This is a genomic window from Thiospirillum jenense (genome assembly GCF_014145225.1).
Classification (GTDB): domain Bacteria; phylum Pseudomonadota; class Gammaproteobacteria; order Chromatiales; family Chromatiaceae; genus Thiospirillum; species Thiospirillum jenense.
Genome location: NZ_JABVCQ010000005.1, coordinates 1 through 57,671, shown reverse-complemented (window position 1 = coordinate 57,671; position 57,671 = coordinate 1). Strand labels below are relative to the sequence as shown.

Below are 57,671 nucleotides of genomic sequence, written 5' to 3'. Positions count from 1 at the left end.
TGCGCTGTTTCACATCCTGCCGCTGGCGACGGACTTGGATCGGGTGGACGCAACGTTGGCACGGCCGCATCAGGAATTGCCTTGGGATGCGGCGGCACAGGCGGCACTCGATCAGGTGTTGGAGGCGACGCCAGTGTTAGTCAGAATTTCGACGGCGAAGCGCTTGCGCGATGCGGCGGAACACGCGGCACGGTTAGCAGGGGCGGCGCAGGTGACGGTGGAATGGGTCACGCACGCGCAGGCAGGTTTGCGCAATGGTGGCTAATCAGTTTTTGTGTCGTTGGTCATTTAGCCGCGACATACTTGAGTGGTGTGTCAATTGAATTGACGCACGTTATATTTGTTAAACAACTAAACCCAATTGGGGGGAATTATCATGGCCGAGAATAAAGCAACAATGAGTGGATTGACCGATGCCGAAGCAAAAGAATTTCATGCCATTTTTGTTTCCAGCATGACCAGCTTTTTCGGGATTGTCATTTTTGCTCACCTGTTAGCCTGGTTCTGGCGTCCCTGGCTGTAAGCCAACCGACCGCTGCTGCTTACTATTTTAATGTCTAATCCGATTGAATAAGGATTGAAAGGAGAATTCTCATGTCAGACCAACTGTACAAAATTTGGTTTTTAGTTGATCCGAGTAAAGCATTGATTGCGATTTTTGCCTTCCTGACTGTTCTGGCTTTAGTGGTCCATATGATTCTTCTCAGCACCAATGATTTTAATTGGCTGGAAGATGGGGTGCCGGCTAGTTCGGCAGTGGTTAAGGCCGCCACACCCGTAGTGCCCCAGAACCAATAGGCCCTTAATCATCGGATGGTGATAGCCGCCGTGTCGCCAATAGCGCGGCGGCGGTCATCTGAGTTGCTATGTGGAGGCAGCAGGTCATGGTGTCTCCAAAGCAGAGGAATTAACGATGGCCATGCTGAGTTTTGAAAAAAAATATCGCGTTCGCGGTGGAACGCTGTTAGGCGGGGACCTGTTTGATTTCTGGGTAGGGCCGTTTTATGTCGGTCTCTTCGGAATTTCAGCCGTCTTTTTCGCCACCCTCGGAACCTTGTTGATTATTTATGGTGCGTCTTTAGGCCCAACGTGGAATCTCTGGCAGATCAGTATTGCGCCGCCAGATTTGAGTTACGGCTTGGGCATGGCACCGCTGACGGAAGGTGGGCTATGGCAGATCATCACGATCTGTGCATTAGGCGCCTTTGTCTCATGGGCATTACGCCAAGTGGAGATTGCGCGCAAATTGGGCATGGGATTACATATTCCCTTTGCCTTTAGTTTTGCAATCTTTGCTTACTTCACACTGGTTGTCATTCGCCCGGTGTTACTGGGGGGATGGGGACATGGTTTTCCATACGGGATTTTCAGTCATCTTGACTGGGTCTCCAATGTTGGTTACCAGTTCCTGCATTTCCATTACAACCCAGCGCACATGCTGGCAATCTCGTTCTTTTTCACCACCTGTCTGGCATTAGCCATGCATGGGTCATTGATTCTGTCAGTGACCAATCCCCGCACAGGCGAGCCGGTTAAAACTGGTGAGCATGAAAACACCGTGTTCCGCGACATCGTTGGTTATTCAATTGGTGCGCTCGGTATTCATCGGTTGGGGCTGTTTCTGGCAATCAACGCCGCATTCTGGAGTGCCGTCTGTATTGTGATCAGCGGGCCTTTCTGGACACGCGGTTGGCCGGAATGGTGGAACTGGTGGCTTGAGCTTCCGATCTGGTAATCAGAGGACACCATAATGGCTGAATATCAAAATATCTTTACACGGGTGCAGGTGCGTGAGCCGGCCTACCCCGGGGTTGAATTACCGCAGGGCAGTCTGCCGCGGCTGGGTACGCCGATTTTTTCTTACTGGATCGGCAAGTTAGGTGATGCGCAAATTGGGCCCCTGTATTTAGGCTTTCTTGGCATTGCATCACTGATTTGCGGCGCAATCGCTATTCTCATCATGGGTTTAAACATGATGGCGTCGGTTGGTTGGAGTCCAATTGAGTTTGTTAAGAATTTCTTTTGGTTAGCACTCGAACCACCACCGCCATCTTATGGGTTGAGTTTCCCACCCCTGAATGACGGTGGCTGGTGGTTGATTGCTGGCTTTTTCTTAACATCATCCATTCTGCTGTGGTGGGTACGAGTTTATCGTCGCGCAGTGGATTTGGGCATGAGTACCCATCTGGCATGGGCATTTGCCGCCGCTATTTTCTTTTACCTGACATTGGGGTTTATTCGCCCAGTGTTAATGGGGAGTTGGGGTGAGGCAGTACCATTCGGTATTTTCCCGCATCTTGACTGGACAGCGGCAATTTCCATTCGTTATGGCAATTTCTATTACAACCCGTTCCATGCGTTATCTATTGCATTCTTGTATGGGTCGGCGGTGTTATTTGCCATGCACGCAGGGACAATTCTTGGGGTGTCACGCTATGGTGGCGACCGTGAAATTGACCAAATCACTGATCGTGGTACAGCGGCTGAACGGGCGGCGTTATTCTGGCGCTGGACGATGGGCTTTAATGCCACGATGGAATCCATTCACCGCTGGGCCTGGTGGTTTGCGGTGTTGACGGTGATTACCGCAGGCATCGGCATTTTGTTGACTGGCACGGTTGTTGAGAACTGGTATCTGTGGGCGGTCAAGCATGGGGTGGCGCCAGGCTATCCGTCAGCGTTGACAATCCAAGACCCGAATCTGTTGCAGGGGGTGGCGCAATGAGTCTGCGTAATCATAAGGCGTTCGCCATTGCGACAGTCGGTGTGTCCGCATCGGTGTTTTTAGTTGGCTGTGAAGTGCCATCGCATGAGATTGTGCAAAATGGCTATCGCGGTTTGGCGATGGAGCAAAATTATCATCCTGACCGCTTGGCGGCTGTGATTGCCGCTAACAAGGTGCCGGATGTGATTCCAGCCGCCGCACCGGGTGGAAAACTCGCCAAAGACGTGTACAAAAATGTCAAGGTGTTGGGTGATCTGACCGTCAATGACTTTAACCGCATCATGGTGGCCTTAACGGCGTGGGTAGCACCGAAAGAGGGTTGTACTTACTGCCACGAAGGCGTGAATTGGCCATCTGATAATGTGTATACCAAGGTGGTTTCGCGGCGCATGTTAGAAATGACCCGCGATACCAATGCCGCTTGGAAGAGCCATGTTGCAGAAACAGGGATTACTTGTTACACCTGCCATCGTGGAAATCCGGTGCCGGCAAAGGTCTGGGTGTCTGATCCAGGGCCGAAGCAAGCGTCTGGGTTGTCACCGACTGGACAAAATACGGTTGGTAAAGCAGTCGCTCATACGTCATTGCCTTACGATCCGTTCACGCCATTTTTGTTAGGTGGCGAGACGGGGAGTACCGAGGTGCGGGTGGTTGGCGGTACGGAATTACCGCAACCTGGTGAGGCGCGCAATCGCCAATCAATCAAGCAGGCGGAATGGACCTATGGCTTGATGATGCACATTTCTCAGTCGCTTGGGGTGAATTGTACTTATTGCCACAATTCGCGTTCCTTTATGTCGTGGAGTGAAAGTACCCCGCAGCGCACGACAGCATGGTATGCCATTCGTCATGTGCGGTCGCTGAATAATGACTATGTGTCGCCACTGGGTGCTGTTCTCCCGGCGTCGCGCAAAGGTCCGCTCGGTGATCCGTTCAAGGTCAATTGCGCTACTTGCCATCAGGGTGCTTATAAGCCGCTCTTTGGGGCACCAATGGTCAAGGATTATCCGGGGCTAATTGGTCCGAGCAAAGAAGTTCAGGCGGCGGCGGTAGCAGAAACTGCTGCTGCACCGCTCACCACCGCAGTCGTGACCGAGCCAGCTCCAATGGAGCCTGTACCTGCACCAACGAGTTATCAACCGACACCTTAGGTGTTACTGGTACCCGTGAGATGAAGAAAATACTGGGGCGGATACGCCCCAGATTGGGATTGACGAGTAATCTTGCTGACCAAATCTGTGGTCAATTTTGAAACAACGAGGTAATTACCATGGCTGATAAAAGCACGACGGGGCTGACTGCTGAACAAGCGAAAGAATTCCACGCGATTTTCGTGTCAAGCATGACGAGTTTCTTTGGTATCGTTATCTTTGCACATCTTTTGGCTTGGTTTTGGCGTCCTTGGCTCTAATTCAGAGTCTTGATGACAGGCTAGGTTAAATTGGTCTGTTTTTGACACTTTTCTAATTGTTTTGCGATTCCTGATCTAATTCAGGTTTATTCGCCCCTTATTTGAGAGTCACGCGCATGAGTAACGAAAATCCAATGAATGCGATGTACAAAGTTTGGCATATCTTTGATCCCCGCCGGGCCTTGATTGCTCTGTTTGGTATGCTGTTTGTGCTGGCATTGTTGATCCATTTTATTTTACTTGGGTCGAAGGATTTTAATTGGTTAAGTGATGCGCCAGCAGCCGCGGCCGCGCCGACGACTGCACAGGTATCACCGATGCCAGCCGGACGTAACATTAATTAGTCGCGGTTTTGATTGGATAGCAACTAGATCCAGAACTCCAGTTTGCAGCTGGCTCATGCGACGTTGTTAATGGTTTTGGATCTATGAACTGTTTGGTCATTTAGTAGATCGCGTTATCGGCCGCAAGGTCATATTCAGTGGAGATAAGTCCATGGCAGACAAGAGCATGACAGGTCTTAGTGAAGGCGAAGCCAAAGAGTTTCATGGTATTTTCGTGTCAACGATGTCCAGTTTTTTTGGCGTCGTGATCTTTGCTCACCTGTTAGCTTGGTTTTGGCGTCCTTGGCTGTAAGCAGCTAAAGATTTGGCGCTAGTTTATCTAAACACGGGTTATCACTTGACTGCCCGTTAAGCCCCGTAGTCACCGTAAAGAGGATTTTTTTATGCACAAGATTTGGCAGATTTTCGACCCACGTCGCACATTGGTCGCGTTATTTTCATTCTTGTTTGTGTTAGCGTTATTGATTCACTTCATTTTGCTTGGTACTGCTGATTTCAATTGGTTGAGTGATGGCATTCCGCCTGTTACCCAAGCAAAATAATACAGCGAATCATCTGTAGGTTTATTCAAGATGGCGGCCACCAACTAGACAAACAGTTGACTGCAAGCATGTCTGTGCTTTGGTTGAGTAATAACCGTTTAGTAGGATGTCTGACCTGACTTGTAGGATAAAGGCAGTCCGTTGGACTGCCTTTTTTATTTAGCCATGACATCAAACACATCAATTGTGCGGAATGATGCAATCGTGGTTACGCAACGGAGGAATGAATCTGACTGTTGCAGTGTTAATCATCTCGCATAATCAAGTTGGCGCAGAGTTATTAAATGCGGCGACACGCATGTTGGGGCATTGTCCTTTGACTGCAACCGTGCTTGGTGTAAATGAAACCGATGATCCTGATGTATTACTCCGTCACGCGCTGCAAATCGTTGAAGCGACCGATGATGGCAGTGGTGTGTTAATCATCACCGATTTGTTTGGTTCTACCCCGGCAAATATCGCCAGCAATCTTACAAGTCGCCCGGGCGTGGAAGTATTAACTGGTGCTAACCTACCGATGTTGGTGCGTATTTTTAATTATGCCCAACTTGATCTTGCCGCCATGACCGAGAAAGCCTTTAATGGTGGGCGCGAGGGGGTGCTACGCTATTTGCAATCCAGTACTTCTTAATCGCGTGTATTATTAACCCGCAGCCTTTCATATCAGTGATGTAACTTGTTGTTTAACAGGTTCATGCTACACTCTGTCCATGACTAACCCAGCGCCGTCGCGCAGCCTGTGATTTGCAAAGAACTTGACATTATCAACCGTCTTGGTTTGCACGCTCGTGCCTCTGCCAAATTTGTGACTTGCGCCAGTCAATTCACCAGCCAAGTGAAAGTTTCGCGGGCGGGGCGCAGCGTCAACGGTAAAAGCATCATGGGTGTAATGATGCTGGCGGCAGCGCGTGGCACCAGCATCGTGGTCGAGGTGAGCGGTGAAGACGAGGTTGCCGCGCTGGATGCGTTGGAACGTCTGGTTGCGGATCGCTTTGGGGAAATTGAATGAACACCGCGTTTCAAGGCGTCGGAGTAGCAGGAGCGCGCCTGATTGCGGTGGGAACGGCGCATCTATTAGCACCAACGCCTATTCCTATTACCACTGAAACAATTACAGCGGATCGTATTGAAGCCGAATTACGGCGGCTGGATAAGGCGCTTGATAGTGCGCGCTGTCATTTAGAGCGGGTGCGGCGGCAGATTCCAGCAGACACCGCTGCACCAATTGATGAATTGATTAGCACCCATTTGCTGATGCTGACCGATTCGGCATTAGTTGACGCGACGCGGGATTTAATTCGCAGTCAACATATTAATGCCAGTTGGGCATTACAAATGCAGCGTGATTTGTTAATTGAAGTGTTTAATGAAATGGAAGACCCCTATCTTCATGCACGGCGTGATGATGTGGATCATGTAGTACGGCAGATTCAAAGTTTTTTAACGAATGAGACGGCGCAAACAGTCGATTCATTTGCGCAAATTGAATTGTCGGGCAAGATCGTTGTTGCAAAAGATTTAACACCTGCCGAAATCATTTTACTGCGGCAACGCGGCATGGATGCGTTAGTCACAGAATACGGTGGTCCTTCATCACACACCGCCATTCTAGCGCGCAGTCTTGATATTCCCACCGTACTTGGCGTGTATAACGCAACGCAATATTTAATTCACGGCGAATTATTAATTGTGAATGCGGACGCCGGCAGTGTCATTGCAACCGATGACCCCCTAACAATCGCAGTGTATCGGGAACGTCATTTAGCCTTAGAAGCACAACGTGAAATATTGCGTCGTTTAATTCGGGAACCATCAATTAGTCGAGATGGTGTGCCGGTGGTGTTATTAGCGAATTTGGAATTATCAGAAGATGTGCGAGCGGCGCAGGAAAATGGCGCATCGGGTGTTGGTTTATACCGCACGGAGTTTTTATATTTAAATCATGATCATTTACCGGATGAAGAAGAACATTTAGCGAATTATCTAGCAATTATTGCCGGGTTAGATGGACTGCCTTTAACCATTCGGACGCTTGATTTAGGTCTGGATAAACACGTCAAATACATTGCCGATACACTGCCGGCGCTGACTAATCCCGCATTAGGCTTGCGCGCTATTCGATTATGTTTGCGCCATCCCGAATTATTTGTACCGCAATTGCGCGCTATTTTACGCGCATCCGCCGCTGGTCCAGTGCGGTTAATGATTCCAATGATTTCAACCCTTGCTGAAGTAGAAACCGTCTTACAAATGCTGCACACCGCCCGGCGATCATTGCGCCGCGATGGATTAGGATTTGATCCCTTGATGCCAATTGGCGCCATGATTGAAGTCCCAGCCGCGGCGTTAATGGCCGAAACGTTAGCACGACGATTAGACTTTTTATCTATTGGAACAAATGATTTAATTCAATACACGTTAGCCATTGATCGAATGGATGATTCCGTCAGTTATTTGTATGAACCCTTACATCCTGCGATACTACGTTTATTGCGTGGTATTATTGAAGCAGCGGCGCGTAGTCGCACTCGTGTGAGTATGTGTGGTGAAATGGCCGGCGATGTGCGCTATACCCGCGTATTATTAGGGCTAGGACTGAGAGAATTAAGTATGCAGCCGGGTTCATTATTAGCAGTCAAAAATGTCGTTCGTGCTTGTGACATTAGTTATTTAAAATACACGATGGAAACGCTATTTTGTGATATTGACGAGTTACCGCCGCAACAATTGCTTGACCAACTTGCAGCAGTTGACCAACCCAGCTATCACTAATTGCACTTACTAATCCAGCCGATTAAATTTCGCTGGTCACGCATACCCTAGCCACCATGATTTATCATGCGCCTTACGACGGGAACGTCGTCACGCCATTATTATTTAATAACCAGCAACCATTACTCATTCAGCTCATGTGGATTACAAATAATTAATACCCTAATTATTGCACATCGCCCGTGTTGTCATGTCGTCACCAATGAATCTACCAACAGACTCTTCAATCAGCCAACCCGTCACAACTGTATCAAATGATTGCGCGCAATTGCTTGCCGATAATCAATGGTTACGCGAACAATTAATCACGCTGCGTGACTGTGCTTTAGAAACAGAAGCGCTATTCAAGCGCCATCAAGATTGGGAAATTGAGCTATTAACCATTAGCACACTCGATCAATTACTAGAGTGCCTCACAACCGCGATGTGCGCCCGCTTCACACTTGATGAAGTACGGTTGCTTTTATTAGACGGCGACCATGGTATTCGGGGGTTGCTCACCCGTTTAAATAAAACACCTGACGAGTTTATTAGCGTCATGTTTTATGCCGCCGTGACAGAATTACCCGCACCGCTCACGCAATTAACCACGCCAATTGTTGGTCTCATGGATACAGACACCCATCGTGTTTTATTTAACACTGCGCCTGATCTTGCCAGCACCGCCGTGTTGCCTTTATGGCGGGAACAACGCTTATTAGGTTTTTTATGTTTTGGCAGCCATGATCCAATGCGCTATTCACCGGATTTAGGAACACATTTTTTACAACGATTAGCGGCAATTTGCGCAGTTTGTTTAGAAAACATCACTAATCGCACCCGATTAGAAATAGGTGGATTAACCGATCCTTTAACGGGATTGCATAATCGCCGGGCGCTTAAGCAGCGCCTTCATGATGAATTAGCGCGGTCACAACGATTAGGTCAACCCTTATCCTGTTGTTTTGTAGATTTAGATTTTTTTAAACAAATCAATGATAGTTACGGTCATGCAACAGGCGATATGGTATTAATGGAACTTGCCGAATGTTTGCAATTTTCATTACGCGCCTGTGATTTTGCTGTACGGTTTGGTGGTGATGAACTGGTAGTTTTATTACCTGCAACTGCTAACAATGACGCCTGTTTATTAGCAGAACGAGTTCGGCATTCTATTGTTAATCATACCTTTGTTTTAAGTGATGGATTGGAATTGTCAATCACTGTATCCATTGGGGTTGGTACAATCATGCCAAGTGCCTATCCTAAAGAAAAACTGACAGATGAAAGAGGAGATGATTTATTACGGTGTGCGGACGCGGCATTATATGAAGCGAAACGTGCCGGCCGTAACCGTGTTGCCTGTCAATCACTCTGATGCGTCTAAAAAATAGCGGGTTAATTCTGTATTTAACAACTGTTTTTTAATAAAAAATGCGCGGGATTGATTGCTAAACTTCTTGGGTTAATTCAGCTAAAACTAATTCTATAGTTAATCCAAGATAATTTGATTCCAATACGGTAATGAACTAGAAAACAAAAACGTCATTCCCGCGTACGCGGGCATACCGAAGGAATTCAGTAATCATTTTATATTGGCTCAACTACAATAGCGGTGTTTAAATACTTCACTCACCGCGCAGTATCAAGCAGTATTTTAATATTATTTGGCAAGTGTGTCGTATCAACATAACCAATGGCGCCCTGCGTATTTGCGATAAATTGAATCATGGCGGCAACGCTTTCTAATTCACGCGGCGGTGTTCCTTTACCAATATAGCGCCGTACCGTCCAATAACCAATGTATTTTTCATTATTTTGGTTGAGGTAACATTGGAGAAACTGTTCACGCAAAGGATTATTTGCTGGCAAATTCACTGGCGTGACTCGTATGCCATTGACTTCAACAACTTTACCTGTATAAATGCGTTGAATAGTGGTTGAATCTAATGTCGTTAGATTAGCGTGACCAATGATGATAGGGTCGGCAAAACTGGGCAGGGTTATTAATAACAAGAGACAAAACAGAGTCGGCATTTTATTCCCCTTGTCAAAATAGAAAGCTATAGGATAAGGAGAACACATGAATATCTTGTCCACGACTGTCTTGACTATCAATAAAGCTCGATACTTCTCCTGTGCGAGTGTATAACCATTCTGCTTTTAATTTACTGGTAGGCGACAGCGTATAGGATGCGCCAATTGCCCATGAGTGCTGATCGAATGCACCTAATAAATCAGCACCAATTCGTTGAGATGCGTTAATCATTGCTGCTTCAGGAATGAAATCAGGTACGCGATTATTTTCAATGGCTACATAAAGATCAAGCACCGGTCCGTCAGTGCGAATGCCAGACCAATAAAGATAAGATGTCCAATGCCCAATTGTTTTTTTCAATGCCAAATACGCCGCGCTGGTATCAGGCCCCATGGTCGCATTTGTGATACGGCGCCGTCCATATTCGGCAATCAATTGAGAGTCGTAGGGTAAATTGATTTCAGCCCCGATTGTGAAAACATAAATATGTAATTCACTGGCAGTTGGCACGCCTGGGCCTGGAAAATTAGAATCCATTTGATAATAGCCAACGCCCGGCATGATTTGTACGAATGGATAATCGCTGGGAAGGTCGCCATAATCAGAATTAAGATTGGCGCGATGTAATCCAATATGCCAGGTATTTTCATTAGCATTATGTAATGATAATGACAACCCGATCATGTCTAAATCAACGCCGATATACATAGGGCCTGTCGTAAAAGGCGGACTGTTTTCACGAATGAAATAACGCCAGTCTGTGTGCGCTTGACCAAGATAGCTTTCTAATGTCAATTCCTGTTGTTGATTAAACCATGTTTTAGAAAAAGCCAACCCGGTGACATCAGTTGTCGGCATGAGTGAATACACTTCAATTGGCAAACGGGCAAAATCAAAGGTCATGCCGACATCACTATTTGCTGAATAGTGCATGAGTGGTAGGCGCAATTTACCTGCGCGCAATAGCCAATCATTACTTGGTCGCCAGGATAAAAATGCCCAGCTTAATGTCGGTTCCCACCCTTCATCATGTCCTGACGCGGCGCCTTTGGTTTGTAATGTCAATCCCCATGTGTCATTAAATTGGGCATCTAGTTGTATTCCGATTACTGAATCACGTTGTAGGGTGCCGCCATCGTCAATAAAACGTTGGTAAATAAAATCTTGATCAGAGATGGCAAATCCTGCGGTGCCAAATCCCGACAAGTGAATGTCGAAACGGTTTTCAGCATACCCCGGTATCGCTAATAAAAAAATAAATATCGCCCACCACATTTGGCGGCATGTGTACAATAGATGCCGATGCGGGAGTATTGAGTACATGATATTTATCGTCGCTTTTGAGGTGATAATCATTGGCGGCATCAAATCGTATTGGCGCGGCTGCATTAAGATTTTATAAACGCGGTATCTAGCATTATTGTCTACTAATACCAACATAGAATTGCTATTTTTTATTGAACACAAACAACGCGGCGCATGCTTTAATCTGCAAGTCGTGTAGCAATCTCACTCAATTGATCCTGAATGGCAAGAAACGCATCAACAATATCTGGATCAAAATGTTTGCCACGCCCTTGATTAATAATGCCAACAGATTCTGCATGACTAAAGGGACGTTTATAGGGGCGGACTGAACGGACTGCATCATATACATCGGCAATTGCCATAATCCGTGCTGATAATGGAATGTTTGTTCCAATTAGTCCATCAGGGTAGCCGGTTCCATCCCAACGTTCATGATGATGGCGCGTGATTTGCGCACCATAAAATAATAAAAGATTATCTTCGCCCATGCGGTGGCGCGCCTGTTCAATAATTTCATAGCCACGCAATGAATGGGTACGCATTAATTCAAATTCTTCTGCGTTTAATTGTCCTGGTTTTAATAAAATATAATCAGGAATTGCGGTTTTGCCAATATCATGTAACGGCGCTGCTTGACTGATGTATTCGATATTTGTGGGAGTAAGTTCATCAGGATATTGCCCTTGCTGTTGCAAGTAAATGGCAAGTTGATAAACGTATTCTTGAGTACGCCGAATATGATTCCCGGTTTCTTCATCACGAAATTCGGCCATAGAAACCATGATGTTAATGGCGGCAGATTGTAGCTGAACAACCTGTTCAATTTGGCGAGCGACCTCGCGTTGCAACCAGATGCTTTGATCTTCAAGAAAATCATGCCATTGCTTGATTTGCAAATGGGTTTTAATCCGTGCCATGACGGTGGGGGGAGTAATTGGTTTATGAATGTAATCAACTGCGCCGACTTTGAAGCCGGTTTGTTCGTCTTCAACCGTCATGGATGCTGTAATAAAAATCACCGGAATTTTAGCTGTTTTTAATTCCGCTTTAAGCCGCCGGCACACTTCAAACCCATCAATATCTGGCATCATTACATCACATAATATGAGATCCGGTGGCGCTGCCATTGCCAGATCGAGCGCCCGTTGTCCATTATTAGCCAGTTTAACGCGGTAATCGGTTTTAAGGATTTGTCCGAGTAAACTGAGATTGGCGGGCGTGTCATCTATAATTAAAATAGTGGCGCGTTCAGGGTGTGCGAACATTCTATTACCGCGAGTGCTGTGAAAGCACTTGGTCAAATGAGGAGGCGTACTAATTGAGGTGGTCGTTACGGCATGTTCAATCGTCATATTTGTTCCTCTTATCAATCCAAGGTTGATAGAAGAAATTTCTGATCCGAGTGAGTAGATTAAAAAACGGATTGGAGTAATCAATTGGCATGGCTTTTTCTTTTTTGACGGGTGTGAGCTGTGGTGTCCAAGCGGTGAACATGTATGTATTTTCCAATGGCATATAAAACACGCTGTTTTCGTTGTAGCGAAATGGTACTTTCTTTTTTGTCACATATTTATTATTGAGCACATATCCATAGCGATGCGGATGAATATTCCGCCGCGGACCCTTAAAGAAATCGGGCAAGTCTGGTAATAAAGATTCACTGTCCCATAAACGATCGAACGCGAATACATAAATCCAAGTATTTTCTAAATACGGACTGGTCACAACATAAGATGTTTCACGGAATGGCGTTAAACCTTTCATTGAGATAAAAACATCATTGATATTGATCTGCTCAATCGCTGTAACGGGCGGTAATTCTATTGTCACGGCGACTGTCGTGTGATCCATGTCTTGCACCCGGCGAATGGTTGCAATGAGCGTCCCGATTCGATCAAACCAGTTTTGATAGATCACAACTTGACGATAATCAACACTTTCATAAAGATCAGAATACGCTGTTATCAGTATCACATTGGCATGGCTTGATACCACAAATAAACATAAACCCCCTGCCAGTAACCGTATCCAATAACGCATTGCTGTATTGTCATTCATCTTGTGTCGCCTCCTAACCAGGAGGATAAGCGCTCACTTCTTAACATGATTAGCAGTTTATCCCACATTACCACGCGGTTGTGCCATGATTTGTTTGGGATAACTCTCATCACGGTTGCCACTGCGGATGCGTTTAGAAAAAATTAAACTGGTTGGTTTTAAATCGTTTGTTGACCCCACCACCATTCCGCTGCCCAGCAATTTAATTGGCGTGGTCGGCCCGAATGGCTGTGGCAAATCGAATGTGATTGACGCCGTGCGTTGGGTGATGGGCGAAAGTTCCGCCAAAATGTTGCGCGGCGCCGGCATGGCGGATGTCATTTTCAACGGCGCGGCCGGCCGCCAACCTGCCACCAGCGCCAACATCGAACTGGTGTTTGACAACCGCACCGGCCGCGCCGGCGGTGCTTACGCGGCATTGCCACACATCGCCGTGCGCCGTCAAGTCGGTCGTGATGGGCAATCGTCCTATTTTCTCAACGGCACCCGCTGCCGCCGCCGTGACATTTACGAATTATTTTTAGGCACCGGCCTCGGCCCGCGCAGCTACGCGATCATCGAGCAGGGCATGGTGTCACGCTTTATCGAAGCCCGCCCCGAAGACTTGCGCGCATTCATCGAGGAAGCCGCCGGCATTTCCAAATACAAAGAACGCCGCCGTGAAACTGAAACGCGGTTAGACCAAACTCGTGACAACCTCGCCCGTTTAACCGACGTGCGCACTGAAGTGGCCAAACAGTGCGCGCATTTGGAACGTCAAGCCGCGCAGGCGGTCAAGTTCCAGACCCTGCAAGTTGAACAGCAGCGCATCAAACTTGAATTACTCGCGCTGACTTGGCAAGCATTTAACCGCTCACTGGCCTCAGGTGAAGCGGCACTGGCCACCGCCGCGCTGGCACTGGAAACCACCACCACCGCTTGGCAAGACTGTGACGCGCAGTTGGATGAACACCGCACCACTCATGCCCAAGTGACCGATGACTTTAACGCCATGCAAGCGGCGGTGTATCAGGCGGCCGCTGAGGTGGCGCGGTTGCAAAGTGCGTTGGCATTTGCCGACCGCGAGCGCCAGCGCCAAGTGGCTGAATTACAACGCTTGACTGACGACTGCGCGGCTGCTGCCGTTCTTAGCCAACGTGATGCGCACCATTTGAGCGAATTAGACGCCGAATTGGCGGAATTAATGCCGCAACTGGCCGCGGCCGAGTTGGCGACTACCGCGGCGGATCAGGCCGTGACCACTGCTGCATTGGCACAGGAGGCGTGGCAGGTGCAATCGGATGCGGTGCAGATGCAATTGACCGCGCCGCAGCAGCAGATGCAGCAGTCCCGACGCGATTTGGCGCATTTAGAGCCGCGTTTAGCGCACGATCAAGCGCGTCTGACGTGGATTCAAGCCGAACTGCGCCGTTTGGCTGATCTGGCTGAGGTGGCGGAATGTCACGCGCTCGCCGCCGAACTGGAGGCGGTTGAGCAGCAATTGACCGCGGCCACGGCGGCGCAGGCGGCGGCACTGGCGGCGGTGCAGACGGTGGCACGCGAGCGTCACGCGGCCAGTCAGCAACTCGATCTGTTGCGGACTGAATTACACACGGTACGCGGGCGGGTGGCGGCGCTGGAGTCACTGATTGCGGCGGCCCGCGACAGTAACGCGGTGACGGTGACGCGCTGGTTGGAACAGCATCAGTTGCACACCGCGCCGCGGCTGCTCGACCTGATTCGCGTCACGCCCGGGTATGAAACAGCGGTTGAAAGTGCGTTGGCTGAGGCACTTGCGGCCGTTGGCAGTGACCAATTTCCCGCTCACGCTTCTAGCGCGGGCGACTGCGCTGGGGTGATGTTATTTGATTGTCAACTCGCCGCGGCGCCGGCCGCCTTGACCGATTTACCCCGCGACAGTTTGCTGCATCAGGTCGCCACGCCGGAGACGCTGCTGACGTGGTTAGCCGCCTTTCGTTACTGTGAAGATGTTGCCAGCGCGCTGGCGCAGCGCCACACCCTGTCGGCACACGAGCGGTTTGTCACCCGCAGTGGGATTATCGTCGGGCGCGATTGGTTTTATTCCCCAGCGCGTGACGGTAGCGCGGGTAAATTGCGCGGCAGTTTGGCGCGATTGGAGGAATTGACCCAGTTGCAGCGCCGTTACGCCGAGTTGACCGACCGCCAAGCTGAGTTATTGGAAGCAACTGACTGGTTGGCGGAGCGTCAACAGTTGGCGGAAATGGCGCGGGATGCGGCGCTGTCTGAGGTGGCGACGCATAATCAACAGCGTGCCGCGCTGTCCGCCGATTTGAGTGCCGCGCAGGCGCATTCGGAACATCACCAGTTGCAACAGGCGGCGCTGCAAGTGGAGGGCGGCGAATTGCAGCGGCGGATTGAAGAGACCTTGGCGGCAATTTCCGAGGCACACGAGATTTTGGATCAAGCCAGTCAAGCGCTGGCGGCGTTGGACGTGACGGCGGCGGAATTGTTGGTGGAACGTGACCGCCACCGTGGCGCGGTGACGACCACTCGGGCGATGGCACAGCAGTGCCAGGCTCGGGTGCGCGAGTTGCAATTGACATTGGCGACTTTGCAGGCGACGCGCTCGGCGGTGGTGGTGAGTTTGGAACGTGCGCAGACTCAGCTGCTGCAAACCCAACAGGTGCGCGAGTCGTTGGCGGCGGCGGTGACGGATGGCGCGGCGCCGTTGGTCGATTTACAACAGGCGTTAGACGAACAGCGCCAGCGGCATCAAGAGTTGGAGCAGCAGTGCGCTCAGGTCAAGCTGCGCGTCACGGCGCTTCAGCGGGAGATTCAGGCGCGTGAACAGCAACGCCACACGTTGGCGGCACAATTGACGCAGCGGCGTGAGGAGTTGACCAGTTTGCAGGGCAGTTTGCAGGATACGGTGGTGCGGCGGCGGTTGCTGGAGGAAGAATTGGCGGCGCTAAACAGTGAAGCAACGGCGGTGTTGGCGACGGTGGCGGCTGAGGCGACGATTGACCGTTGGACGGAACGGTTGGCGGCGGGGCATTCGAAATTGGCGCGGCTGGGCAATGTCAATCTCGCCGCGGCGGATGAATACCGTGAACAGGCCGAGCGGTTGCATTATTTAGACACGCAGCAGCAGGATATTCAGGCGGCTTTGGCGGCGCTTCAGTCGGCAATTAAGGCGATGGATCGGGAAACGCGCTCGCGCTTTACCACGACGTTTGATCAACTGAATCAGCAGTTGCAGCAATTATTTCCGCGTTTATTCGGCGGTGGGCAGGCGGAACTGATCCCGACCTCGCAGGATTTGCTCACCGCGGGCGTGACCATCATGGCGCGGCCGCCTGGCAAACGGAATGCCAATATTCATCAACTGTCGGGCGGTGAAAAAGCATTGACCGCGATTGCCCTCGTGTTTGCCATTTTCCAACTCAACCCGGCGCCGTTTTGTTTACTAGACGAGGTGGATGCGCCGCTGGATGATGCCAACGTCGGGCGGTTTTGCCAGTTGGTCAAGGCGTTATCTGAGCAGGTGCAATTTATTTTCATCACCCACAACAAAACCACGATGGAAATTGCCGATCATTTGCTGGGCGTCACGATGCACGAGCCGGGGGTGTCGCGCCTGGTAGCAGTGGATGTCAGCACGGCCGCTGCGTTGGGCGCCGCAGATTGATATACTCAAATTTAACTGCAAAAACCCGCTCGTTACCCTGGAAAATTGTCAGATGCTCGGGGAGCGTTGTGAATAGATAGCATTCCTTACTCCAGATCAACTCTCATGGACGCTGTTACTCTCCGGATCATTTTGCTCGCTATTGGCGTGGTGCTACTGCTGGGACTGTACTGGTGGGAGTACGCCCGTGCGCCCAATTACGACGATGACGACGCTGATCGGGCGGCGGCTGACACCGATGATGATGATGCGGCCGATCAGCGCCGGGCGAGTTTCAAATCACCCACCAACCGCTTTGACGAGGACGACCGCGAACCCAGTTTGGGCAAACGTGAGCCGATTTTGGGCAAACGTGAACCCAGTTTAGGTATTTTTGACGACGACGAGCCGGTAGAACCCCCCGCGCCGCGCTGGGGCGGCGGATTGTCATCCAAATTACGTCGCACCCGCCCAGCGCCGGTCGAAAATCAAACGGCAGCCGCATCATCACCGTCATCACAAGCACCCGCGGCGGAATTGACGGCACCGGCGGCCACCGCCTCACCCGCTGACCAAACCGCCGCCACCGAATTGTTGGTGCAACTGTTCGTGGTCGTGCCGGAGGACACTATCACCGGTGCCGACGTGATGACCGCCGCCAATAAACATCATTTGCAGCCCGGGGAACACGCCATTTTTCACCATTACACACTGGTTAAACCGCCGAAAGGCGTGACCACACCACCGGTGAAAAAGACGTTGTTTAGCATGGCTAATTTGGTCAACCCGGGTAGTTTTCCCTTCGGCACCGGGATGCGCGATTTTCGTACTCGCGGGCTGGCGCTGTTCACGCAATTGGACGGCGATGCCGACGATTTGCGCACCCTGGACACGATGTTTTCAACCGCGGCCGCGTTGGCGGAACAATTCAACGGTCTGGTGCAGGACAGAACTCGCAGTCCGCTCACGCCGTTGCAAATCAGCAAGTTACGCGATCAGGTCAAGGCGTTGCAAAAAAACCAGCGCCCGCGGGCTAAACCATGAACACCGTACCAGCCGATTTAGTCATGCGGGCGGCGGATTTGCGGCGGCTGATTGCGCACCACGATCACTGTTATCACGTCCTCGCCGCCCCGGCAATCAGCGACGCGGAATACGATCTGCTGTGGCAGGAATTGGTCACGCTGGAACGCGATTACCCGGCGCTGCGCCAGCCGGATTCACCCACGCAGCGCGTCGGTGGGACGCCGCTGCCGGCGTTGGTGGAAATCGCGCATCTGGTGCCGATGTTGTCGCTCGACAATGCGTTTGATGAAACCGAGTTCGCCGCTTTTGACCGCCGCCTCACCACCAAATTATCCGCCGATCCCGCCGCCGCGCTGACTTATTCGGCTGAACCCAAATTGGACGGGCTGGCGGTCAGCATCTGCTACGAACACGGGCAACTGACGCGGGCGGCAACTCGCGGTGACGGGTATCACGGCGAGGACGTGACCGCGCAGGTGCGCACGATTCGCAACTTGCCGCAGCAGTTGACGGGGGAAAGTTGGCCGGCGTTACTCGAAGTGCGCGGCGAGGTGCTGATGACACTGGAGGATTTTGCCATTCTCAACGCCGCCGCTATTGCCGCCGGCCGTCGCCCGCTGGCCAATCCGCGCAACGCCGCCGCCGGCAGTTTGCGGCGACTTGAGACGACGACCAAGCAGCGGCGGCTGACGTTTTATTGCTACGGCGTGGCGCGCACCAGTGCCGAGGTCAGCGCGGCAGATTGGTTAACCCAGCAGAGTCAGTGTTTAGCGCAACTGGCCGCGTGGGGTTTGCCGATTGTGCCGGGGACGCAGGTCGTGACGGGTTACGCCGCCGCGTTAAGTTATTACCACGAGCTGCGGGCGCAGCGCGAGCAGTTGCCGTACCTGATTGACGGCGCGGTGTTCAAACTCAACGACCGTGCCGCCCAACAGCAGCTCGGCGAATCGGAGCGGATGCCGCGCTGGGCAATCGCGTTCAAATTTCCGCCCGAGCAATTGCCAACAATTGTTGAGGCGGTGATGTTTCAAGTCGGGCGCACTGGTGCGATCACGCCCGTTGCGCAGTTGCAACCGGTGCAGTTGACGGGCGTGACCGTGACGCGGGCGACGTTGCACAATGGCGACGAATTGTTGCGCAAAGATGTTCGCGTGGGTGACACGGTGATCGTCCGCCGCGCTGGCGATGTGATCCCGGAAATCGTCGAAGTGGTGCTTGATCGTCGCCCGCCGACCGCGCAAGTGGTGACGCTGCCGAGCATTTGCCCGATCTGCGGCGCGGCGGTGGTGCGCGATGCCGATGCGGTGGTGGTGCGCTGTCAGGCGGGGTTATCCTGTCCGGCGCAGCGCAAGCAGGCGGTGCTGCATTTTGCGTCACGGCGGGCGCTGGATATTGACGGGTTGGGTGAACAACTGGTTGACCAACTGATCGAGCGGGAATTGGTGCGCGACCCGGCGGATTTGTACGCGCTGACAGCGGAAGATGTTGCACAATTACCACGCATGGGCAAGAAATCCGCGGCCAATTTGATTGCCGCCCTCGACCGCAGCCGTACCACGACGCTGGCGCGGTTGTTATTTGGGTTGGGCATTCGGGAGGTTGGCGAAGCGACGGCTAAACTGTTGGCGCGGCACGTCGGCGGGGATTTGGACAAATTGATGCACACCAGCGCGGCCGAGTTGCAAGCAATTGACGGCGTTGGCCCGACGATTGCGCAATTTATCAGCGATTTTTTTGCCGAGTCGCGCAATCAAGCGGTGATCGCCCGTCTGCGGGAGCCGGCCGGTGCGGGATTGCAGTGGCCGATTGACAGCGCACCGGTCACTGAGCCGAGCGCGGCGTCCGCTGAGTTGCCGCTGGCGGGTTTAACGGTTGTCATCACCGGCCAACTCAGCCAGCCGCGCTCGGAGATTGCCGAGCAGTTGACCGCGCTCGGCGCTCGGGTCAGCGGCAGCGTGTCAAGCCGCACCGATTATCTGCTGGCGGGTGACAAGGCGGGGAGTAAATTGACCCGAGCGCAGGCGTTGGGCGTGGCGGTACTGGACGAGGCGGCGCTGACAGATTTGATCCGTAGCCGACAAGATCGGCAACTTTCCCGACCTGATTGACGAAATTGATGATCTCAACTTGAGTGGTTCCTGATGCACATTCCCGGCTACACCATCCTCGGCGAACTCGGTCAAGGCGGCATGGCGACGGTTTATCTGGCACGTCAAGATCACCTCGGGCGGCAGGTGGCGCTCAAAGTGATGATGCCGCAGGACAATGCCAATGACGAATTCACCGCCCGCTTTGTCAAAGAAGGGCAGATCATCGCCCAACTGCAACATCCGCAAATCGTTACTATTTACGATTTCAACATCATCAACGGGCAACATTATTTCTCGATGGAATATTTGCCCGGCGACACGCTTGCCCAACGCATCGCCCGCGGATTACGTCTCGAAGAAACCGTCAGCATCACCCGCTGCATCGCGCAAGCCTTGACGGTCGCGCATCACAACGGCGTCATCCACCGCGACATCAAACCGCAAAATATCCTGTTCCGCACGGACGGCAATCCGGTGCTAACCGATTTCGGCATCGCCCGCGCCGTCGGCACCAAAGTCCCGCAACACACCACCGTCGGCATGGTGGTCGGCAGCCCGCGTTACATGAGTCCCGAACAGAGCATGAGCCGCCCGATTGATGCGCGCTCCGATCTGTACAGTTTGGGCGTGGTGTTTTACGAAATGCTCACCGGTCAACTGCCGTATCAAGCCGAAGATGTCGTGAGTTTGGCGTTAAAACACTGCACGGCGCCGCTGCCGGTGTTGACCGATGATTTGCGGCGCTATCAGCCAATTGTTGACAAGTTGCTGGCCAAAAAACCCGAAGATCGGTTTAACAGCACCTCCGAATTGATCCGCGAACTGGACGGCATCACCACCGGTACTTTCACCGCCATACCGGATGACGAGCGCACCGTCATTCGCAGTCGAGCAGTTTCCGAAATGGTTGATTTATTTAAAGAAGAATCAACCGAAGATGACGCCAAATCACCGCCGCTGGCGTGGTGGCAACGGCGCGGCAATCAAGTCGCACTTGGCCTCAGCCTCACTGCGATTTTAGCCGCCGGCGGCGTAACGACCATGTTGATCGCGCCAACCGATGATTCACTCGCCACTTTCATCGCATCCTTGCCCACGCCGGCCGCGCAGCGCGGGGTCATCACCAATGACTACGAAACCCAAGCGCTGGCGCAGCTGCGTGATGGTCAATTCCAACGCAGTTTGGACACCCTCACGCTGGGCTTATCCGCCGCACCAACCGATGCCCGCTTACTGGCGATCAAACAGCGGGTGCTGGCACACATGCGCGTCAATCAACTCCTGCCGCAAATTGAAAAAAACTTAGCCGATCAAAGACTTGACGATAGCACCCAGTTGATTGAAGAAGGTTTAAACCTGCTGCCAAGCCAGCCGCAGTTATTGGCACTGCGCCAGCAAGTGCAACAGCGGCTGCAACAACGCACGGCTTCACGCGCCACCCTTGCCGAAACCTCCGATCTGATGGCGGCCGGGCAATTAACCGCCGCGCTGGCACTGTTGGATCAAAAAATGGCCGAACTGGGGACGGAAGATCAGGAGTTATCCGATCTGCGCACCACGCTGGTTAAACAACTGGCGCGTGAAACGGAACAGCAACTGGAGGTGCTGCGCAATCAAGCCGATCAAGCCGCTCGCACGGGCGATTTTCCCGCCGCGGTGACGGCACTGGATGCCGCGTTGCAATTACGTCCCGGGGATGCGCAGTTACAGCAGCGCCGCACCGAGTTAGCCACGCGGGCGCAGCAGATGCAGGCGGCTGATTTGTTGACCAGCGCTCGTGCGGCACAAGCGCAACAGGATTGGGATCAGGCGTTGGATTTGGTGCGTCAAGGATTGCGCGCCATACCAGATCACGCTGAATTGCAGACGTTGCAGGGCGAGTTGACGGCGCAGTTCACCAACCATGTCAAGGTCGCCAAGATTGTCGGTGAGGTGGCAGCGTTGCAACGTGATAATCAACTGGCGACGGCGGTGGCGGTGTTAGATGCGGCACTGGCGCAGCATCCTGATGATGCTAAGTTGTTGAGTTTACGCGGAGAAATGGTCAGCGCCCAGCAGGTGGGGGAAGTCAAGCAGCGGGCGGAATTGGTGCGGCAGGCGAGCGCGCTGTTGGATGACGGTCATCTGGAGGCGGCCACTTTGTTGACCAAACGCGGGTTGGAGTTGTCGCCGCATCATGCACCGTTGCTGGCGCTGCAAAAGCAGATTGACACGCGGCAGGCGCTGGCGGTAGATGTGGTTAAACAGTTACAACGCTGCGCCGCGCAATTGCCGAGCGCGTCCAGCGAGCCGAGCGCGTCAATTCCGGCGGCGAGCGCGGCGGCGACCTGTTACCGGGCGGTGTTGGAACAGAATGCGGGGAATAATGACGCCCGCGAGCAGTTGGTCAAGTTGCGGCAAATGTTGGCGACTGCATTTGAAACGGCGTTATCAAACAATGCGTTAGGTGACGCGACTCAGGCAGTGGCGGGGATTGAAATCATTGATCCGACGGATGGGCGGTTGGTAGCGTTGCGCGGTCAATTGGCCGAGCGGCAGAAGTTGTTGCCGACGATGGTTGACGTGGCCGGTGACTGTTTTCAGATGGGCAGCCCGGATAAAGAGGCGGATCGTGAACCGGATGAGCAGCAGCATCGGGTGTGCATCGAGCCGTTTGAATTGGGGCGTTATGAAGTCAGCATGGCGGAGTTCAAACGCTTTGTCGTGGCCACGGCGTATAAAACTGATGCCGAACAGAGCGGCGGTGAGATGCAGGGGTGTTGGGCGTTTGATGCGGATGTGCCAACCGATAATTGGGGCTATCACCCGTGGGCAAGTTGGCAGCGGCCGGATAAATCCCGCACGCCTGATCCAAATGAACCCGTGACCTGTGTCAGTTGGCATGATGCAAATGCCTATTTACGCTGGTTGAATAGCTCCACCGGGCAGCATTTCCGCCTGCCAACCGAGGCCGAGTGGGAATTTGCCACCCGCGCCGCCACCAGCACCAGTCGCTTTTGGGGCAACAACAATAAGAACAGCATTGCCTGTCAATACGCCAATGTCGCTGATACCAAACACGATTGGGACGCCGGCTTCCCGTGTGATGACGGGTATGAATGGGCCGCCCCCGTCGGGCGATTTTTGCCCAACGCCTGGGGGCTGTATGACACGCTGGGCAATGTTTTGGAATGGACGTGTTCAGAATACGATGCCAATTACGGCGTGGCGCACACCACCTGCACCGATCCGACAACCACCACGCCAATCGTGTTACGCGGCGGTGCGTTCAATAGCGGTCCAGGGGCAATGCGGTCGGCGTATCGCAATCGCAATTATCCGGAATCGCGCTACAACTTTGTCGGGTTCCGCCTCGCCCGCGATAAGCGTTAAGTGACCAATCGGGTGAATCGTGACAAAATCGGCCGCGAAACGCGCTATACTCAACACCGTTTTGGTGCGCACCAAGACGGCCGCATCGCTGATTCTCCTGCGTCGCTGTTCACCGTCAATCAATGAGTTAGGTACATCTATGGCTGCACATTCTCCGACCACGCTCCCGCCGGCACTCGATGCCGACAGCGCCGTGTTTTCCACGTTGCACCTCAACGACATCCGCTATTACGTCGCCGGTCCCGAAGACGCCGCGCCGCTGGTACTGATTCACAGTATCAACGCCGCGCCGAGTGCGTTTGAAATGAAACCGCTGTTTGACCACTACCGCACCACGCGGCGGGTGTACGTCCCAGAACTGCCCGGCTTTGGCGGCTCAGATCGCAGTGACCGCCCGTACACGCCCGAGTTGTACGCCAACGCCATCGTCGCCTTTTTGGTCAACGTGGTGAAACAACGCGCTGATGTGATGGCATTTTCTCTCAGCAGCGAATTCCTAGCCCGCGCCGCGCTGGTCTCCCCCGAGTGGTTCAACCGCCTGGTCATGCTCTCGCCCACCGGCTTTAACCGCCGCGGCCTGCCCACCGGCCGCACCGGTCGCGCACTGCACCGCTTTTTCACCCTCCCCGGCCTCGGTGAAGGGTTATACAATCTACTCACCGTCCGCCCGAGTATCCGTTACTTCCTGCGTTCCAGCTATGTCGGCGAGCCACCCGCCGAGTTGATTGATTACGCTTATTTGACCGCCCACCAGCCGGGCGCCCGTCACGCGCCGTACTATTTCCTCTCCGGGCAACTGTTCACCACCGACGTGATGAACCTGATTTACGCCAAAATCGAACAGCCGGTACTGGCGATCTACGACCGTGACGCCCACGTTTCATTTGAAACCCTGCCCAATTTTCTGCTGGGGCATCGCAACTGGCGCGCCACCCGCGTCAGCCCAACGCTGGGCATCCCGCAGTGGGAACGCCCCTACGAAACCATCTCCGCGGTTGATGCGTTCTGGCATGAAATGCCCGGCAGCCCCAACTAACGGGAGCGGCGGCGCTGGCGATTTCACATTCACACACCTCCCCGACTGCGGCACTGGATCCCGACGCGGCAATGCTTGACCACCTGCGGGCGCGGCTGGCCGCGCACCTTCCCCACCTGCCACTGACCCGGCCGACTGGTTTTGTGTCACTGACGCTGGCGCTGCCTGAACCGCCGGTGCGGCTGCCGCAACTGTCTTCCGGTGCGCAATTTCACCTGACGCAAACCCACGCCGGCGAGCTGCGCTCCGGTTACGGCGTCGCGGCCGAGTGGCAAGCCAGCGGGACGCAGCGGTTACAGCAACTCGCCGCCGTCGCTCGCACCTGGGCAACTGACTGGCAACAGGTTGACCCGGATCACACCGGTTATCCGGGCTTTGCGTTACTCGGCTTTGCTGCGGCCGACTCGGCGGAATTAATCTCGCTGGACGCGACCGATCACCAGTTACCCAACGCGCTGCTGTGGATTCCACAGATCGCGCTGCGCAAAACCGCCACCGCGGCCGCGCTGATTTTCACCGTCGCGTTGCCGACCACACCCGAGCGGGCGTTGCAGCAGTGGTTGGCATTACTTGCGCCGTTGGTGACGGCGCTGTACCCCCCGCGAGCGCCCGCATTGCAGTTGCGGGCGTTGCGCGAGCGCGGCGCGCTGTCACTGACGCCGACTCATCTGTTACCCAATTACAACGACTGGTGCCAGTTGGTGCGGCAGGCGCTGGTGCAGATTAACGCCGGGGTGCTGTCGAAAGTGGTGCTGTCACGCCAGTTGACTATCACCGCCGGGCGCGAGTTTGATCTGGAACGGTTGCACGGCGCGTTGGCTGACCTGTTTCCGTCCTGTCAAATCATCAACTTACGTCACACTGCCGCTGCCCCAGCCGCGCACTTGGTCGCGGCCACACCGGAGCGGTTGCTGCATTTACGCGGGCGGCGGGTGGAAGTGGACGCGATTGCCGGGACGGTGGCGCGGGCGAAATCGGCGGAACAGGATGCGGCGCTGTCGGCAGCACTGCGGGCGTCGGCGAAAGATTTACTGGAACATCGTTACGTTGTGGATGCGGTGTGGGCGGCGCTATTGCCCTTGTGTAGCGGATTGGAGACGAGTCCGTTGCAGGTGATGCAGTTAAACAACGCGCAGCATTTGTGGACGCCAGTCGTGGCGGAGGTCAACGCCGGGGTGGATGTGTTTGATTTGGCCGAGCGGTTGCATCCAACGCCGGCGACCAATGGTGAGCCGCGAGCGACAGCGCGGGCGTGGTTGCAAGCGCACGAGCCGTTTTCGCGTGGCTGGTACACCGGCGCGGCCGGTTGGATTGAACCCGATGTCACGACGGGCGGGTTGAATGCCGATCTGTGGGTGCTGTTGCGCTGCGCCCACATTTGCGGGGCAGCAGCGGAGTTACACGCCGGCTCGGGGATTGTCACCGGCTCTGATCCGCAAGCCGAGTGGCAGGAAACGGAAGCGAAGTTGAGCGCGATGTTGACGGCGTTACAATTCGTCTAATTCTCAACTGTCACGCCGCGAGGGGGTGCTGCCATGCCCGCACCGAATTCCAATTCTGATTCCAATCAAGTCGCCGCCGCGCAAATCCACTGGGCGCTGGCGCTGCTCGACGGCTTGATCACCGCCGGCGTGACGACGCTGGTGCTGTCACCCGGCTCACGTTCAACTCCAGTCATTCTCGCCGCGCAGCAGCGCCCGACCGCGTTGGCATTAATCCCAATTCTGGATGAGCGCAGCGCGGCATTTTTCGCCCTCGGTCACGCCCAAGCGCGGGGTGCGCCGGTCGCGTTACTCGCCACCTCGGGCAGCGCACCCGCGCACTGGTATCCGGCGGTGATCGAGGCGTCAACCGCGAACGTCCCGCTGGTGCTGCTGTCGGCTGACCGCCCGCCCGCGTTGCAGCAGTTCGGCGCTAATCAAACCATTGATCAAACACGGTTATTTGGTCAATTCGTGCGCGAGTTTCACGCGCCGGGTTTGCCGGAAAATAGCCCGGCGGCGTTGAAAGCGGCGTTTGCACTCGGGTTGCGGGCGGCGACGCGGGCGAAGTCACCCATGCCGGGGCCGGTGCATTTGAATCTGGCATTTGCCGAGCCGCTGGTGGCGGATGTTCTCCCGCGCCCCGAACCGCCCCTGCTGAACGAGGCGGGCGGATTTTCGGAGAACGGGGTTAGGACGGCAGGCGATCTGCACCTCCCACGCGGTCGCGGGTTGATTGTCTGCGGCGCGGGCGACTACGCCACCGACTGCGCCGCGTTCCTGTGGCAAGCCGCCGCCCAACATGGCTGGCCGGTGCTGCCCGACGTGCTATCGGGACTGCGGTTCGGCGCGACGGCGGCAGGTCACGCGCCCGCCAACCGCATCCGCAGTTACGATACCCTGTTACGCAATCCCACCCTCGCCGCGCACCTCCGCCCCGACTGGGTATTGCGCTTGGGGCGAGCGCCGGTGTCAAAAGTCTTGACCGAGTGGTTGCGCGGCGTACCGGCGCTACTGGTCAGCCCCGACGCGAGCTGGTCTGATCCGACGCACGACGTGCGCTGGTGCATTCACGCCACACCCGCGGCCGTGTGTCGGCAATTGGCCACAACGCCGCCGCAGGTCGCGCCCGAAACGCATCAATTAAATGCTTGGCACACTGCCGAGCAGCGCATGACCGCGTTAATGGCTGAGTTATTAAATGAAGCGCACTGGTGTGAAGCGCACTGTATTCAAGATTTATTCAATCAATTGCCGCCAACCGATGCGCTGTTATGCGCTAATTCATTACCGATTCGGCAATTAGACACTTGGACAGCGTTACCCGATTTACGCCCGACGGCAGCATTGCGCGTATTCGGCAATCGCGGCGTCAGCGGAATTGATGGGCAATTATCCACGTTGGCGGGATTGAATCACGCCGGCCAGCCAACCTGGGGATTAATTGGTGATTTATCATTCTGCCACGATGTCAGCGGTTTATTCCTCGCGCCGCGCTTCACTCGCCCGCTCATTATCATTAACAACGGCGGCGGGCGGATTTTTGATTATTTACCGCAACGGCAATTAACTGGATTAGAAACACTCTGGCGCACACCGCAGCAATTTGATTTATCCCATTTAGCCAAAGCCTTTTATCTCACCCATTCGCTCATTGACGACCGCGCCCATTTTCAACAACTGTTAATGCCAAAGTTTGCTGAATTATCACAAATTGCCGAGGTGCGGATTGATCCAGAACAAAGCCGCGCCGTGCATTTAGACTTATGGGAACGGGTGCGGACAGTATGATAACCGCGAGCAAATAAAAGTGTTAATTATCAACAACTTAGGTTGATTAAGTTAATCGGTTACTTGACTGGCCACTCAACCAATAAAAATGACATGGTGGAATAATCAACACTTCATTAAACAGCGCAGGCGCCATGTTGGAAATTAAATCCTGCACCTGACCATAACGAAAAATTGCCCGCGCATTTGTACTCAAATCTGCAAGCGCAAGATGTTGCGGTTTCGTATCAAAATTCGCAATCACTAAGACCGAGTTTGCAATGACGCTCGGATGACTGCGCAAAAAGACAAATAAATGTGGATTTGGCACATCAATCAATTCGCGGTTATTAAAATCGGCAAATACTTGGATATTTTTGCGGATCGCAATCATCCGTTTAAGACCATCAAACAGCTGTTGTTCAATCGTGCCACTGTCGTGCCGTCGTTCAACCTGTGTCCAATCAATATAGGGACGATGTAGCCAGCGGGTGTCATTAGATTTATTGTCATCTTCTAAAAAAGAATAATCATTACAGGTACCCCCTTCGTCGCCATACCATAATAATGGAATGCCGCCGAAAGATAAAATCATGGCATGTAATGTGAGAATTAACGCAATCGCTTGACTAATTGCCGGTTCATCATTGGCTTGGCGCGCTGTTTCTAATCCAACTAATGATGCCAAGGTGCCGACAATACGCGCATCACCGGTTTTAGCATTTACTCCAAAAGGGCGGCCAGATGCGGGGGAATCTTCAAAAACACCGGTGAACCATTCCACTAAAAAATGGCGGTGGGCATAGGGTTCATAACCGCAGGCGCGAATATCAGCATCATCAAAACCGAGACCAATATCGTCGTGACAGCGGAGATAATTTAACCAGGTGGCACGATCTAATTTACTCGGCAAACTTTTAATACCGCGATTTAATAAACGGGCGTTTTTGGTGGCAACCGCATCCCATAGTAAAGCCATGAAAGTCGCGTTATATGCGATTTCACATTCTTTTGCGATGACGGCGTCTTCACCAAAGTATTTAATAATTTCAGAGGGGGCGACAATTGCTTCGGCAATGAATAGTGTCCCGGGCGCAACGACTTGGCAGCAGTCTTTCATTAATTGCAAAATTAAATGCGCTTCGCGTTCGTTTTGTGAAGCGGTGCCAATTTTTTTCCATAAAAATGCCACCGCATCTAATCGCAAAATATCCGCACCTTGATTAGCCCAAAACAGAATGACATCTAACATTTCAATAAATACGGCGGGATTAGAATACTTCAAATCCCACTGATAGTTATTAAAAACGGTCATTGCCCATTGATTGATTTCTGGTACCCAAGTGAAATTACCCGGCGCGTTTTCAGGGAAAATTTCCGGCAAGGTTTTTTCAAACATATCTGGCACATCACGGGTCGGAAACAGGTAATAAAAATCCTGATAAACCGCATGACCAGCACAGGCCGCTTGCGCCCATTCATGTTCATTAGACGTGTGATTAACCACCACATCCAGCGTTAATAACATGCCGTAACTTTGCATAACTTCGGCAAGCGTTTGTATTTCGGATAATGTGCCAACGCGGGGGTCAATATCGCGGAAATCACTCACGGCATAACCGCCATCACTGGCGCCACGCGGACAGCGTAAAATTGGCATAACGTGAATGACGTTAATTCCCAATTCTTGCAAATACGGCAATCGTTCTAATAACCCATTCAAATTACCCGCAAAGCCATTCAAATAGATCGCCATCCCAACCCATTCTTGACTAATAAACCAATCATGATTTTTTTCACGTTCTGTATCCAATTGGCGCAGGCGCTCTGGACGTGCAATATAAGCCCGCGCTAACCGTTCGGTTAAATGAATGATTTGTGGCTTAAAATCTTGACGTTGCCCATAAAGATGACTGAAAAGTGAATAAATGGCGTAGAAATTAGCCCCTAAACGAGTATAAAAATGTCGCAAATCTTCGCGGACAACTTGATGACTCAGCTCATCAAGAATTTCATTTAATAACGCATGAGCAACGGGTTCATACATGGTTGCAGTATCCAAATAAGCTGGGGGCGGTGATGTTGGGCGATTTAATGGATTTCATTTATTAGTGCAATGATGTCTGGGCGAAAATGCGCAATACCTTCTAAAATACCGGCACTATAATTGCCGTTATAATCCCGCCAGCCACCCTGCGCACAATAAAGCTGGGCGGCACATCCTGCGACCTGCGCGTGTTGTTGGGCAATATGACGTATTTGCGGCGCGGCATTAGCGACTAATACCGCTGGAATTGAACTCGCTAATACTTCTAAATCATTACCGCTATCCCCGGCAAAGAGCGTCGTGTGATGCGTATATCCGAGTAGTTGTTGTAAAAACTCAATCGCGTGACGTTTAGATGCGCTATTCGGCACTATATCTAATAGACCGGTTTGATGAATAACATCCGCGCTGTAAATCAGCCGCACTTGCATATTTGCTGCCAATAACTGCTGTTGAATTTGTTCACAATAGGCAACGGGATTTGCGCAGATGGGAAGTAAATAACTCACCTTATAATCGCCTTGATGAACACTCGCTTGCAACGTTAATTCGGGCAAAAGCGCTAAACACTTTTTAATCTCGTCTGGCGCCGGCCAATGACAATTAATGTGATGATGCCAAGCAGATAAGAGTTGCCATTGCCCCTGATGTTGGCAATAAAGATTAGTGCCAACATCACTTATAATATAGGTCGGCAGCGGTAATGCGTATTGTTCAATTGCGGTAATGACTAAAGCGAGGCTGCGCCCGGTAACAAAAACCAATGTAATTGGGGCAATAGTGAGTAGGTGTTGGAAATCATGCCAGGCCTGTGGTGATTCAGGATGCGCGCCATTGGGTAATAAAGTTTGATCCAAATCAGTGCAGAGTAATAGCGGTGGAATACTCATACTGCCGGGACGCTACAGGTACGGAAAAAATCATAGTAGTCAATTGCTTCTAAAATACCGCGTGCATAAGAGTGTTGCGCAAAATAGATGCGTTCTAATTCGGCTAATGATGCGAGATCATTGGCATGATGATTCGCAAGCACCACTGCCAGGGTATTGCCGCGCATCATGTCTTCATCGGCTGCTGAATTACCAACAACTAATACATGATCGAGTGCAATACCAAAACGATGCGCAACGTAGCGGACGGCTTGTCCTTTGCTCGCACGAATGGGAACTACATCCAGAAAGTGACCAAATGCACATAAAAGATTAACGCTTAAATCATGGGTACGGAGCAATGTGGCAATATCTTCTAAACTGGGTGCTATTTCAGCGGTATAGAGATAAGCAATTTTAAATCGGCTTTGTTCCGTTTTATTCTGCAATGTCAATCCAGGTACCGTGGCCAGCACCTGACGAATCGCTTTCGGTTTCCATAAGTGGTCAATATGATCGTGCCAATAATCATCTGGCACTAATTGAGTGCTGTAATGAATTTCGGTGCCAAGACCTGTAATTAAAACATCTGGAATTGGAATATGATGTTGTCGAAGCATTGTTAATGCAGAATCCCGCCGGCGCCCCGTGACAACGCCAAAATTAGCACAGCGTTTATGACGGCGAATAATTGTAATCAATTCATTGAGACTCTCAAAATCGCCAATTAATGCCTCATCAAGATCAGTAAAGAACGCTCGATCCCGATATGCCAAACTGCGGCGCATGGGCGGTGTATCAGGAATAATTTCATGACGTTCTACCAGTGGCGCAATTAAACGACAATAGGTTGCCGCATGTGCTGACCACGCATAATAACGCTGTACGCCAATTCGACCACTATCAGAATACTGCTGCCATAGTTGCGGATTCTCTAAAATAGCTAATAATGCTTGGCTAATGGCAGTACGATCAAAAGGGTCAATGAGTTGTCCATTATGACAATTGTTAATAATGTCAACCGGACCACCATTTTCAGTGGCCACAATTGGCAATCCAGTTGCTGCCGCTTCCAGCAGCGTTAACCCAAATGGCTCGGTTAATGCTGGATTAATAAATACGCCCTTTGAGTGTGCAACTAGACGGTAAATTTTGGGGACATCATTCGCACTATGGTGCTTGGGAATGGCCACCTGTCCATATAGATCATACGCATCAATCGTAATTAAGAGATCAGTCAGAACGGTACGCGCATTCTCATCAAGATCACGAATATCATCTCGATTACCAGCAATAATTAACACATTAGCGCAGGCACGCAATGGTTGACATTCGCCATAAGATTCTAAAAAGGTGACAAGATTTTTACGTTGATCAGCACGCGATAACGCTAAAACTAACGGCTTTTCTGGTGCATCAAGAAATCGCGCTAATTCATCGGCAAATGGATTTAATATGTCGCTTTCATCCGGCGGGTAAAATTGTTGTAAATCAACACCTGGGGGAATTACTTGCATTCGTTCAGGCAGATAATAATCGTATAGCCCGTATTGTTCTTCAATTTCGTTGTGGGTGCTTGTAATAATTAACTCGGCACTAGCAAGCACGGTTTCTTCGGCTTCAATACGCCGCAACATATTATAGCGCGTATCAATTTGATCGCTATCTAATCCGGCTGCTAACAGGCGCTGGCGTTTATCACGACCCAATGAATGACCGGTATGAACTAATGAAACACCAATTAAATTAGACAGCTTGATACCAACAAAACCGGCATCGGCATAATGGCTATGAACAATAGTTGGCCAACAGCCTTGTTCATGCAAAAAAGCGGTGAGATTATCAACAAAATTATCCAAATAATCCCATAGTTGTTCTTTTGGTAAATACCCATCGGGACCAGCATCAATACGCACAATGCGCGTTTTTGGTGTTAATTGGGTAATGGGTTCGGCATAATCGGGACTCACGCTGGGATCAATAATACGCCGCGTGACTAAATCAACTTGATTCACATCATCGCGTTCGCCTAAAGCGCGGGCTAATTCAAGCACATATTTTGTTTGACCGCCGGTATCGGCATCGCGGCCGAGTTCTAAATCGTGACCACGAATAAGACCATGAATGCTTAACATCAGAACATACATCGTTGAATACCTCTTTTTACTGTTTTATGTCAAACAGTGTTAATGTTAGATAGCCACAACCTCCTGATTAAGTTAAAATACCTAGTATATTTGCGCATCGTAGCATATTTAATATCAGTTGACAAGTTGATTAAATCATTTTTAATTATGAACACCACCCGCCTCGCCCTATTTGCAGCCACTTCCGGCCACAGTGGTGTTGACCGTGTTTTAATCAATCTGGTCACTCAATTCGACGCATGGGGAATTGAAACTGACCTATTAACCATTGCCAATCACGGCCCCGCTTATCCGTTTGATGAATTAAACCACGCCCGCCACATTGCATTAAACACCCGCCACGTCACCAGTGCGTTACCCGGTTTAATTCGTTATATGCGCCGTGAACGTCCGGCCGCGTTATTAACTGATAAAGACCGAGTCAATCGCCTTGCCATTATTGCCAATCAGGTCACAGGTCAATCAACTCGCGTCGTCGTGCGTATTGGCACTGTGGTCTCAACTAATTTAGCCGCCCGCAATTGGTTAGATCGCCAGGTGCAACGCTTATCAATGCAATTGCTTTATTCACATGCCCACGCAGTAATTGTCCCGGCAATAGGTGTGGCGAATGATTTAGCCCAATTCGCGCAATTATCACCCGCGCATATTCAGGTCGTGCGCAGCCCAATTATTACACCGCGTTTATTCACATTGGCCGCTGCCGAATTAACCCATCCCTGGTTAATTGATCCGACCGCCCCGCCGGTGATTTTAGGCGTCGGTGAATTGAGTGAACGCAAGGATTTCGCCACCCTGATCCGCGCTGTGGCTAAAGTCAGACAACAACGAATGTGTCGCTTAATGATCCTCGGCCGCGGGCGGCGTGCAGACCAGTTGCGTTGTCTTGCCGCCACACTCGGCATCAGTGATGACTTTGCGCTACTCGGCTTTCAAGCAAATCCGTACCCGTTCATGCGGCAAGCGCGGTTATTCGTGCTGAGTTCGCGGTGGGAGGGGCTGCCGGTTGCGCTGGTTGAGGCGTTGGCGACGCACACGCCGGCGATTGCGACCGCGTGTCCGGGCGGCGGGGCGGCAGAAGTGTTGGAAAATAGCAACTGTGGTGCATTAGTGCCAGTTGGCGACCTGGACGCGCTGGCAACGGCAATTGCGATCTGGCTTGACCGCCAACCGAGCGCGGCGGATTTTGAGGCGACGCTCGCGCCCTATCAAATCAATCAGAGTGCGCGAGCGTATTTACAGGTATTAGGAATGACGCTGCCGTAGAGCAATTTTGAATGATACTGAACGAAGTTTGAGCGTGGGTTTTTAATTCAAAGCTATTATAAATTTGTGCGGCTATCAATTCGGTTGTCAGATAAATCGCGCAGCATATCGGCAATGATAGTGCGGCACGAATCTTCATATTGACTGTCTTTGCCGCGCCGCACATCGGTAAAGAATCGCATTAACAATCGCTGCTGTTCAGTGGTCAATTCTTCGGCAAATCCATGCTGTTTTTTAATGGCTTTATCGGGTACGCGATCCGGCGCCAGTTCATTGGCGGCTTTGCGGCCGTGTGACCAATTCATTGCCCGCGCACAATACAATACGCTGCGATCTAATAAAATAAATGGGAAGTGTGGATTAGTCACGGGGCCTAAAGAAAACCGCTCGACGCCTAACGTGCGTTGAATATCTATTTTTGCCAACGCCGCGCCGCCTAATGCACCAATTACGCCGCCGGCGGTCGCGCCAATCATCATGCCTAATCCTAAACTGGCGCCAACTAATGACACATCAATTCCCACCCCTGCCGTCACGCCAGCGGCGGCGCCAATTAACATGCGTTGAGTACGATTTAATCCCAATGCTCTGCCAACTTCATTAGAAAATAAATCTTTCTGTAAAATTGAATCGGGCGCCGCGTGCCACACATGATGTTTGAAATGCACCCGAATCTGTTTATGCGCTTCCAATTCTAATTGCCGCAATTCATCTTGAAACCGCTGTTGCAAACGGGTTTGAATGGCTTGCCGTTCCCGATCAGAGCGCAGTTCTGTGACCCGCACGACATGCGTCACGCGCAGCGTTAATGCCTGTTTTAATAAACTGAGAATGGTCATAACGGTATGATGAATGCGCCGTTCCCAATCACGTTCAAAGGCTTCAATCGTGGTGTTTAATTGCGGTTCCCAGCGTTGGTCAATACTCTTGAGTGCATTTAATAGGCTAATGCGTTCAGCATAGGTTGCCCGATGGGCATTAAACTCGCGCACCGAATTAAAGGCTTTATTCAACGCATCTTGCCAATCTTGATTGTACTTTTGATGCGTACTGAGATTATTTAATACCGCCATGCGCGGGCGACCAGTCAAGCGCAATAATTCCATTTCGGTGCGGTCTTTTTCTTTAATGCGTTTAGAACCGTCAATTACCAAAATAATCCCGGCGCCGTCGGCCACGGGTTTTAATAATGCGCAATCGTGGCTAAATAACGCATCAGTGCGATGGGCAGCGACAAATGCACGAGGCAGGTCTGGTTCATTCAAATGCTGTTGAAACCATTCCAAAATCGCACTCGGATTTTGAAACCCCGGCGTATCAATAAATTCAATAATCGGCTGGCCGTCAATAATGACGGGGTAATGATCGGAGCGCGTGGTCGTCCCAGCCCGTTGGTCAATATCAATGCGGTCATTTTCAGTTAAGGTCGCCACAATTGACGATTTACCCGCGTTGGGATGCCCCATGATGGCTAATACCGGTGTGGTTGTTTTCATTCCGCACCTCCGACTGTCTCGTCATTATCATCGGGTAGCAGTGGCATTAACCGCAAATACGGATCACCTAATTGATCTATTTTGCGTTGCCAATCAATTAAATCAAATGGGCGCACTGGTGGCAATGGATCATCCCCATCTGGATCACCGGTCAGCGCTAATAACAACGCTGCTTGTTGACCAATGGCTGCCCGCACCCGCCGTAAAAAGCGCAAATGCTCGGTAATCGGTGGTTGCGAACCATCAGTTAATAATGCTACTCGCGCTGGTGGTGATTCCCAACGACTCGTTTCTAATAATGCAATTGCTTGATCGGCTATTGCTGTATTGCCGCCAAAAGTGACCGTTGTGACCACGCGCCAACCTGATGCTTGTAATAATAATTGCTGCAAACGGGTATGATCGTCAGCGGTGAGGATGTCGGCAATATCAAGGTGAATCAATAGGATGCAGGCGTCAGCGGCAATGCCCGGCGCGGGGGGTTGGATAATAGCGTCGGCGGATGGCGTTGATAAATCCCCCCTGCCCCCCTTTGCTAAAGGGGGGGGGGCGATTGCCTTTGCTAAAGGGGGGGGAACGGTTTTTATCAATTCAACTGCGGCCGTCTCATTAGCGGTAAAGTCGGTTGCTGTCAATTCGCCCGCCGCCGTTTCGTTGGCGGTCAATTCAGCGGTTGTTAATTCGTTCATTGCCAATGACGGCGCCGCTGTTGCGGGTGATGTGAATGATGGCGCGCTGGTTTGCAATTCAGTAGTGGATGAAACAGGTAATGCTGCGGGAATTGGCATGGCGGGGCCAACGCCGCTGCCGCTGGTCGCAGTTTCTAAACTCGGTGCTAATAACCGCGCATATAATGCTTGGGTTTGTTGATGGGTGAAGGGCAAATTGGCGAGGGTGTGCGCTTGGGTGCGAATGGATAGCCAGAGTAATAATAAGCGCGGCATTAACCCGTAGCTGATGACGGCGAAAATTAAAAACCAGCGCCAGGCGCGTAAATATTCGCCACTGCTCCAGGCGAGTGGGTTTTTTAATAAAATGCGCGTGCCTTCAATTGCAGCGAGCGATGGATAGCCGGTGCCTTCTCCAAATAACCAGCCCCAGGGCAGGGCAATAAAGCGTGTGAAATGATAAACCGTTTGCGCGTCAATATTGAGTGCCGTTCCCCAGCCAAATGCTAAATCACTGAATAATTCGGTTAATACGGTGATGAGAATGGCGCCGAGATTAAAACCAATGCCTAAGGCTTGAATTGGAATTAATAAGGGTAAATAGGCGGCGCGGCCGTAAAGCGCGACCTGTGCAGTGAATTGACCGCGAGATGCCTGTGCTTGATTGCGGATGTCGGCGGGTAGGTGCGCTAATCGCTGGTGTTGCAGCCACGCAGCCAGGCGGGTGAATGCGGGTTGTAATGCGCGGGCAAGCCATGAGACGTCTTCGGCGACTTTTTGCATTGGTCGAGCGCGGCGCAGCGCCCAGACGGTTGCGGTGCCGCCGACTAGCAACAGTTGTAAAAATACCAACCAGAAGAGGTACCAGGTGATGCTCACCGGGGTGTGACCGTCATACTGTAATAAGATCGAGGCGAGGCTGCCGCCGACGATCATGCCAATCAGCGCCAGCGCGAGTGTTAGCAAGCGTTGACTGCGCTCGAACGCGGCGCCGGGGAGTAGTTCTCGTAGGTCGGGGGATTCATTTTGCCGCCGCATTTCTAACCAGTGGCGGAGGGCGGCGCGGCGGTGGGTGAGTGAATGTTCGGTTGCCGCCACAACGGGTTTGATGTGTTCTAAATACAACGTCCGATCACGCTGTGCTAATTGTTTGCGCTGACGCGGTTGGTCACGCAGCGTTTGTTCATCGGCGTCAACGTAGTGGTCAAAATCAAACACGTCGGCAATGTGCCACACGGCAGCCGGGTCGGTGGCGGAATCGGTGTTACCCGACAACGTGGCGCGCAGTTGTGCCAGTCGCGGTTGAAGCTGCTGCCAAAAGGGGTGCAGGGTGGTGAGCAGTTGCTGCTGGCGTTCGGGTGGCAGTAGTCGCAGCAGCCAATGAGACAGGTGGCGCAGTAACGCATCCATCGCTATTCCTGTTTGGGTCGGAGTCGGTTGAAAGGTGCCGTTAACGGTGATGTGAGCATTGAAACAAAAACCGGCGCGATACAGCAGCGATGGCCAATTTTGCCACGTCGGGGGCGGTGCTGTAACCTCGGTATGTTCATTGCATGATCGGTGGTAAAACGTGTGGGTGCTACACGCATGACACGCAACCAATCTGAGGGTGTCGCAGTGGCAATAGCGTGAGCCGCGTTTCCTGTGCTAATCTTGACATGAACGCCACACGTCTCATTTATGTGACACGGAAACTACCAATTGTCGAACTTATCGAGTTAAGTATTCTAATGACCAATTCTCACGCTTTCACCGTTACTCAAGAGTCAGATCACACACTGGAGGCTGCCGCCATGTCACCCACTCAACACCGTGCTATTTGGGAACTTTGCCGTCAGGGCTTGCCGTTAGTCGCCGATGCCGCCGCGGCCAGTTGGCGCGAGGGGCGGGCGTTTAAACTCGACAGCCGCGTGGTCGTCGGGCGTGAAATTCACAGTTTGATCGAGCAAAGCAATCAAGAAACGCGGTTGTCACATCGCGCCAGCGGTTCAGGTCAAGCGGCGGTTGCCTGATGTTGCGACTGATCGCGCCACAGTCCACGAATGGCGGCGATGCCTTGCGCACCGCACTGCTGGGCGTGGATCAAATGCTCGCGGCCGACGCCACCGAGCGCGTACACCGGCAGGTTGGCAGTGGCGACCAGTTGGCTAAATTGTTCCCAGCCCAGCGGTTGGGCGTCGGGATGACTGCGCGTGGGCTGCACCGGTGACAGGAGCGCGTAGTCTGCCTCCACCTGCGCGGCGTGGCGTAAATCGGCAGCCGTATGACAGGATACGCCAAGTAATGCTGGCGCTGTCGGGCGCTGTGTCAACTGTGACAGGTCCGCGGCGGTCAGGTGCCAGCCGTGATGCGCAATGGCGTTAAACGTGCCGCGCTGCAAACTGGCGAGCGGCCGGTTGAATACGAGCTGCGCTGAATACTGCTGACACATCCCGCTCACCTGTTGCGCAAGTTGCGCGAATTCCCCATCCGTCAATGACTTGGCGCGTAATTGCACCAGTTGAATCCCCGTCTGCAACGCCCGCTCCAATTGCCTGACAAATGCTGCCACATCGCCCGTCGGCTCGGGGGTGATGAGCGACAAATTTGGCAATTGCAACGCTCGGATCACGGGGCGGTCGAGCGGCGGAAATTCAGCCGGATCAAGTGTTTGTGGATCACACCAGCGCAGCGGTTGCCCTTCGCACCCGTTCGGTTGCCCGTGATACGCCGTGACGCGGTACACCGACAGCCACAGCCGCCGCTGCGTGAGCGGGTTGTCATGGTGAACGGTGATGAGCGGCTGGGCGGCGGTGAGCGTGATGCCCAATTCTTCGGTCAATTCCCGCGCTAATCCCGCCAGCGGCGCTTCCTGTGGGTTTAATTTGCCGCCCGGGAATTCCCAGCAACCGGCAAATGGCACGTCAGCGCGGCGCTGGGTGATGAGGACGCGACCGCTTGAGTCGGTGATGACGCCGGCGACAACTGTCAAAATCATCAATCATGGTCTCCGATACTTTTTTCTTAAACATCGCTCAACAATGCTGAGAAATGATCAACTGCCAATCCGCAGACTGGGGTGTATCTACCAAAGCGCGTAATAAGATATTACGCGCACCAACTAAATCACGATTAACCCATGCACCGGATAAGAGTCGAATTAACTTTGCTCCACCGATGTTTTTAACTTCACCCGTTTCTGGATGTGTTTTACTAGTATAGGCTTCATTAACATCCACAACCCGCTTACCGTATTCAAACGCTTTATGTTTAATAAATTGCTTAAAACGATAATGCGCGAAAGTGAGCATTGCGCGCACTGACTTTGATTGAATTCTACGCCCCGCTTTACTCACCATTGCTTGCGTTTCAAACGTTGGCAATAAAATCAATTCAAAGTTTTTCACTAAAAAAAGCGCAGTTTTGTGGTGCAACTCATCAATGAGATGTTTGATTTTTTCCCGCATTCGCGCCGCCGCAATCCGCATTTTATGTTGGCGCTGTTTAGATACTTTAGTCATTCGGGAAATCAAGTCATCTAAATAACACGCCAACCGCTGAATACGCGAAAAATCACCTGATCCAATAAAACCGCAAGTGTCATCTGAATAGAAAGCGACAAAATTGCGAATACCTGGGTCAATCGCCACCACGCGGGCTTGGTTATCGCCATTAGGTACACGCGGTGTTTTTGATGGCATTGCAAGATAATACTTGCCGGCTTTCCAAAACAAACGTGAATCTAAATAAGATTCTGGTAAAGACTCGTGTATTTTCAAGCCTTTACCGGAAATCTTAGGATAAATCCCCGCCATTTTAATTGCCGTTTTGGGAATAAAGCACGATTGTTGTGGTGATTTCCGACTACGAAATTGTGGTTTGCCTTTTGCCTTAAAAAACGCAGTGGTTGCATCTTTTATTGCAATTGCTTTAATTTGAAACGGACACTCTTTTGTCCAACTGGGTAATAATTGTGTTGCGTATTTTTTAATCTCCATCCAATTGGGCGTCCAGTTTTGACACGAGCGAATAAAATCAATTGTCCAATTAAACACATAACGAGAAACAGTCATCCAATACTTAAATATCTTTTTTTGGTTGCGCGTCATTGCGCAAGTCTTTAATAAGTTCATGCTCTGGCGAGTGAGCAGACTGGTCGAGAACCACGAGTTCTCCACCGTTGTGTTCAATAACTTGTTGAATGAGTTCGACGCCAAATCTTGCCAGTCGGTCACGGTGGGCAACCACAAGTTGGATGCAATCGCCGCGCATTGCGCGTTCCAAAATGGTTTTAAGTCCTGTTCTTTTGAAATTGAGTCCACTGCCGATGTCTTTAATGATTTCTGCTTGCGGATATTGATTGCGCAGGAATTGAACTTGGCGGTCGAGATCATCGCGCTGTTTGAATGAAGAGACGCGGCAATAGATAATGACAATGCGCTCTTTTCGCAATCCAAGATAGGCATCGACATCATAACGACGTTGTCCACTACTGGTGCGAATGTGCGGGATTTTGCCGGCATCTGCCCATCTTCTAAGCGTTTCTGGGTGACATCCGAGGCGTTTGGCGGCTTCTCTCGTGGTAACGTAGGTTGACATCGCATGTTACGAACATTCCGCGCTAATGTTGAGCAAAGTATAGATTATTAGATACTATGATGCAACCGCGATAAAATGAGAACTGACGGTCTCAATCAGATGCCAAGCGTGGCACAAATCGCCAAATGCGCGTGATGTCCAACACATCCGCCCGCGCTCGAATGCTGTCTGGCAACGGTGCGAACGGCGCGGCGAGCGTGACAATTTGCACCGCCGCCTGATCGAGCGCCGCCTCACCTGACGAGCGCAGCACCCGCACCGCCGCCAAACTCCCGTCCGCTCGCACCGAGGTTTGCAACACCAAACTGCGCGCACTCGCCTGATGCCGCGCCGCGTCGGGATAATTCAACGCGCCAATCGCCTCCACTTTGCGTCGCCAAGCGTCCAAATAACTGGCATAACGCGGATCACGCGATGCGGCATTCACCCGCACCCGCCGCTCGCCAGTTTGACTAACCGATTGATCTTGTTGTGATAATTGCGCAACGGTCGCCGCCTGACTGCTTAAAATACCCGCCGTTGTGATTTGCTCGGGAAATCCGCGTTGCTGCCCGGAAGAAAATCCCCCCTCCCCCCCTTTTGCAAAGGGGGGTGAAGATTCCCCACCTTTAACAAAGAAATCTTCCTCTTCCCCCCATTTTGCAAAAGGGGGTGGAGATGACAGCGGGGGGTGAAGTTTTGCAAAGGGGGGTGAAGATTCCTCTCCTTTTGCAAAGGGGGGTGGAGATTCCTTTCCTTTAACAAAGAAATCGTCCTCTTCCCCCCCTTTAACAAAGGGGGGCAGGGGGGATTTAACCCCAGCTGTTGATTGGGGAGATTTGATCGCCGCCGACCAATCCACCGTCGGCGTCAAATTAGACAGCAACGCCGTCGTGGCTGACACAGCGGGTGGGGGCGGCGCAGCGGTGACTGGCGGCGGCGGTGAACTGGACTGGATTGGCGGCGCGGGTTGATTGGCGAGCGGCGGCGCGGATTCGAGTTGACGAGTCACGGGCGGCAGCGGCAGCAATTGCACCATCACCACCGACGGCGGCGGTGACTTGGGCGGCGGGGCGGGTGCCGTCCAGCGCTGTTCAAACACCCACAACAGCGCCAAGTGCCACGCGGTCGCCAGCGCCAGCGCCGCGCTAAACCGTTGAACATAAAAGCGATTTTGATGACGCGGCGGCGGCTGCTCGGTCAGCAGCTCATCAATCGCCCCAATTGTCGGCAACGACCAACTTGGCATTGCGGTCAATCACCTTGAGTTGGCGCGCCATTTCTGGGCTGAGATGCACCGTGCCGTCGCTGTCAATCAACGCCGCCGCGTCAATTTTCAACCGTTTTGCCACTTCCGCCCACTGCGTCAAACCCGCAACAAACAGCGCGGTTGCGGCGACCTCGGTGGTCAGCGCATCGCCCGCGTGTAACACAGTTACAGCGCGCACCGTGTTGACCGGGTAGCCGGTGCGCGGGTCGAGTACATCGTGATAAATCTTGCCTTGATACAAGCAGTTACGTTGCATGTCGCTGCGGGTGAACACGCTGGTATTGCCGCTGATGAGGAGCATCCCGATCACGCCCGCGCCGCCTGGTCGGGTCAGCGGCACTCGCCAGGGTTGCCCGACACGGTCGCCGAGGGCGCGCACGTTGTCGCCAATTTTCACCACCGCGTGCCGAATGCCCTGCGCGTGTAAATTGTCCATCGCCAAATCTATCGCGTAACCCATTGCCCCGACACGGAAATCGAGCTTGACGGCGGGGTTGTCACTTTGCAACAGAATGTCGTTGAGGCTTAAATCGGTCAACTTGGGCGCGGCGGCCACGATGCGTTCGAGCGTGGCTGGCTCGGGCAAACTGGTCAGCGCGCAGTCAGCGGTCACGTCGTGAAAACCCCATAAATCGTATAAAAATCCGATGGTTGGGTTGAATAACTCCCCGCTCTGCTCCGATAACGTGTAACAGCGTTTCAACAGCGGCAGCAGTAACGGCGGCGCGGCAAATGGCTCGTCACCCGCGAGGCGCTCGTTGACCTGCTGCAACGCGCCCGCTCGTTGCACCGTTAAACTGCGGTCGAGAATCTGAAAATCTTGTTCAATTTCATCGGCTTTAGCCGCCGCGAGCGGTTCAGATGCGCCCAAAATGCGGATTTCAACCGGGCTGTCAAATGCCGTGAATTGGCGGGTGTAGACCGGAATTTCACTGCTGCCGCAACCGTTGAGAACGAGCGCGACGGTGGCCAAAATGAGCGTGGTACGACTACGCATGAGTGTTTTTTAGTAACTGTTGTTCCAGCGCAACGAGCAGGTCGGCGGCGATGTCGCTGCCGCAGGCGCGATCCAGTTCGCGGATGCAGGTCGGGCTGGTGATGTTGATTTCGGTCAACCAATCGCCGATCACGTCCAGTCCCGCAAACCAGATGCCGCGTTGCAGCAAGGTTGCGCCGACCCGTTCGGCAATGTGGCGGTCGCGGTCACTCAGCGGGCGGACTTCGCCAATCGCGCCGGCGGCGAGGTTGCCGCGTGAATCCTCGGCGCTGGGAATGCGGGCGAGTAAGTGCGCTACCGGTTGACCAGCGACGATCAGGATACGCTTGTCACCGCGGCAAATCTCGGGAATGAAGCGCTGCGCCATGCAAAATTGCTGCGCGTGGGCGGTGAGCGTTTCAAAAATGACACCGACGTTGGGATCGCCGTGACGCACGCGGAAGATCGAGCGCCCGCCCATCCCGTCCAGTGGTTTGACCACGATCTCGCCCTGCTCGCGCAAAAAGTCGCGCAAGATCAATTGCTGGCGCGTGACAATCATTGGCGGGGTTAAATCGGGGAATGATGTGACCGCTAATTTTTCATTCGCATCGCGTAAGGTGCGCGGATCATTTATTACCCAACAGCCCTGCGCCTGCGCCAATTCCAATAGATAGGTGGCGTAAATATACTCCATATTAAACGGCGGGTCTTTGCGCATTAACACCAGGTCAAAATCAGTGAATGGCCGCCAGCGCGGTTCATTCAATTCAAACCAGCGGTGCGCATCATCCCACACGCGCAGGTCACGACTCAATGCGAATACTTGACCGTCGCGCAATAATAGATCGCCGATTTCAAAATACTGCAATGACCAACCGCGCTGTTGGGCGGCCAATAACATGGCAAAGGTGCTGTCTTTTTTAATCTGAATCCCGGCAATTGGATCCATTAAAACGCCGAGTTGTCGGGGCATATCTAATTACTCAACATGAAATAACTGTTTAATTGACCCGCGCATGAACGCCGATTGAGTCGGTGGCAGAATCGCGCTGAATGAAACGATAAAACCAACGCCAGGGCAGCCATACGGCAGCACCAAGTAGCACCACAATATACAGCATCCAAATTGGCAGTATTAATAATAATTTAGCAATCAATTGTAATAAATCACCCTTATGAACCATTTTCGCCGTCCGACTGGCTATTTTTACAAACTTAATTGCCCCGACCTTGTCCAATACCCGCAATCCACCCTGACCGAAAGTGGCGGCTAATTTAATAGTATCAGCGCCCAATTCACCCGCTCGGTGCGCAAGTTTAATCGCCGCTTGACCGCCAACTTGATACAGCACCACGCTCTGCTGCCCAAAGGTTTTCGCAAAGGTCGCCATCTGCCGCAGTGCATTTGTATCTGCCGTACTGCTTAAAAGTTTTAATCCACCGCGAGTTTTCGCTAATACATACACATCCGCAAATAAATCATTCACCGCATCCAGTTTATTGGTTTGCTTCACTGTTTTTGCGCCATCAATTAATGCTTTACCCAGCCAAGCCGGCAATTGACCCAATTTACGCGCTGCTTTTAATACACTCACCCCCACTTTCGCTGGCGTTGCCGTACCGGCACTCGCAATTTGTGCCGCCGTTGCGACCACACCAATTGCCGCTAATGCCGTTAATACTTCATCAACTTCTTCACCCTGCGCCGCGTTTATTCCCTGATTTGCCAGATCGCGTAAATCACCGATGACGAAAAAATCACTCACGACACTGGCAACTTGACCACTGGTTTCATCACTCGTGCCTTGCAATACTCCTTCACCAATTTTTGCGGCTTGATAATTCCAACTGCCACGGACCTGTTCAATTTCTTGCCATAATGCCTGCGCCTCGGGATTATTTTTGACGTAATCATACTCCATGAAAAACTCAAGATAACTCGACGCATCAGCATAGTGATCGTCTTTTAATAATTCACGGGTTTTTGGCACTGGATCAATTTGACTGAGCGCCAACATCGCTAATTGAGTTTGTTGCCAAATGACACCAACCGCAATGATTGCTAAACCAAGTAACACAAATTTTGCAATCCGAATCATTATCAATATCCTCGTTTAATCGTTCCCATGCTCCAGTGGAGAAACGCAAATATTTTATTAACAATCAGCCGTTCAACTGCATGACTTCTGACCACATGACAATTATCAATCGAATGCTGGGTTATTCACCCAACCGCAGCGCGTGTAATGGCGGCCGCACGAGTAAATGATAACTACTCAAGGCGCCCGCGCTGCCAATCATTATAGCACTACCGCCGCCACCAATTAACCACAGCCAAGCATTCCACGCAAAGGGCAATTGTAACACCGACTGCGCTAATAGATAAGCAATGAATTGCGCAAAGCCGGCCGCTAATAATCCCGCGCCCAATCCCAGACTGCCAAACTCAATCAATAAACCCCAGAGTAATTGCTGCCGCTGGGCGCCAAAGGTACGCAAAATGGCTAATTCCCGCCGCCGCGCTGTTAAATTCGCTTGAATACCGGCAATCATTACCACAAAGCCCGCCGCCAATGTAAATAACAACACATATTCTACGGCATGAATACCGCGTTCAATCACCCGCCGCACCTGAGTTAATATCGCCTCGACATCAATTGGGGTGACGCTGGGAAACTGTGCTAATAAATCAGACATCATTGCAATGCGTTGCGGTGGCAAATAAAAACTGGTAATAAAACTGGCCGGCTCCTCGCCTAATAACGCGGGGGAGGCAATCACAAAAAAGTTCACATTAAAACTGTCCCATTGCACCTTGCGAATACTGGTCACGGGCGCGGCAATTTCGCGGCCATTCACCCAAAACCGCAATTCATCACCCAATTGAATGCCCAGCGTGTCGGCAATGCCAGATTCAATAGATAATTGCGGCGTGGTTAATCCTGCTGGCGTTTCCCACCACGCCCCTTTAATCACCTGATTATCCGTTTGCAATGCACTTGCCACGCTCAAATTGAATTCACGTTCCACTAACCGCCGCGCTCGTTCATTCGGGAAATCCTCGGGTTGAATAACGCGCCCTGCAAGCCCAATTAACCGCCCACGAATCATCGGATAAAGCGTGATGTCATTAATGTCTTGCGTGGCTAAATATTCCCGCAACGGCGCCACTTCTTGCGGTTGAATGTTAATTAAAAACTGGTTGGGGGTATTCACTGGCAAGCTGTCCTGCCACGCACTTAATAAATCAACCCGTACCACTGTTAATAATAACAACGCCAAAATACCTAATCCAAAGCCCGTCATTTGTAATACCGCTGCGGTTGGCCGCCGCGCAAATCCCGCTAATCCCAAATGCCAAATCCCGCTGCTATAGCGCGTCATAAAACGGGCGAGTAAAATTAACATGCCGGCAAATAAAACCAATGCAATCACGGCGCCAATAACGCCGAATAACACGCGCATTGCCAAATTCAGATCGCCCGCTTGCCACAATAATAAAATCATCATAGCCGCTGTGGCGGTGAATGCAGTGAAGAGCGTAGCCGAGCGCGGCGTCCCTAAATCACGGCGTAACACGCGCAATGGTGTGACCTGTGCTAATTGAATGAGCGGCGGTAAAGCAAAGCCCGCCAATGCAATTAAACCGGTCGCAAAACCAATGAACGCGGGTTTAAAACTCGCCGCTGGAAGTGATAAATTTAATAATTGATCGGCTAATAACCAGATTAAACCGTGTTGCGCGATGTAACCAATAAAACAACCAAGTCCGCTGGCGATCAATCCCAACCACAATAATCGGAATGCAAATAAACCAATTAACCGCTGTTTGGGCGCACCTAATGCGCGCATAATGGCAACCGCATCGGTTTGGCGTTCAACTAAACGGCGACTGGCTAATGCGAGTGCGGCGCCGGCAACTAATAACGTGACTAATGCGGCTAATTGTAAAAAGCGGGCGGCGCGATCAACTGCGGTGGCTAATTCCGGACGAGTGGTGCGCGCATCTAATAAATCAGCATTTTTAGGTAATTGCGGTTTCACCCAAGTCATAAACGCATTCACCGCCGTCTCATCACCGGCAATTAACAACCGATGACGCACACGGCTTAATGGCGTAACTAAATCGGTGGCGGCAACATCTGCTTCATTCATTAAAACACGCGGCGCATACGCAAATAAATTGCCGCCGCGATCGGGTTCATAATTCAACACCCCGGCGATCACGAATTGACTGCGGCCGAGTTTCACTGTGTTACCAACGCTGGTTTTTAATAAAATTAACAGACGCGGTTCCACTAAAATATGTTGCGCTGCTAATGAAATCCCGCCCGTTTCAATATGTTCTGATTGATTAGATTGATTAACGTGTGATTGCCACCGCAGCGCGCCGCGCAATGGATAACGGGCTGTCACGGCTTTGATTTCCACTAATTGAGTGCGCTCATTGGCAATGATAACACTGCGCCAACTGATCCAATTGGCACGGGTTAAACCTAATTGTTGTGCGTGATTGATGAGCGCGGGTGGCAGGGGTTGGGCAGAATCAATTGCTAAATCGGCCGCTAATAATTCGCTGCCTTGTTGGTGCAAGGCGCGGGTCAAGCGGTCAGTGAAAAAACCAACGGCGGTGGTGGCTGTCACCGTTAATATCAAGGCTAAAGTTAAAACGTGTAATTCGCCGCTGCGCCAATCACGATTTAATAAGCGCAGTGCGAGAATAGCAGTTTGCCAATGCTGTCGCATGGATTTAAGAAATAAAAACCGATTAAAAACAGTCGTGGTCATGTTAATGGTTCCAATTGCCCATCTGTCATTAATAAACGCCGATCACAGCGGGCGGCTAATGCGGCATCATGGGTGACTAAGACTAATGCGGCGCCTAAATTGGCGCGGAGCTGTAGTAATAAATCAATAATGCGACTGCCGGTGGCGGCGTCTAAATTACCGGTTGGTTCGTCGGCAAATAAAATGCGCGGGGCGGGGGCGCAGGCACGCGCAATGGCAACGCGCTGTTGTTCACCGCCAGATAATTGCCGCGGGTAATGATTCACGCGGGCGCTTAATCCAACTTGATTTAATGCAGTCAAGGCACGTTGGCGGGCGTCGTGCCGGTGCTGTCCTGATAATTCCAATGGTAAAGAGACATTTTCTAATGCGGTGAGCGTCGGTAATAATTGAAAACTTTGGAATACAAATCCGACGCGGCCACTGCGATGCGCAGCGCGTTCATCTTCATTACATTGATCTAAACAGATTGCATCGAGCCAAATACTACCGCTGGTTGCTTGATCTAAACCGGCTAATAACCCTAATAAAGTGGATTTACCCGAGCCGGAGGCGCCGAGAATGGCGACTGCTTCACCTGCCGCGACGGTTAAATTAACTTTTGACAAAATGGTGAGTTGCCCATCAGGCGCATCAATGACTTTACTCAATTGTTCAGCGCGGCAAAGTAATGTGACTGCTTGGTTCATATGCTATATTTCCATTATCAACGCTTGGCGTATTCGGCGACTACCATAGCACAGATTGATCTTGGTAGCAGCTAAACAGTTTGCTTGCATTATTGATGATTCGCTCTGTGGTTTTGCCTTGATTAAATAAAACCAGTATACTAGACGTTCAACTCGGTTAATGTTGAATTAAAATAGTTGCTCAATGCTACAGGAGATTGAATATGATTTATGCTGCACCCGGCAGTGCTAACGCCATCGTTCAATATAAATCTCAATACGATAACTTTATTGGCGGTCAATGGACACCACCAGTTAAGGGACAATACTTCGATGTCATCACACCGATTTCCGGTACGAAATATACCCAAGCCGCCCGCTCTACTGCTGAAGATATTGAATTAGCATTAGATGCTGCGCATTCAGCGGCGGCTGCATGGGGTAAAACATCGGCAACTGAACGCGCTAATTTTTTATTAAAAATTGCTGATCGAATTGATGCAAATCTTGAGCGTTTAGCGTATGCCGAAACGGTAGATAATGGCAAACCGATTCGAGAAACATTAGCGGCGGATATTCCATTATCCAGCGATCATTTCCGTTATTTCGCCGGGGCGGTGCGCGCTCAGGAAGGCAGTATTAGTGATTTAGACGTGACGACAGTCGCGTATCATTTCCACGAACCATTAGGTGTTGTGGGGCAGATTATTCCCTGGAATTTCCCGATTTTAATGGCGGCGTGGAAATTAGCACCCGCGCTTGGTGCGGGGAATTGCGTGGTCTTAAAACCGGCTGAATCAACGCCCATCTCTATTCTGGTATTAATGGAGTTAATTGCTGATTTATTACCGCCGGGCGTGTTAAATATCGTCAATGGTTTTGGTCGTGAAGCCGGAATGCCATTGGCAACTCATCCGCGCATTGCCAAAATTGCTTTCACGGGTTCAACTACGACTGGGCGTCTTATTGCACAAGCGGCAGCCAATAATTTAATTCCAGCTACGCTCGAATTGGGTGGTAAATCACCGAATATCTTTTTCCCGGATGTCATGGAAAAGGATGATGCGTTTTTAGATAAAGCAATTGAAGGTTTGGTATTATTTGCATTCAATCAAGGTGAAGTCTGCACCTGTCCATCCCGCGCCCTCATTCATACGAGTATTTATGAACCTTTTATAGAGCGTGTTCTCCAGCGCGTGGCGGCAATTAAACATGGCAATCCATTGGATACAGAAACCATGATGGGTGCGCAGGCGTCTAAAGAACAATTAACTAAAATACTGGCATATCTTGATTTGGGGCGGCAGGAAGGGGCAGAAATCCTATGTGGCGGCGCACAAGCGCATTTCGGGAATGAACTCGACGGCGGTTATTATGTGCAGCCAACGCTATTCAAGGGGCATAATAAAATGCGAATTTTCCAAGAAGAAATCTTCGGCCCCGTATTAGCTGTGACCACCTTTCAAGATGAAACAGAAGCGGTGTCATTAGCAAATGACAGTTTATATGGATTGGGCGCGGGCGTTTGGAGCCGCAATGGTAATGTCGCTTATCGCATGGGTCGGGCAATTCAAGCCGGGCGCGTGTGGATCAATTGTTATCATGCCTATCCTGCACACGCGGCATTTGGTGGCTATAAAGAATCTGGCCTTGGCCGTGAAACACATAAAATGATGCTTGATCATTACCAAAAAACGAAAAACCTATTGATTAGTTATTCCGAAAATAAACTCGGGTTTTTCTAGTTCAATAAACGCGGTCATTTACCCATTTTGATTTGTGACTGCACAATTAGTATTAAATATTAACGGGATTACATTCAGTGATCCCGTTTCTTATTTGAGGGATTTGCATGACGGTTAAACGAGTGATCGCCACTGATGCGGCATTAGCATTGATTGAAAAACTAAAAAAACAACACGGTCAATTAATGTTTCATCAATCGGGCGGCTGTTGCGATGGCAGTGCGGCAAATTGTTATCTTGCCGGTGAATTACAGGTCAGCGCACAGCGTGATATTCAATTGGGTGAGATTGGCGGTGTGCTATTTTATATGAGCCGTTCTCAGTACGCATATTGGCAACATACGCAGCTTATCATTGATATAACCGAAGGATACGGCGGCACATTTTCTTTAGAAGGCCCTGAGGGGTTGGTATTTATCACTCGTTCCAGATTATTTACCGATGCTGAGTGGTCTGAATTAAACGATCAATGAATTTCGCACAATAACGATTGTCGTTCAAACTGATCTGTACACAATCAACGATGGCGTTTAGCGATATGTGATTTTGCTTGACGCTGTTTTGCTTGATACATGTTTTTATCAGCGCAATAAATAAGCGCATCGGCATCAATGGCATGATCGGGATAGATAGCAATACCAACGCTGGCCGATACCTCAATTATTTCATTGTTTAATTGGCAAGGTTGATTGATGTTGGCATGTAACTTTTCAACGATTTTCTGGGCGTTATCTAATGAACCCACATCTTGTAAAATCATTAAAAACTCATCTCCAGCCAATCGACCAACATAATCAGTTTCGCGTATTGATTGCTGTAATCTCGTTGCAAAAACTTGCAATAACAAATCGCCTAGCTGATGTCCGAGAGTATCGTTAATTTCTTTAAACCCATTTAAATCAAAAAATAGCACCCCTAATTTAGTTTGATGTCGTGCTGCTAAAGCAAGTGCTTTTTTTAATTGGGTTAGGATAAACACGCGATTCGGTAACCCAGTTAAATTGTCATACAATGCTGCCTGTTCTAGTTGCTTTTGCAATGCGCGTTTTTCGGTAATATCACGCGCTATGCAAATAATAAAATTGGATTTTTCAATCCGACTTTTAAATGGCGCATTAATCCATTCACATAGAATTTCCTGCCCATCTTTTTTAAGATTGATATTTTCGTGATGAATAACTTGCTGTTCTTGATGCACCGTATTTAACACCGTTTGCACTGCATCACGTTCGCGGGTTGGGACAATGAGTAATACAGTTTTTCCAATCACTTCAGCGGATTTCCATAAAAAAGTTTTTTCCGCTGCAAAATTCCAATTCACGACCTGATTTTTATTATTTAAAATCATCAATCCCAACGGCGTATAATTAAAAATTGTATTGAGTCTTACTTCGCTTATTTTTGCTCTGCGATAGAAATAAAACAACAACAAAACAATTAAAGATACTAAGATCAATATAGCCATAGTATAATACAATTGGCGTTTTAAACGCTGTAAATCTAATTCTGAGTTGGGAATGTACAGCATTTGTTCAACATTAAAACGTTCGGGCAACATCCCTAAATAATGATATGTTTTGGCAATATGTTGCCAGCGCCCAATATTCATATAACCCGGGTCAATTAATTCTGGACGCATTAAATCACGCATTGCTTGTGCCTCGAATTGTAAATGCGCAATGCTATGACGCTGGGAGTATTTTTGATAAATTAACTGGATGATTTCATCGGGATTTTGCATGGCATAACGCCAGCCTTGCAGCGTTGCTTCACGAAAAGCTTTGACACGTTGGGGGTGTTGTTCTAATTCGGTTTCCGTAGTAAAGAAGTTATCACCATAAAAATCAATACCGCTCATACGGGGACTAAATAGATTATACGTTCGATTTAATTGTTTTAGTTCATAGACTTCATCGGTGGAATATACCGACATTGCATCGGTTTGTCCATTGATTAGATCGTTTAAATCAAAACTATGATGCTGCATCACAAAGGCTTTTTGGGTAAAGCCTTCTTGATATAAATACGCAAATAATTCGGCTGAACTTGGTTCAATCATCAGCTGATGACCAACGAGTTTGTGAATATGTTCAATACCAGAATCGGTTAATGTCACCAAACTGAGCGGCGAATGTTGAAAAATAACTCCCAATACCAACACTGGCTCGCCACGATAGCGATTCAGAATTAACTCACTAGTACCAACTCCGAATTGAGCGCGGCCCGCCACCACTTCATGTGTACTATCTACACCGGGGGCTGCTTCAATAATTCTTACATCTAACCCGACTTCCTGATAAAACCCTTTTGCTTGTGCGGCGTAATACCCGGCGAATTGAAATTGATGTTTCCATTTTAATTGCAAGGTAACAGTATCTAACTGCGAGGTAGCATTGGCCGTCAAACTTAGCAACAATGCGAATAAAATAAATACGCGGGTGTGAATTATATTTTGTGCATGACACATAGCGCAGTTCATAACAATGGTGGAGCGGGTAATTATGTCAATTTAGCTAAGTTAGTTGCTTAACTGGTGTATGTAAACGGTCATTTTTTAGACTGCTTAATCGTGATTGGTTGACCTTTTTCTCCAGCGTAGAATACGATAATTTCGGCTGGTTCGTTCCCTTCATTTTTACCATAATGCCATGTATCTATGACTTCTACAATTGGATCATTGGGTTTTAGGTGTAAAACTTGATTGCTATCGGTTATTACTGTGAGTTGACCTTTGAGGAGTACGCCGGCATTGATGACTGGGTGCGTGTGCATTGGTAGCGCGTGATGCGGCGGAATGGTAATGCGCAAAATCGTGATTTCAGGTGTGCCGGTTTTGTAGGCTGGCAGTGGCTGTTCATTCCAGCTTTTAGTTGATTGAATCAGTTGAACTACGGCAATATCATTGGCAGGTTTTATTGATGCACAACCTGTTAACAGCATCGTAGATAGTAAGACATACATAATATTTTGCATTTAATTTTGTTCCTAGAATAACCTAAAGGTAAATATCGAAAGTTACGCAGGTGATCGTTCCCGCATTCTAAATATTGGAACATTCAGTTCAATTAAATTAATCATGTAAATATTCAGCTGTGTTATGTGTAACATACTTTATAAACACCGGTTTTCAGTCATTCTACCGCTGATTAACTTTATTGAACAACGCTATTTTTACATTCTCTCCAATTAGGATTACCGCTGTAGTAACGAGCTAACGCTGAAATTGGCTTTTTTAATACTGTTATTTGACAACCGCTTGTACATAGTGGTGTCAGAAATTGAATTAACGCACGGCTACGTTGATTGTATGGTCGGATATGCGCCGGTTTAAATCATTAAATCTTTTATTAGAATGTAAGTACATCATCTTAAAAAAATCGCTTGTCCGGCAGGACTGTTAAGTGCTTCTGTTAATACAGCCGTCATTCCCGCAGACGCGGGCATGACAATGGTGTTGAAAATGATTGTCAGTTAAATAGAATTAAACAGCGGTGTGTAATCCAAGCACCATCTTCATCAACGAACAATTGTACTACAAAACCGTCAAACTCATTCATGGATATTCGCGCTGATAAATTGTGAGAAATTGGCGTACCTGTGTTACGGTCACTACACGTCAAGCGTTTATTCAATAACAAACGGTATAATGACAAGCAACACGTCATCGACGCAACCGTGCAGCAATAACCCGATTTCAGTTCCACTGTTGGAGTTTTATTATGCGTTTTTTCAATACTGAAGGCCCCGTCCGTGCTGACATTCATTACTACTTACCGCCGCTCACTCGGTGGAATTTAAATGAAATTATCGAACTCATCCATCAACAAAAATACTTCCTTTTGCACGCGCCGCGTCAAACTGGTAAAACCTCGTGTTTATTGGCGTTAATGGAATATTTGAATAATGACGGGCGTTATCGAGCACTTTACGCGAATCTCGAAAGTGCGCAGGCGGCTCGTGAGGATGTAGAACGTGGAATGGCGACTATTTGCAGTGTATTGGGGCGCTCGGCGCGGTTTTATTTGCACGATACGCGACTGATTGATTGGCAACAACAATACGGTGCGGAATTACCAGCCGAAGATCGTTTAACTCAAATGCTGGAATATTGGGCGCAATTAGACGAACGGCCGGCGGTACTTTTACTCGACGAAGTGGATGCGTTAATTGGTGACACGCTGATTTCATTATTGCGTCAATTGCGCGCCGGCTATACGCAACGCCCGGCCGCATTTCCACACTCAATTATTCTCTGCGGCGTACGCGATTTGCGTGATTACCGCATTCATGCGCGTTCTGAAGCCAGCCCAATTACCGGCGGCAGCGCGTTTAATATTAAAGCCGAATCATTACGATTAGGCGATTTCACTGCCGCTGAAGTAGCCGCGTTATTAACAGAACACACAACAGAAACGGGGCAGGTTTTTACGCCAGAAGCAATTGAACAGGTCTGGCAATTAACGCAAGGTCAACCCTGGTTAGTCAATGCACTTGCGTATCATGTATGTTTTCGCCTGCCCGCTGGGCGTGAGCGTTCTCAATCAATTACCATTACGCACATCAATCAAGCAAAAGAATACTTAATTATTAACCGCGTGACGCATTTGGATCAATTAGCCGATAAATTGCGCGAGGAGCGCGTCCGCCGCGTGATTGAACCGATGTTAGCAGGCACTGTATTAGACAACGTGCCGGATGATGATATTCAATATTTAATTGATCTCGGCCTGTGCCGAATGACAACGAGCGGGGGGTTACGAATAGCCAATCCGATTTATAAAGAAGTGTTGCCGCGTAGTTTATCTTTCACCCCGCAAGCGTCATTACCGCACATTCATCCAACTTGGTTAAATAGCGATGGCAGTTTAAATCCCGAGCAATTATTAAAAACCTTTTTAATATTTTGGCGGCAACATGGTCAACCGCTATTAAAAAGTGCGCCCTACCATGAGATCGCGCCGCATTTGGTGTTAATGGCATTTTTACACCGCGTGGTGAATGGTGATGGTATGCTCGAACGGGAATACGCTATTGGTTCAGGGCGAATGGATTTATGCTTGCGGTATGGCGCGGTGACGCTCGGAATAGAATTAAAAGTCTGGCGGGAGAATGAAAAAGACCCATTAACAACGGGATTAGAACAGTTAGATGGGTATCTCGCTGGATTGGGATTGGACAGCGGGTGGTTAATTATCTTTGATCGGCGCTCGGGGCAATTGCCAATTGCGGAGCGGATGAATCATGGTGAGCAATTCAGTCAACACGGGCGGCGTATTGTTGTGATTCGGGCTTGAATAAAAGTTCCCACGCTGGAGCATAGGAACGATCAAAAACCCCATCACCATTGTAGTCACCGTTAATTAACTCGCCATTCGCTCTACCCGCGCCGCTATCAGTGTTATCGGTTTAATACCTGTCGCAGCGCCGTGCTCGATATGCCCGGGGTGCGCGGCAAAAAATGCACCGCGATGCCCGGCGCGGTCAATAAGGGTGCCAGCCGTTGCCAGCGGGGACTATCTTGCCACTCGGCACCAATGAACAGCGCCGAAGTGGCGTGTCCAGTGTATTGAGTAGCGCCCGAATCCGCTCCGGTTCTTCTTGCTGCAATGCCATTTGCAGGCGCTGGACAATCATTTGCCACTTAGTTGATTGCGGGAGCTTAGTCATTAAGAGTAGAGTTGTTTTGACGGCGTGAGCAGTATCACGCTGATTTATAAGATTTTATTTTTGCCACATCCACAGAAATGTGGAGATTTTAGCGTTGCTAACTCCTTGTTTTATAAGTGTTAGAACAAGTCTAGTTTACCGATACATTTATGCTACCAGCTAACTAGCTGATTTTGTTAATTAAAATAACTTTAATATGTTAGCAGTATAATACTAAGACACTTGTCATATTGCAGATATTAGAGGTGTTGCAACTAACAAAATCAGCGGGGTTTGATCGTTGCCATGCTGGAGCGTGTGAGTGATCAGTTATTAATGATCCGCGTTAGAGCAATTCTAATAAATGGTATGACAACGAGCAAGATATTATCTGTGTGACCACACAGCAATAAGACATTTTTATTTCCACCGTCGGAGTTTCATCATGCGTTTTTTCAATACCGAAGGGCCAGTGCGCGCTGACATTCATTACTATTTGCCGCCGCTCACTCGTTGGAATTTAAATGAAATTATCGAGTTAATCCATCAACAAAAATACTTCTTATTACACGCGCCGCGTCAAACTGGCAAAACGTCGTGTTTATTAGCGTTAATGGAGTATTTGAATAACGACGGGCGTTATCGAGCGGTGTATGTCAATTTAGAAATCGCCCAAACGGCGCGTGAAGATGTCGCCCGCGGAATGCACGCGATTTGCGGCAGTATTAGCAGCGCCGCTCGATTACAAATTGGAGAAGAACGGCTACAGCAATGGCATGAACTCAATCGTCATTCACGCGGTGCCGATGGAATCCTATTAGGATTATTAGAACAATGGAGTTTGAATACACCGCAACCGCTGGTTTTATTACTCGACGAAGTGGATGCGTTAATTGGTGACACGCTCATTTCATTATTGCGTCAATTGCGCGCTGGCTATACGCAACGCCCGGTCGCATTTCCACAATCAATCATTCTCTGCGGTGTGCGTGATTTGCGTGATTATCGGATTCATGCGCGTTCTGAAGCCAGTCCAATTACCGGCGGCAGCGCGTTTAATATTAAAGCTAAATCATTACGATTAGGCGATTTCAATCTCACTGAAGTGACCAGTTTATTAGCAGAACACACGACAGAAACGGGGCAGGTTTTTACACCAGAAGCAATTGAACAGGTCTGGCAATTAACACAAGGGCAACCCTGGTTAGTCAATGCACTTGCCTATCAAGCATGTTTTGATCAACCCGAAGCCCGCGACCGTTCTCAATCAATTACGATTACGCACATCAATCAAGCAAAAGAATACTTAATTATTAACCGTGTGACGCATTTGGATCAATTAGCCGATAAATTGCGCGAGGAGCGCGTCCGCCGCGTGATTGAACCGATGTTAGCAGGCACTCTATTAGACAACGTGCCGGATGATGATCGTCAATACTTAGTTGATTTAGGATTATTGCGGCGGGATCGGAGCGGTGGATTAATCATTGCTAATCCGATTTATCGGGAAGTATTACCGCGAGCATTAGCCAGCGGCCCACAGGATACATTACCGCATATTCACCCAACTTGGTTAAATAGCGATGGCAGTTTGAATCCCGAGCAATTATTAAAAACCTTTCTAATCTTTTGGCGGCAACACGGTCAACCACTATTAAAAAGTGCGCCCTACCATGAGATCGCGCCGCATTTGGTGTTAATGGCATTTTTGCATCGCGTGGTGAATGGTGATGGCACCCTCGAACGGGAATACGCCATTGGCTCGGGGCGAATGGATTTATGCTTGCGCTATGGCGCGGTGACGCTCGGAATAGAATTAAAAGTGTGGCGGGAGAATGAAAAAGACCCATTGACAGCGGGATTAGAACAATTAGACGGCTATTTGGCGGGATTGGGATTAGACAGCGGGTGGTTAATTATTTTTGATCGGCGCTCGGGGCAATTA

48 protein-coding genes (1 of these 48 running past the window's edge) are annotated in these 57,671 nt (G+C 50.6%); 27 read left to right on the top strand and 21 right to left on the bottom strand.

Features of this window, described 5'->3' with window-relative positions; genetic code table 11:
• The 14 genes from bchZ to HUK38_RS03105 form a co-directional block, all read left to right on the top strand.
• On the top strand, nt 1-265 hold the 3' end of the coding sequence (gene bchZ / locus HUK38_RS03170; RefSeq protein WP_182582412.1) for a chlorophyllide a reductase subunit Z. The gene continues 1,175 nt to the left of window position 1, outside the view; only the last 265 of its 1,440 coding nucleotides appear in the window; its start codon lies off the left edge, out of view; it ends in the stop codon at nt 263-265.
• Nucleotides 266-376: 111 nt separating this feature from the next.
• A complete protein-coding gene (gene pufB / locus HUK38_RS03165; RefSeq protein ID WP_182582411.1) occupies nt 377-523 on the top strand; it encodes a light-harvesting antenna LH1, beta subunit in 147 nt (48 codons plus the stop codon).
• Between the two features lie 71 nt (nt 524-594).
• Entirely contained in the window at nt 595-798 is a 204-nt protein-coding gene (pufA, locus tag HUK38_RS03160) for a light-harvesting antenna LH1, alpha subunit (protein ID WP_182582410.1), read from the top strand.
• Nucleotides 799-913: 115 nt separating this feature from the next.
• A complete protein-coding gene (gene pufL / locus HUK38_RS03155; protein WP_182582409.1) occupies nt 914-1,735 on the top strand; it encodes a photosynthetic reaction center subunit L in 822 nt (273 codons plus the stop codon).
• Nucleotides 1,736-1,750: 15 nt separating this feature from the next.
• Nucleotides 1,751-2,725 (top strand): photosynthetic reaction center subunit M, encoded by a 975-nt coding sequence (pufM, locus tag HUK38_RS03150; RefSeq protein WP_182582408.1) that lies wholly within the window; start codon nt 1,751-1,753, stop codon nt 2,723-2,725.
• Nucleotides 2,722-3,876, top strand: a complete 1,155-nt coding sequence (pufC, locus tag HUK38_RS03145) for a photosynthetic reaction center cytochrome PufC (RefSeq protein WP_182582407.1) — start codon at nt 2,722-2,724, stop codon at nt 3,874-3,876. The genes pufM and pufC overlap by 4 nt, the downstream gene beginning before the upstream one ends.
• 119 nt (nt 3,877-3,995) lie before the next feature.
• Entirely contained in the window at nt 3,996-4,136 is a 141-nt protein-coding gene (gene pufB / locus HUK38_RS03140; RefSeq protein WP_182582406.1) for a light-harvesting antenna LH1, beta subunit, read from the top strand.
• A gap of 116 nt (nt 4,137-4,252) precedes the next feature.
• Nucleotides 4,253-4,480: a light-harvesting antenna LH1, alpha subunit gene (gene pufA / locus HUK38_RS03135; RefSeq protein ID WP_275284997.1), complete on the top strand. Its 228-nt coding sequence runs from the start codon at nt 4,253-4,255 to the stop codon at nt 4,478-4,480.
• Nucleotides 4,481-4,631: 151 nt separating this feature from the next.
• A complete protein-coding gene (pufB, locus tag HUK38_RS03130; RefSeq protein ID WP_182582405.1) occupies nt 4,632-4,772 on the top strand; it encodes a light-harvesting antenna LH1, beta subunit in 141 nt (46 codons plus the stop codon).
• Nucleotides 4,773-4,863: 91 nt separating this feature from the next.
• Nucleotides 4,864-5,022 (top strand): light-harvesting antenna LH1, alpha subunit, encoded by a 159-nt coding sequence (gene pufA / locus HUK38_RS03125; RefSeq protein WP_182582404.1) that lies wholly within the window; start codon nt 4,864-4,866, stop codon nt 5,020-5,022.
• A gap of 223 nt (nt 5,023-5,245) precedes the next feature.
• Nucleotides 5,246-5,653: a PTS sugar transporter subunit IIA gene (locus HUK38_RS03120; RefSeq protein ID WP_238787420.1), complete on the top strand. Its 408-nt coding sequence runs from the start codon at nt 5,246-5,248 to the stop codon at nt 5,651-5,653.
• Nucleotides 5,654-5,761: 108 nt separating this feature from the next.
• Nucleotides 5,762-6,031 carry an HPr family phosphocarrier protein gene (locus HUK38_RS03115; protein WP_182582403.1) on the top strand — a complete coding sequence of 90 codons (270 nt, stop codon included), beginning with the start codon at nt 5,762-5,764 and terminating at the stop codon, nt 6,029-6,031.
• The gene (ptsP, locus tag HUK38_RS03110; RefSeq protein WP_182582402.1) at nt 6,028-7,794 is read left to right on the top strand and encodes a phosphoenolpyruvate--protein phosphotransferase; all 1,767 of its coding nucleotides are present in this window, start codon (nt 6,028-6,030) and stop codon (nt 7,792-7,794) included. The genes HUK38_RS03115 and ptsP overlap by 4 nt, the downstream gene beginning before the upstream one ends.
• 202 nt (nt 7,795-7,996) lie before the next feature.
• Nucleotides 7,997-9,151, top strand: a complete 1,155-nt coding sequence (locus tag HUK38_RS03105) for a GGDEF domain-containing protein (RefSeq protein ID WP_238787418.1) — start codon at nt 7,997-7,999, stop codon at nt 9,149-9,151.
• 254 nt (nt 9,152-9,405) lie between these two features.
• On the opposite strand, the gene HUK38_RS03100 is transcribed toward HUK38_RS03105, so the two are convergent.
• From HUK38_RS03100 to HUK38_RS03085, 4 genes are all read right to left on the bottom strand, one after another.
• Nucleotides 9,406-9,810 (bottom strand): type 2 periplasmic-binding domain-containing protein, encoded by a 405-nt coding sequence (locus HUK38_RS03100; protein WP_182582400.1) that lies wholly within the window; start codon nt 9,808-9,810, stop codon nt 9,406-9,408.
• Nucleotides 9,811-9,823: 13 nt separating this feature from the next.
• Nucleotides 9,824-11,134 carry an outer membrane protein gene (locus HUK38_RS03095; RefSeq protein WP_182582399.1) on the bottom strand — a complete coding sequence of 437 codons (1,311 nt, stop codon included), beginning with the start codon at nt 11,132-11,134 and terminating at the stop codon, nt 9,824-9,826.
• A gap of 161 nt (nt 11,135-11,295) precedes the next feature.
• Entirely contained in the window at nt 11,296-12,384 is a 1,089-nt protein-coding gene (locus HUK38_RS03090; RefSeq protein ID WP_182582398.1) for a response regulator, read from the bottom strand.
• A gap of 76 nt (nt 12,385-12,460) precedes the next feature.
• On the bottom strand, nt 12,461-13,177 hold the full coding sequence (locus HUK38_RS03085; RefSeq protein WP_182582397.1) for a hypothetical protein: 717 nt from the start codon (nt 13,175-13,177) through the stop codon (nt 12,461-12,463).
• Nucleotides 13,178-13,304: 127 nt separating this feature from the next.
• On the opposite strand from HUK38_RS03085, the gene smc reads away from it, so the two are divergent.
• The 7 genes from smc (at nt 13,305) to menD (ending at nt 27,601) form a co-directional block, all read left to right on the top strand.
• Nucleotides 13,305-16,826, top strand: a complete 3,522-nt coding sequence (gene smc / locus HUK38_RS03080) for a chromosome segregation protein SMC (RefSeq protein WP_182582396.1) — start codon at nt 13,305-13,307, stop codon at nt 16,824-16,826.
• A gap of 105 nt (nt 16,827-16,931) precedes the next feature.
• The gene (locus HUK38_RS03075) at nt 16,932-17,849 is read left to right on the top strand and encodes a cell division protein ZipA (protein ID WP_182582395.1); all 918 of its coding nucleotides are present in this window, start codon (nt 16,932-16,934) and stop codon (nt 17,847-17,849) included.
• Nucleotides 17,846-19,939, top strand: coding sequence for an NAD-dependent DNA ligase LigA (gene ligA, locus HUK38_RS03070; protein WP_182582394.1), 2,094 nt, complete (start codon nt 17,846-17,848; stop codon nt 19,937-19,939). The genes HUK38_RS03075 and ligA overlap by 4 nt, the downstream gene beginning before the upstream one ends.
• Before the next feature lie 33 nt (nt 19,940-19,972).
• Entirely contained in the window at nt 19,973-23,293 is a 3,321-nt protein-coding gene (locus tag HUK38_RS03065) for an SUMF1/EgtB/PvdO family nonheme iron enzyme (RefSeq protein WP_182582393.1), read from the top strand.
• Nucleotides 23,294-23,432: 139 nt separating this feature from the next.
• The gene (locus tag HUK38_RS03060; RefSeq protein ID WP_182582392.1) at nt 23,433-24,329 is read left to right on the top strand and encodes an alpha/beta fold hydrolase; all 897 of its coding nucleotides are present in this window, start codon (nt 23,433-23,435) and stop codon (nt 24,327-24,329) included.
• 71 nt (nt 24,330-24,400) lie between these two features.
• Complete coding sequence (locus HUK38_RS03055; RefSeq protein WP_182582391.1) at nt 24,401-25,831, top strand: isochorismate synthase; 1,431 nt, start codon at nt 24,401-24,403, stop codon at nt 25,829-25,831.
• A 33-nt stretch (nt 25,832-25,864) separates the two neighbouring features.
• On the top strand, nt 25,865-27,601 hold the full coding sequence (menD, locus tag HUK38_RS03050) for a 2-succinyl-5-enolpyruvyl-6-hydroxy-3-cyclohexene-1-carboxylic-acid synthase (protein ID WP_182582390.1): 1,737 nt from the start codon (nt 25,865-25,867) through the stop codon (nt 27,599-27,601).
• A 46-nt stretch (nt 27,602-27,647) separates the two neighbouring features.
• Here menD and HUK38_RS03045 read toward each other — a convergent pair whose 3' ends face one another.
• From HUK38_RS03045 to HUK38_RS03035, 3 genes are read right to left on the bottom strand one after another with little or no spacing between them, the layout of a single operon-like run.
• Nucleotides 27,648-29,627, bottom strand: coding sequence for an amylosucrase (locus tag HUK38_RS03045; RefSeq protein ID WP_182582389.1), 1,980 nt, complete (start codon nt 29,625-29,627; stop codon nt 27,648-27,650).
• A gap of 44 nt (nt 29,628-29,671) precedes the next feature.
• On the bottom strand, nt 29,672-30,517 hold the full coding sequence (locus HUK38_RS03040; RefSeq protein ID WP_182582388.1) for an HAD family hydrolase: 846 nt from the start codon (nt 30,515-30,517) through the stop codon (nt 29,672-29,674).
• Complete coding sequence (locus HUK38_RS03035; RefSeq protein WP_182582387.1) at nt 30,514-32,643, bottom strand: HAD-IIB family hydrolase; 2,130 nt, start codon at nt 32,641-32,643, stop codon at nt 30,514-30,516. Before HUK38_RS03035 ends, HUK38_RS03040 begins: the two co-directional genes overlap by 4 nt.
• Before the next feature lie 147 nt (nt 32,644-32,790).
• On the opposite strand from HUK38_RS03035, the gene HUK38_RS03030 reads away from it, so the two are divergent.
• Entirely contained in the window at nt 32,791-33,909 is a 1,119-nt protein-coding gene (locus tag HUK38_RS03030; RefSeq protein ID WP_182582386.1) for a glycosyltransferase, read from the top strand.
• Nucleotides 33,910-33,965: 56 nt separating this feature from the next.
• Here the strand turns inward: HUK38_RS03030 and HUK38_RS03025 are convergent, their stop codons facing one another.
• Both HUK38_RS03025 and HUK38_RS03020 read right to left on the bottom strand, forming a co-directional pair.
• Nucleotides 33,966-35,405: a GTPase/DUF3482 domain-containing protein gene (locus HUK38_RS03025; protein ID WP_238787416.1), complete on the bottom strand. Its 1,440-nt coding sequence runs from the start codon at nt 35,403-35,405 to the stop codon at nt 33,966-33,968.
• Nucleotides 35,402-37,483 carry a DUF2868 domain-containing protein gene (locus HUK38_RS03020; protein ID WP_182582384.1) on the bottom strand — a complete coding sequence of 694 codons (2,082 nt, stop codon included), beginning with the start codon at nt 37,481-37,483 and terminating at the stop codon, nt 35,402-35,404. The genes HUK38_RS03025 and HUK38_RS03020 overlap by 4 nt, the downstream gene beginning before the upstream one ends.
• A gap of 320 nt (nt 37,484-37,803) precedes the next feature.
• Here HUK38_RS03020 and HUK38_RS03015 point away from each other — a divergent pair, with 320 nt between their 5' ends.
• Entirely contained in the window at nt 37,804-38,085 is a 282-nt protein-coding gene (locus HUK38_RS03015) for a hypothetical protein (RefSeq protein ID WP_238787414.1), read from the top strand.
• Here HUK38_RS03015 and HUK38_RS03010 read toward each other — a convergent pair.
• The 9 genes from HUK38_RS03010 to HUK38_RS02970 form a co-directional block, all read right to left on the bottom strand.
• Nucleotides 38,067-39,050 (bottom strand): Nudix family hydrolase, encoded by a 984-nt coding sequence (locus tag HUK38_RS03010; RefSeq protein ID WP_182582380.1) that lies wholly within the window; start codon nt 39,048-39,050, stop codon nt 38,067-38,069. The genes HUK38_RS03015 and HUK38_RS03010 overlap by 19 nt on opposite strands.
• 37 nt (nt 39,051-39,087) lie before the next feature.
• Complete coding sequence (locus tag HUK38_RS03005) at nt 39,088-40,125, bottom strand: RNA-guided endonuclease InsQ/TnpB family protein (protein WP_238787412.1); 1,038 nt, start codon at nt 40,123-40,125, stop codon at nt 39,088-39,090.
• Nucleotides 40,126-40,132: 7 nt separating this feature from the next.
• Entirely contained in the window at nt 40,133-40,651 is a 519-nt protein-coding gene (locus tag HUK38_RS03000; RefSeq protein ID WP_182582376.1) for an IS607 family transposase, read from the bottom strand.
• Nucleotides 40,652-40,742: 91 nt separating this feature from the next.
• Nucleotides 40,743-41,879, bottom strand: coding sequence for an energy transducer TonB (locus tag HUK38_RS02995; RefSeq protein ID WP_182582374.1), 1,137 nt, complete (start codon nt 41,877-41,879; stop codon nt 40,743-40,745).
• Nucleotides 41,842-42,897: an FAD:protein FMN transferase gene (locus HUK38_RS02990; protein WP_182582372.1), complete on the bottom strand. Its 1,056-nt coding sequence runs from the start codon at nt 42,895-42,897 to the stop codon at nt 41,842-41,844. The genes HUK38_RS02995 and HUK38_RS02990 overlap by 38 nt, the downstream gene beginning before the upstream one ends.
• On the bottom strand, nt 42,890-43,852 hold the full coding sequence (gene gshB, locus HUK38_RS02985; protein ID WP_182582370.1) for a glutathione synthase: 963 nt from the start codon (nt 43,850-43,852) through the stop codon (nt 42,890-42,892). The genes HUK38_RS02990 and gshB overlap by 8 nt, the downstream gene beginning before the upstream one ends.
• 28 nt (nt 43,853-43,880) lie before the next feature.
• A complete protein-coding gene (locus HUK38_RS02980; RefSeq protein ID WP_182582368.1) occupies nt 43,881-44,978 on the bottom strand; it encodes a hypothetical protein in 1,098 nt (365 codons plus the stop codon).
• 121 nt (nt 44,979-45,099) lie between these two features.
• Nucleotides 45,100-47,667, bottom strand: coding sequence for an ABC transporter permease (locus HUK38_RS02975; RefSeq protein ID WP_238787411.1), 2,568 nt, complete (start codon nt 47,665-47,667; stop codon nt 45,100-45,102).
• Nucleotides 47,664-48,356: an ABC transporter ATP-binding protein gene (locus tag HUK38_RS02970; protein ID WP_182582367.1), complete on the bottom strand. Its 693-nt coding sequence runs from the start codon at nt 48,354-48,356 to the stop codon at nt 47,664-47,666. The genes HUK38_RS02975 and HUK38_RS02970 overlap by 4 nt, the downstream gene beginning before the upstream one ends.
• Nucleotides 48,357-48,559: 203 nt before the next feature.
• Here HUK38_RS02970 and exaC point away from each other — a divergent pair, with 203 nt between their 5' ends.
• Nucleotides 48,560-50,080 carry an acetaldehyde dehydrogenase ExaC gene (exaC, locus tag HUK38_RS02965; protein WP_182582366.1) on the top strand — a complete coding sequence of 507 codons (1,521 nt, stop codon included), beginning with the start codon at nt 48,560-48,562 and terminating at the stop codon, nt 50,078-50,080.
• Between the two features lie 107 nt (nt 50,081-50,187).
• Entirely contained in the window at nt 50,188-50,553 is a 366-nt protein-coding gene (locus tag HUK38_RS02960; RefSeq protein WP_182582364.1) for a DUF779 domain-containing protein, read from the top strand.
• A 44-nt stretch (nt 50,554-50,597) separates the two neighbouring features.
• Here HUK38_RS02960 and HUK38_RS02955 read toward each other — a convergent pair whose 3' ends face one another.
• Both HUK38_RS02955 and HUK38_RS02950 read right to left on the bottom strand, forming a co-directional pair.
• On the bottom strand, nt 50,598-52,547 hold the full coding sequence (locus HUK38_RS02955) for a diguanylate cyclase domain-containing protein (protein WP_182582363.1): 1,950 nt from the start codon (nt 52,545-52,547) through the stop codon (nt 50,598-50,600).
• Between the two features lie 80 nt (nt 52,548-52,627).
• Complete coding sequence (locus HUK38_RS02950) at nt 52,628-53,053, bottom strand: cupin domain-containing protein (protein WP_182582361.1); 426 nt, start codon at nt 53,051-53,053, stop codon at nt 52,628-52,630.
• A gap of 746 nt (nt 53,054-53,799) precedes the next feature.
• On the opposite strand from HUK38_RS02950, the gene HUK38_RS02945 reads away from it, so the two are divergent.
• Nucleotides 53,800-55,374: an AAA-like domain-containing protein gene (locus HUK38_RS02945; protein WP_182582360.1), complete on the top strand. Its 1,575-nt coding sequence runs from the start codon at nt 53,800-53,802 to the stop codon at nt 55,372-55,374.
• Nucleotides 55,375-55,478: 104 nt separating this feature from the next.
• Here the strand turns inward: HUK38_RS02945 and HUK38_RS02940 are convergent, their stop codons facing one another.
• Nucleotides 55,479-55,721 (bottom strand): hypothetical protein, encoded by a 243-nt coding sequence (locus HUK38_RS02940; RefSeq protein ID WP_238787409.1) that lies wholly within the window; start codon nt 55,719-55,721, stop codon nt 55,479-55,481.
• A gap of 450 nt (nt 55,722-56,171) precedes the next feature.
• On the opposite strand from HUK38_RS02940, the gene HUK38_RS02935 reads away from it, so the two are divergent.
• Nucleotides 56,172-57,671 (top strand): AAA-like domain-containing protein (locus HUK38_RS02935; RefSeq protein WP_182582357.1); only part of this gene is annotated, 1,500 nt, incomplete at its 3' end.

Bases quoted from the DNA above. Each gene is read 5' to 3' on its own strand.
- HUK38_RS03075 (WP_182582395.1), top strand. From the start codon at position 16,932: ATGGACGCTGTTACTCTCCGGATCATTTTGCTCGCTATTGGCGTGGTG.
- HUK38_RS03035 (WP_182582387.1), bottom strand. From the start codon at position 32,643: ATGTATGTTCTGATGTTAAGCATTCATGGTCTTATTCGTGGTCACGAT.
- HUK38_RS02955 (WP_182582363.1), bottom strand. From the start codon at position 52,547: ATGTGTCATGCACAAAATATAATTCACACCCGCGTATTTATTTTATTC.
- exaC (WP_182582366.1), top strand. From the start codon at position 48,560: ATGATTTATGCTGCACCCGGCAGTGCTAACGCCATCGTTCAATATAAA.
- HUK38_RS03025 (WP_238787416.1), bottom strand. From the start codon at position 35,405: ATGAAAACAACCACACCGGTATTAGCCATCATGGGGCATCCCAACGCG.
- gshB (WP_182582370.1), bottom strand. From the start codon at position 43,852: ATGCCCCGACAACTCGGCGTTTTAATGGATCCAATTGCCGGGATTCAG.
- HUK38_RS02990 (WP_182582372.1), bottom strand. From the start codon at position 42,897: ATGCGTAGTCGTACCACGCTCATTTTGGCCACCGTCGCGCTCGTTCTC.
- HUK38_RS03095 (WP_182582399.1), bottom strand. From the start codon at position 11,134: ATGTACTCAATACTCCCGCATCGGCATCTATTGTACACATGCCGCCAA.
- HUK38_RS03010 (WP_182582380.1), bottom strand. From the start codon at position 39,050: ATGATTTTGACAGTTGTCGCCGGCGTCATCACCGACTCAAGCGGTCGC.
- ligA (WP_182582394.1), top strand. From the start codon at position 17,846: ATGAACACCGTACCAGCCGATTTAGTCATGCGGGCGGCGGATTTGCGG.
- smc (WP_182582396.1), top strand. From the start codon at position 13,305: ATGCGTTTAGAAAAAATTAAACTGGTTGGTTTTAAATCGTTTGTTGAC.
- HUK38_RS03000 (WP_182582376.1), bottom strand. From the start codon at position 40,651: ATGTCAACCTACGTTACCACGAGAGAAGCCGCCAAACGCCTCGGATGT.
- HUK38_RS03055 (WP_182582391.1), top strand. From the start codon at position 24,401: ATGCTTGACCACCTGCGGGCGCGGCTGGCCGCGCACCTTCCCCACCTG.
- HUK38_RS02950 (WP_182582361.1), bottom strand. From the start codon at position 53,053: ATGCAAAATATTATGTATGTCTTACTATCTACGATGCTGTTAACAGGT.
- HUK38_RS03100 (WP_182582400.1), bottom strand. From the start codon at position 9,810: ATGCCGACTCTGTTTTGTCTCTTGTTATTAATAACCCTGCCCAGTTTT.
- HUK38_RS03105 (WP_238787418.1), top strand. From the start codon at position 7,997: ATGAATCTACCAACAGACTCTTCAATCAGCCAACCCGTCACAACTGTA.
- pufB (WP_182582406.1), top strand. From the start codon at position 3,996: ATGGCTGATAAAAGCACGACGGGGCTGACTGCTGAACAAGCGAAAGAA.
- menD (WP_182582390.1), top strand. From the start codon at position 25,865: ATGCCCGCACCGAATTCCAATTCTGATTCCAATCAAGTCGCCGCCGCG.
- HUK38_RS03120 (WP_238787420.1), top strand. From the start codon at position 5,246: ATGAATCTGACTGTTGCAGTGTTAATCATCTCGCATAATCAAGTTGGC.
- HUK38_RS02975 (WP_238787411.1), bottom strand. From the start codon at position 47,667: ATGACCACGACTGTTTTTAATCGGTTTTTATTTCTTAAATCCATGCGA.
- HUK38_RS03045 (WP_182582389.1), bottom strand. From the start codon at position 29,627: ATGTATGAACCCGTTGCTCATGCGTTATTAAATGAAATTCTTGATGAG.
- pufM (WP_182582408.1), top strand. From the start codon at position 1,751: ATGGCTGAATATCAAAATATCTTTACACGGGTGCAGGTGCGTGAGCCG.
- pufA (WP_182582404.1), top strand. From the start codon at position 4,864: ATGCACAAGATTTGGCAGATTTTCGACCCACGTCGCACATTGGTCGCG.
- HUK38_RS03065 (WP_182582393.1), top strand. From the start codon at position 19,973: ATGCACATTCCCGGCTACACCATCCTCGGCGAACTCGGTCAAGGCGGC.
- pufA (WP_182582410.1), top strand. From the start codon at position 595: ATGTCAGACCAACTGTACAAAATTTGGTTTTTAGTTGATCCGAGTAAA.
- HUK38_RS03020 (WP_182582384.1), bottom strand. From the start codon at position 37,483: ATGGATGCGTTACTGCGCCACCTGTCTCATTGGCTGCTGCGACTACTG.
- pufC (WP_182582407.1), top strand. From the start codon at position 2,722: ATGAGTCTGCGTAATCATAAGGCGTTCGCCATTGCGACAGTCGGTGTG.
- HUK38_RS02995 (WP_182582374.1), bottom strand. From the start codon at position 41,879: ATGCCAAGTTGGTCGTTGCCGACAATTGGGGCGATTGATGAGCTGCTG.
- HUK38_RS03085 (WP_182582397.1), bottom strand. From the start codon at position 13,177: ATGAATGACAATACAGCAATGCGTTATTGGATACGGTTACTGGCAGGG.
- HUK38_RS03040 (WP_182582388.1), bottom strand. From the start codon at position 30,517: ATGAGTATTCCACCGCTATTACTCTGCACTGATTTGGATCAAACTTTA.
- HUK38_RS03005 (WP_238787412.1), bottom strand. From the start codon at position 40,125: ATGACTGTTTCTCGTTATGTGTTTAATTGGACAATTGATTTTATTCGC.
- HUK38_RS03060 (WP_182582392.1), top strand. From the start codon at position 23,433: ATGGCTGCACATTCTCCGACCACGCTCCCGCCGGCACTCGATGCCGAC.
- HUK38_RS02970 (WP_182582367.1), bottom strand. From the start codon at position 48,356: ATGAACCAAGCAGTCACATTACTTTGCCGCGCTGAACAATTGAGTAAA.
- HUK38_RS02945 (WP_182582360.1), top strand. From the start codon at position 53,800: ATGCGTTTTTTCAATACTGAAGGCCCCGTCCGTGCTGACATTCATTAC.
- pufB (WP_182582405.1), top strand. From the start codon at position 4,632: ATGGCAGACAAGAGCATGACAGGTCTTAGTGAAGGCGAAGCCAAAGAG.
- pufA (WP_275284997.1), top strand. From the start codon at position 4,253: ATGAGTAACGAAAATCCAATGAATGCGATGTACAAAGTTTGGCATATC.
- ptsP (WP_182582402.1), top strand. From the start codon at position 6,028: ATGAACACCGCGTTTCAAGGCGTCGGAGTAGCAGGAGCGCGCCTGATT.
- HUK38_RS02960 (WP_182582364.1), top strand. From the start codon at position 50,188: ATGACGGTTAAACGAGTGATCGCCACTGATGCGGCATTAGCATTGATT.
- HUK38_RS02980 (WP_182582368.1), bottom strand. From the start codon at position 44,978: ATGATTCGGATTGCAAAATTTGTGTTACTTGGTTTAGCAATCATTGCG.
- HUK38_RS03030 (WP_182582386.1), top strand. From the start codon at position 32,791: ATGAACACCACCCGCCTCGCCCTATTTGCAGCCACTTCCGGCCACAGT.
- pufB (WP_182582411.1), top strand. From the start codon at position 377: ATGGCCGAGAATAAAGCAACAATGAGTGGATTGACCGATGCCGAAGCA.
- HUK38_RS03015 (WP_238787414.1), top strand. From the start codon at position 37,804: ATGACCAATTCTCACGCTTTCACCGTTACTCAAGAGTCAGATCACACA.
- pufL (WP_182582409.1), top strand. From the start codon at position 914: ATGGCCATGCTGAGTTTTGAAAAAAAATATCGCGTTCGCGGTGGAACG.
- HUK38_RS03090 (WP_182582398.1), bottom strand. From the start codon at position 12,384: ATGTTCGCACACCCTGAACGCGCCACTATTTTAATTATAGATGACACG.